Source organism: Vibrio sp. Vb1574 (assembly GCF_033338675.1).
Genome location: NZ_JAWOTC010000011.1, coordinates 57,672 through 115,342, shown reverse-complemented (window position 1 = coordinate 115,342; position 57,671 = coordinate 57,672). Strand labels below are relative to the sequence as shown.

General features: G+C 45.0%; 53 protein-coding genes (1 of these 53 only partly in view). 26 read left to right on the top strand and 27 right to left on the bottom strand.

The annotated features are described in order from the left end of the window. The 4 genes in view from menB to R7O12_RS10445 are tightly spaced (each overlapping or abutting the next) and all read right to left on the bottom strand, a layout consistent with a single transcriptional unit that may run on beyond the window. Nucleotides 1-722 carry the 5' portion of a 1,4-dihydroxy-2-naphthoyl-CoA synthase gene (gene menB / locus R7O12_RS10460; protein ID WP_005382318.1) on the bottom strand. It extends 145 nt beyond the left edge of the window, so the window shows 722 of its 867 coding nt (coding positions 1-722); its start codon is at nt 720-722; the stop codon falls past the left edge of the window. After that, nucleotides 715-1,542, bottom strand: coding sequence for a 2-succinyl-6-hydroxy-2,4-cyclohexadiene-1-carboxylate synthase (gene menH, locus R7O12_RS10455; protein WP_318125802.1), 828 nt, complete (start codon nt 1,540-1,542; stop codon nt 715-717). Before menH ends, menB begins: the two co-directional genes overlap by 8 nt. Next, nucleotides 1,529-3,247 (bottom strand): 2-succinyl-5-enolpyruvyl-6-hydroxy-3-cyclohexene-1-carboxylic-acid synthase, encoded by a 1,719-nt coding sequence (menD, locus tag R7O12_RS10450; protein ID WP_017819992.1) that lies wholly within the window; start codon nt 3,245-3,247, stop codon nt 1,529-1,531. Before menD ends, menH begins: the two co-directional genes overlap by 14 nt. Further along, nucleotides 3,244-4,551: an isochorismate synthase MenF gene (locus tag R7O12_RS10445; protein ID WP_149191945.1), complete on the bottom strand. Its 1,308-nt coding sequence runs from the start codon at nt 4,549-4,551 to the stop codon at nt 3,244-3,246. Before R7O12_RS10445 ends, menD begins: the two co-directional genes overlap by 4 nt. Before the next feature lie 217 nt (nt 4,552-4,768). On the opposite strand from R7O12_RS10445, the gene R7O12_RS10440 reads away from it, so the two are divergent. From R7O12_RS10440 to R7O12_RS10430, 3 genes are all read left to right on the top strand, one after another. After that, a complete protein-coding gene (locus R7O12_RS10440; RefSeq protein ID WP_005384283.1) occupies nt 4,769-5,983 on the top strand; it encodes a pyridoxal phosphate-dependent aminotransferase in 1,215 nt (404 codons plus the stop codon). 90 nt (nt 5,984-6,073) lie between these two features. Next, on the top strand, nt 6,074-6,658 hold the full coding sequence (gene yfbR / locus R7O12_RS10435) for a 5'-deoxynucleotidase (RefSeq protein WP_062730721.1): 585 nt from the start codon (nt 6,074-6,076) through the stop codon (nt 6,656-6,658). Between the two features lie 15 nt (nt 6,659-6,673). After that, the gene (locus R7O12_RS10430; protein ID WP_017819918.1) at nt 6,674-7,996 is read left to right on the top strand and encodes an anti-phage deoxyguanosine triphosphatase; all 1,323 of its coding nucleotides are present in this window, start codon (nt 6,674-6,676) and stop codon (nt 7,994-7,996) included. A gap of 6 nt (nt 7,997-8,002) precedes the next feature. Here the strand turns inward: R7O12_RS10430 and R7O12_RS10425 are convergent, their stop codons facing one another. After that, a complete protein-coding gene (locus R7O12_RS10425; protein ID WP_017819919.1) occupies nt 8,003-8,617 on the bottom strand; it encodes a tRNA-uridine aminocarboxypropyltransferase in 615 nt (204 codons plus the stop codon). 3 nt (nt 8,618-8,620) lie between these two features. Between R7O12_RS10425 and rrtA the strand changes: the two genes are divergently transcribed. After that, nucleotides 8,621-9,172 (top strand): rhombosortase, encoded by a 552-nt coding sequence (gene rrtA, locus R7O12_RS10420; RefSeq protein WP_005382331.1) that lies wholly within the window; start codon nt 8,621-8,623, stop codon nt 9,170-9,172. Between the two features lie 98 nt (nt 9,173-9,270). Here the strand turns inward: rrtA and R7O12_RS10415 are convergent, their stop codons facing one another. From R7O12_RS10415 to tig, 7 genes are all read right to left on the bottom strand, one after another. Next, nucleotides 9,271-9,555, bottom strand: a complete 285-nt coding sequence (locus R7O12_RS10415) for a ComEA family DNA-binding protein (RefSeq protein WP_031777211.1) — start codon at nt 9,553-9,555, stop codon at nt 9,271-9,273. A gap of 255 nt (nt 9,556-9,810) precedes the next feature. Further along, nucleotides 9,811-11,670 carry a peptidylprolyl isomerase gene (gene ppiD / locus R7O12_RS10410; protein WP_005382334.1) on the bottom strand — a complete coding sequence of 620 codons (1,860 nt, stop codon included), beginning with the start codon at nt 11,668-11,670 and terminating at the stop codon, nt 9,811-9,813. A 201-nt stretch (nt 11,671-11,871) separates the two neighbouring features. After that, a complete protein-coding gene (locus R7O12_RS10405) occupies nt 11,872-12,144 on the bottom strand; it encodes an HU family DNA-binding protein (RefSeq protein ID WP_005382341.1) in 273 nt (90 codons plus the stop codon). A gap of 191 nt (nt 12,145-12,335) precedes the next feature. Continuing rightward, nucleotides 12,336-14,687 carry an endopeptidase La gene (gene lon, locus R7O12_RS10400; protein WP_005382343.1) on the bottom strand — a complete coding sequence of 784 codons (2,352 nt, stop codon included), beginning with the start codon at nt 14,685-14,687 and terminating at the stop codon, nt 12,336-12,338. A gap of 130 nt (nt 14,688-14,817) precedes the next feature. Then, nucleotides 14,818-16,098, bottom strand: coding sequence for an ATP-dependent protease ATP-binding subunit ClpX (gene clpX / locus R7O12_RS10395; RefSeq protein ID WP_005382345.1), 1,281 nt, complete (start codon nt 16,096-16,098; stop codon nt 14,818-14,820). A 70-nt stretch (nt 16,099-16,168) separates the two neighbouring features. Then, nucleotides 16,169-16,795, bottom strand: coding sequence for an ATP-dependent Clp endopeptidase proteolytic subunit ClpP (clpP, locus tag R7O12_RS10390; protein ID WP_005382347.1), 627 nt, complete (start codon nt 16,793-16,795; stop codon nt 16,169-16,171). A gap of 105 nt (nt 16,796-16,900) precedes the next feature. Then, nucleotides 16,901-18,208 carry a trigger factor gene (tig, locus tag R7O12_RS10385; RefSeq protein WP_005382251.1) on the bottom strand — a complete coding sequence of 436 codons (1,308 nt, stop codon included), beginning with the start codon at nt 18,206-18,208 and terminating at the stop codon, nt 16,901-16,903. Between the two features lie 526 nt (nt 18,209-18,734). Between tig and R7O12_RS10380 the strand changes: the two genes are divergently transcribed. The 3 genes from R7O12_RS10380 to R7O12_RS10370 all read left to right on the top strand — a co-directional run bounded on the left by R7O12_RS10380 (nt 18,735) and on the right by R7O12_RS10370 (nt 22,143). Continuing rightward, complete coding sequence (locus R7O12_RS10380) at nt 18,735-20,540, top strand: ATP-binding protein (RefSeq protein WP_017819921.1); 1,806 nt, start codon at nt 18,735-18,737, stop codon at nt 20,538-20,540. 4 nt (nt 20,541-20,544) lie between these two features. Then, nucleotides 20,545-21,882, top strand: a complete 1,338-nt coding sequence (locus R7O12_RS10375) for a sigma-54-dependent transcriptional regulator (RefSeq protein WP_017819922.1) — start codon at nt 20,545-20,547, stop codon at nt 21,880-21,882. Nucleotides 21,883-21,960: 78 nt separating this feature from the next. Continuing rightward, nucleotides 21,961-22,143 carry a hypothetical protein gene (locus R7O12_RS10370; protein WP_021034161.1) on the top strand — a complete coding sequence of 61 codons (183 nt, stop codon included), beginning with the start codon at nt 21,961-21,963 and terminating at the stop codon, nt 22,141-22,143. Nucleotides 22,144-22,176: 33 nt separating this feature from the next. Here the strand turns inward: R7O12_RS10370 and R7O12_RS10365 are convergent, their stop codons facing one another. The 13 genes from R7O12_RS10365 to R7O12_RS10305 all read right to left on the bottom strand — a co-directional run bounded on the left by R7O12_RS10365 (nt 22,177) and on the right by R7O12_RS10305 (nt 38,755). Beyond that, nucleotides 22,177-23,538: a TRAP transporter large permease gene (locus R7O12_RS10365; RefSeq protein ID WP_104978915.1), complete on the bottom strand. Its 1,362-nt coding sequence runs from the start codon at nt 23,536-23,538 to the stop codon at nt 22,177-22,179. A gap of 3 nt (nt 23,539-23,541) precedes the next feature. Next, nucleotides 23,542-24,216, bottom strand: a complete 675-nt coding sequence (locus tag R7O12_RS10360; protein WP_005384308.1) for a TRAP transporter small permease — start codon at nt 24,214-24,216, stop codon at nt 23,542-23,544. A gap of 70 nt (nt 24,217-24,286) precedes the next feature. Then, on the bottom strand, nt 24,287-25,285 hold the full coding sequence (locus R7O12_RS10355; RefSeq protein ID WP_017634784.1) for a TRAP transporter substrate-binding protein: 999 nt from the start codon (nt 25,283-25,285) through the stop codon (nt 24,287-24,289). Between the two features lie 212 nt (nt 25,286-25,497). Beyond that, a complete protein-coding gene (locus R7O12_RS10350) occupies nt 25,498-26,967 on the bottom strand; it encodes a protein adenylyltransferase SelO (protein WP_318125801.1) in 1,470 nt (489 codons plus the stop codon). 176 nt (nt 26,968-27,143) lie between these two features. After that, nucleotides 27,144-27,956: a sugar transporter gene (locus tag R7O12_RS10345; RefSeq protein WP_318105000.1), complete on the bottom strand. Its 813-nt coding sequence runs from the start codon at nt 27,954-27,956 to the stop codon at nt 27,144-27,146. A 172-nt stretch (nt 27,957-28,128) separates the two neighbouring features. Next, nucleotides 28,129-31,113 carry a M6 family metalloprotease domain-containing protein gene (locus R7O12_RS10340; RefSeq protein WP_206970933.1) on the bottom strand — a complete coding sequence of 995 codons (2,985 nt, stop codon included), beginning with the start codon at nt 31,111-31,113 and terminating at the stop codon, nt 28,129-28,131. Between the two features lie 360 nt (nt 31,114-31,473). Further along, nucleotides 31,474-32,841 (bottom strand): TrkH family potassium uptake protein, encoded by a 1,368-nt coding sequence (locus tag R7O12_RS10335; RefSeq protein ID WP_005388288.1) that lies wholly within the window; start codon nt 32,839-32,841, stop codon nt 31,474-31,476. Further along, on the bottom strand, nt 32,838-33,500 hold the full coding sequence (locus R7O12_RS10330) for a TrkA family potassium uptake protein (RefSeq protein ID WP_318125800.1): 663 nt from the start codon (nt 33,498-33,500) through the stop codon (nt 32,838-32,840). Before R7O12_RS10330 ends, R7O12_RS10335 begins: the two co-directional genes overlap by 4 nt. A 250-nt stretch (nt 33,501-33,750) precedes the next feature. Then, on the bottom strand, nt 33,751-34,959 hold the full coding sequence (locus R7O12_RS10325) for a DEAD/DEAH box helicase (RefSeq protein ID WP_005382264.1): 1,209 nt from the start codon (nt 34,957-34,959) through the stop codon (nt 33,751-33,753). Between the two features lie 99 nt (nt 34,960-35,058). Continuing rightward, on the bottom strand, nt 35,059-35,799 hold the full coding sequence (locus R7O12_RS10320) for a transglycosylase SLT domain-containing protein (protein WP_085569947.1): 741 nt from the start codon (nt 35,797-35,799) through the stop codon (nt 35,059-35,061). Nucleotides 35,800-36,009: 210 nt separating this feature from the next. Further along, nucleotides 36,010-37,254 carry an NAD(P)/FAD-dependent oxidoreductase gene (locus tag R7O12_RS10315; protein WP_206970930.1) on the bottom strand — a complete coding sequence of 415 codons (1,245 nt, stop codon included), beginning with the start codon at nt 37,252-37,254 and terminating at the stop codon, nt 36,010-36,012. A 7-nt stretch (nt 37,255-37,261) separates the two neighbouring features. Next, nucleotides 37,262-38,329 (bottom strand): class I SAM-dependent methyltransferase, encoded by a 1,068-nt coding sequence (locus R7O12_RS10310; protein WP_053307501.1) that lies wholly within the window; start codon nt 38,327-38,329, stop codon nt 37,262-37,264. A gap of 27 nt (nt 38,330-38,356) precedes the next feature. Further along, complete coding sequence (locus R7O12_RS10305) at nt 38,357-38,755, bottom strand: hypothetical protein (RefSeq protein WP_205390764.1); 399 nt, start codon at nt 38,753-38,755, stop codon at nt 38,357-38,359. A gap of 76 nt (nt 38,756-38,831) precedes the next feature. Between R7O12_RS10305 and R7O12_RS10300 the strand changes: the two genes are divergently transcribed. The 19 genes from R7O12_RS10300 to R7O12_RS10210 all read left to right on the top strand — a co-directional run bounded on the left by R7O12_RS10300 (nt 38,832) and on the right by R7O12_RS10210 (nt 55,787). Beyond that, nucleotides 38,832-39,560: a beta-ketoacyl synthase chain length factor gene (locus tag R7O12_RS10300; protein ID WP_017819930.1), complete on the top strand. Its 729-nt coding sequence runs from the start codon at nt 38,832-38,834 to the stop codon at nt 39,558-39,560. Further along, nucleotides 39,557-40,324 (top strand): lysophospholipid acyltransferase family protein, encoded by a 768-nt coding sequence (locus R7O12_RS10295; protein WP_005388305.1) that lies wholly within the window; start codon nt 39,557-39,559, stop codon nt 40,322-40,324. Before R7O12_RS10300 ends, R7O12_RS10295 begins: the two co-directional genes overlap by 4 nt. 13 nt (nt 40,325-40,337) lie before the next feature. Further along, complete coding sequence (locus R7O12_RS10290) at nt 40,338-40,598, top strand: phosphopantetheine-binding protein (RefSeq protein WP_005382278.1); 261 nt, start codon at nt 40,338-40,340, stop codon at nt 40,596-40,598. Between the two features lie 15 nt (nt 40,599-40,613). Beyond that, nucleotides 40,614-40,871 carry an acyl carrier protein gene (locus R7O12_RS10285; RefSeq protein WP_025766966.1) on the top strand — a complete coding sequence of 86 codons (258 nt, stop codon included), beginning with the start codon at nt 40,614-40,616 and terminating at the stop codon, nt 40,869-40,871. Further along, nucleotides 40,871-41,431 (top strand): hypothetical protein, encoded by a 561-nt coding sequence (locus R7O12_RS10280; RefSeq protein ID WP_170897199.1) that lies wholly within the window; start codon nt 40,871-40,873, stop codon nt 41,429-41,431. Before R7O12_RS10285 ends, R7O12_RS10280 begins: the two co-directional genes overlap by 1 nt. Before the next feature lie 4 nt (nt 41,432-41,435). Beyond that, a complete protein-coding gene (locus R7O12_RS10275; protein WP_170897200.1) occupies nt 41,436-42,836 on the top strand; it encodes an AMP-binding protein in 1,401 nt (466 codons plus the stop codon). Between the two features lie 10 nt (nt 42,837-42,846). Further along, nucleotides 42,847-43,215, top strand: coding sequence for a 3-hydroxyacyl-ACP dehydratase (locus tag R7O12_RS10270; protein WP_042523997.1), 369 nt, complete (start codon nt 42,847-42,849; stop codon nt 43,213-43,215). After that, on the top strand, nt 43,208-44,914 hold the full coding sequence (locus R7O12_RS10265) for a glycosyltransferase family 2 protein (protein ID WP_161441403.1): 1,707 nt from the start codon (nt 43,208-43,210) through the stop codon (nt 44,912-44,914). The genes R7O12_RS10270 and R7O12_RS10265 overlap by 8 nt, the downstream gene beginning before the upstream one ends. Further along, a complete protein-coding gene (hutH, locus tag R7O12_RS10260) occupies nt 44,898-46,451 on the top strand; it encodes a histidine ammonia-lyase (RefSeq protein WP_047102876.1) in 1,554 nt (517 codons plus the stop codon). The genes R7O12_RS10265 and hutH overlap by 17 nt, the downstream gene beginning before the upstream one ends. Next, nucleotides 46,451-46,897 carry an acyl-CoA thioesterase gene (locus R7O12_RS10255; RefSeq protein ID WP_054702228.1) on the top strand — a complete coding sequence of 149 codons (447 nt, stop codon included), beginning with the start codon at nt 46,451-46,453 and terminating at the stop codon, nt 46,895-46,897. The genes hutH and R7O12_RS10255 overlap by 1 nt, the downstream gene beginning before the upstream one ends. Then, nucleotides 46,897-47,517 carry a LolA family protein gene (locus R7O12_RS10250; protein ID WP_017819935.1) on the top strand — a complete coding sequence of 207 codons (621 nt, stop codon included), beginning with the start codon at nt 46,897-46,899 and terminating at the stop codon, nt 47,515-47,517. Before R7O12_RS10255 ends, R7O12_RS10250 begins: the two co-directional genes overlap by 1 nt. Beyond that, nucleotides 47,489-49,831, top strand: coding sequence for an MMPL family transporter (locus R7O12_RS10245; protein WP_318105012.1), 2,343 nt, complete (start codon nt 47,489-47,491; stop codon nt 49,829-49,831). The genes R7O12_RS10250 and R7O12_RS10245 overlap by 29 nt, the downstream gene beginning before the upstream one ends. Next, nucleotides 49,828-50,439, top strand: coding sequence for a DUF3261 domain-containing protein (locus R7O12_RS10240; protein WP_318105014.1), 612 nt, complete (start codon nt 49,828-49,830; stop codon nt 50,437-50,439). Before R7O12_RS10245 ends, R7O12_RS10240 begins: the two co-directional genes overlap by 4 nt. Nucleotides 50,440-50,459: 20 nt before the next feature. Then, entirely contained in the window at nt 50,460-51,647 is a 1,188-nt protein-coding gene (locus R7O12_RS10235; RefSeq protein WP_318125799.1) for a beta-ketoacyl-[acyl-carrier-protein] synthase family protein, read from the top strand. Then, entirely contained in the window at nt 51,640-52,104 is a 465-nt protein-coding gene (locus tag R7O12_RS10230; protein WP_005388322.1) for a hotdog family protein, read from the top strand. The genes R7O12_RS10235 and R7O12_RS10230 overlap by 8 nt, the downstream gene beginning before the upstream one ends. After that, nucleotides 52,101-52,826, top strand: a complete 726-nt coding sequence (gene fabG, locus R7O12_RS10225) for a 3-oxoacyl-ACP reductase FabG (RefSeq protein WP_005388326.1) — start codon at nt 52,101-52,103, stop codon at nt 52,824-52,826. The genes R7O12_RS10230 and fabG overlap by 4 nt, the downstream gene beginning before the upstream one ends. After that, nucleotides 52,823-54,046, top strand: a complete 1,224-nt coding sequence (locus tag R7O12_RS10220) for a beta-ketoacyl-ACP synthase (protein ID WP_025508283.1) — start codon at nt 52,823-52,825, stop codon at nt 54,044-54,046. The genes fabG and R7O12_RS10220 overlap by 4 nt, the downstream gene beginning before the upstream one ends. 418 nt (nt 54,047-54,464) lie before the next feature. Next, the gene (locus R7O12_RS10215) at nt 54,465-54,821 is read left to right on the top strand and encodes an Arm DNA-binding domain-containing protein (RefSeq protein WP_318125798.1); all 357 of its coding nucleotides are present in this window, start codon (nt 54,465-54,467) and stop codon (nt 54,819-54,821) included. Between the two features lie 51 nt (nt 54,822-54,872). After that, entirely contained in the window at nt 54,873-55,787 is a 915-nt protein-coding gene (locus R7O12_RS10210; RefSeq protein WP_318125797.1) for a site-specific integrase, read from the top strand. A gap of 191 nt (nt 55,788-55,978) precedes the next feature. Here the strand turns inward: R7O12_RS10210 and R7O12_RS10205 are convergent, their stop codons facing one another. Together R7O12_RS10205 and R7O12_RS10200 are read right to left on the bottom strand one after the other, a co-directional pair. Continuing rightward, nucleotides 55,979-57,307: a type II toxin-antitoxin system HipA family toxin gene (locus tag R7O12_RS10205; RefSeq protein ID WP_262656637.1), complete on the bottom strand. Its 1,329-nt coding sequence runs from the start codon at nt 57,305-57,307 to the stop codon at nt 55,979-55,981. Further along, nucleotides 57,301-57,540, bottom strand: a complete 240-nt coding sequence (locus R7O12_RS10200; RefSeq protein WP_262656638.1) for a helix-turn-helix domain-containing protein — start codon at nt 57,538-57,540, stop codon at nt 57,301-57,303. Before R7O12_RS10200 ends, R7O12_RS10205 begins: the two co-directional genes overlap by 7 nt. Nucleotides 57,541-57,671: the final 131 nt, after the last annotated feature.

The following is a 57,671-nucleotide window of genomic DNA, read 5'->3' as shown; positions in this document are numbered from 1 at the left end:
GCGTTTAATGCAGCTTTCAGGCAGCGCAATGCCATTGGGCTGTGCTGTAGTACTTCACGACACCAACGAACGGTTTCTTTCTCTAGATCCGCTAGTGGTACAACTGTGTTTACTAGGCCCATGTCTACCGCTTCTTGAGCATTGTAGAAACGACATAGGAACCAAATTTCGCGAGCTTTCTTTTGGCCTACGATACGAGCCATATAAGATGCGCCCCAACCGCCGTCAAATGAACCCACTTTAGGGCCTGTTTGACCAAATTGAGCGTTGTCAGCTGCAATTGTTAGATCACACATCATATGCAGTACATGACCACCGCCAACAGCCCAACCAGCTACCGATGCGATCACTGGTTTTGGACAAGTACGAATATCGCGTTGGAAGTCCAATACGTTGAGGTGATGTGTGCCTTGGTCGTCTTTATAGCCGCCGTAGTCGCCACGGATCTTCTGGTCGCCGCCAGAACAGAATGCGTCTTCACCTAGACCTGTCAGAATGATCACGCCAACACCAGAGTCGTAACGCGCATCTGCCAACGCATCAATCATCTCTTTTACCGTTTGAGGACGAAACGCGTTACGCACTTGAGGACGCGCAATGGTGATTTTCGCGATACCATCTTCAGACTTATGGTAATGAATGTCCTCGTATTTCTCGCCGCAATCTTTCCATTGAACCGGAGCGTAAAGTTCTTCTTCAGAAATGCCTACTGTTTTAGCCATGGTGATTCCCATTGTTCTCGTTACTCTCACCAAAGTGAGACTGAATTATTTGCTTGGTATGTATCGCAAACTGTTTGGGCTGCTCTTGATGGACGTTATGACCAGCGCCTTCAACTTGTCGATACGCCAACCCGCTACGTTGTGCCAGTTGGCTAAATTTTTGGTCTTTCTCACCACACAAGTAATACACTGGTATGTTCTGCTTTTGCAGTGAGGGCAACAAATATGCCTGTTTGGCTAACGATGTCGCCATCAACATATTCGCCACCGCTGAGCCAAGATTATCACTTCGCTTCGCAATGAATGTTTGTCTTTGCTCATGGTTTAGTGAAGAAAACACCGCTTGTTGGTACCAATCGTTCAAAACACGTTCAAGTGGTTCAGTTTTGAAACGCATTGCCCAGCGAGCATCATTCTCTAATCTCACCTGTTTCTCTGACTCAGTTTGAAGCCCGAAGTTTCCCCCTTCAATAATCGCGCCTGCAATATTGAGATCTGGAAAGCATTGATGGGCAATACCATGCATCGCAATGCGGCCGCCCATAGAGTAACCAATCAAAATAAGTGGTTGTTGTGAGGGAAATAATAAAGATAGTGTGGAACCAAGAAGTTTGCAGCAATCATTCAGATCGCTGCAAGAAATAGATTGGCTATGCTCATGACCAGGAAGGTCAACCGTAACACGCTCATATTCGGGTAATGCATTTAAACACGCGAGCCAATCGGCACCGCTACCGAGTAAGCCATGCAAAAACACCAGAGTAGGCAAAATACTACTTTGGTGCTTTTCCGTTGCTGGGAAGCGTTTAGAATAGAGCATGCAAATTCTTGTTGAAGGATTTTAGTTGCTCTACCGCTTGGTTCGATGGCGTTTGAACTTCAACCACTAACGCCCCTTCGCCGCTAGCAAAATGCTCAGAGACTATAGATTGATACTCAGCCAGCGTGTTCGGTTTGCAATACTGTAAACCAAACTGTTTCGCTGCATGTTCAAATTCATAACCATGAGGCATTTGATAGAACGACTCGCGATGCTCTTGCGGTACAGGCAGTAAGTCAAAAATCGCCCCACCATCGTTGTTAGTAATCACCAACACCGAAGGCAACTTGTTGTGCGTAAACAGTGCCAATGAGTTCAGCCCATATAAGGCAGAAGTATCGCCAATAAACATTAACATCGGGTTCTGGCGCGCGCGTTGTACCCCGCTTGCTGTGGCAAACAGCCCATCAATGCCAGACGCACCACGGTTAGTGAAAACCTCTGTGTTATCAAGCTTGCCGAACATGTCGATCAATCGGACAAACAGACTGTTGCCAACAAACAGATCCACACCCTGAGCACGCTCAGCCACATCAATCGCTAACGCAATCTCACTCAGCTCACTCTTAGGGTCAGAAGCAAACAAGCCTTTCGCGTGTTGCGTGACCTGTTTGATGTCCGCGGCAAGTTCATTTGCCCAACCAGCATGTTCTGATGAAAACTCCGTCGTACGTTCAACCCATGAGCTTGGCTGCTCCGCCCAGTGCCATTGTGGTAAGTGACTTTGGTTATCTCGCTCTAATCGAGGCGATACGTACCAATATTGAATGTCACCACCTTGCTGATTACGTGCTACGTGTTTTTCTAACCAGTGATTAAAACGTTTAGAAATGATTCGACTACCGAACTGCACGATTAAGTCACAGCCATCCAGTAGGCTAGCCAATTTCGAATTCTGCAACCATAAATCAAAATGCGCCCAATCCGAACTGACACCACTTTGTGGATCAGCAAGGACTGGCCAGCCCATTTGCTCTGCAAACGCTCGTGCAGCTTGAGCCTGAACCAGTGGCAAACTACCAATGACCACCACACCTTTGTTATCCCCACAGCTTGGAATTGCACTGCTGGTTTTCGGGTTAAAGCGCTGGCAATACGTCACCTTGCTATCTCGCCAGCCAGCAACGGTATCAAGGTAATCCTGATAGGTACTCTTTTCTGTATTGGAGTACAAAGGCTCTGGGAACGCACAGTTAATGTGAACCGCGCTACCCTGCAATTGCTGAGTAAACATCACTTCGTCAACAGAGGTCAGCAACCAGTTAAGCGACGTTGCTAAATTTGGGCTTGGTAAATTCAAACTGGCCGAAACATGATGTGAAAAAATACCCAATTGATTTATCGCTTGGTTTGCACCACAGCCGACAAGTTCTACTGGACGATCTGCTGTCAGCAGCACCAGTTTTTCACCAGTAAGTTTGGCTTCGGCAACCGACGGTAATAGGTTCGCCACTGCCGTACCAGAGGTAACGATAATTGCCACTGGCTCCTGAGTAGCTTTCGCTAAACCAAGAGCCATAAAGCCCAGTCCACGCTCATCAAAATGAGTATGAATGGAAAAGTCGGACTGTTCTGCCGCTTCTAAAGTTAAAGGAGTAGAACGAGATCCGGGAGCGATACAAACATGCTTAACGCCAAATCGCTGAAGCTCAATCAATATGGTTTCTGACCAAACTCGATTGAGCACCGCTTGGTCATGACTCATGATGCGACTCCCAATGGCGGATGATCAGAAATCAGCGTAAGTAACGTCGACATTTTCTTATCAAGTTCTGCCCACTCATGTTCTGCCACAGAACCAGGCACAATCCCTGCGCCCGCAAACAGTTGTACTTGATCACCGAGCACAAGCGCGCTTCTGATTGCAACACAAAACTCTGCTCGTTCATGGCTTATATAACCCATTGACCCCGCGTACCAGCCGCGTGCAAAGGGCTCATTATCAAGAATAAACTGCATGGACTCTTGTCGGGGTAAGCCAGCAACCGCCGCTGTTGGCTGAAGCGCCGATAACAACTGAACACCATTTATCCCCGCTCTTAGACTAGCGTGAATATTTCGCTTAAGGTGCTGCACTTTTCGTAGTCTGACCAAACTCGGTTCAGCTTCCACTTCAACCATTTCAGAATGCGGTGATAGACGATCAATGATGTCGTCCACCACATACTGGTTTTCGTTGAGGTTCTTTTGGTCTTGGGATAACCAATTCGCCAACTCCATATCTTGAGTGGCATTGTCTCCCCGACCAATCGTACCTGCTAACGCTTCGGTATGTAGCTCATGCCCTACGCGAGAATACAAACGTTCTGGTGTAGACCCCATAAAACTGTGCTTACTGTCTAAGCTCAGCATGAAATGGAAGCTATGATGGTTATTTAAGTAACTTGCTTTAAGTAGCTGTGCAGCACTTAATGTGTTATCAAGCTGCACGGTAGAGCGACGCGCTAAAACCACTTTCTTAAAATCATCATTCTCTATACCAGTCAGAACCTTATGAACTAACTCATTCCATTGAGGCTGACTTGGCGTATGAACAATAGAGCGGATGTGAGACGAAATTGGAGCTAAGGCCGCGACCTCACAAACCAGTTTATTCAACCCAGCTAGAGTTCGCGATTTGTCTTCTGAAATATTAACTGCGAGAGACCACTGATGGTCAAAACGAATTAACTCAATTTGAGGCAAAAAGAAAAAAGAAGGCATACAGCGACGATTCTTCTCATGCTGTCCATCAAAAGAGCGCCCGCCCCAGACTCTTTGCCCTTCACCTAGAATGGTATAAGCAGGACCTGGCTCAACAAAAGCGTGCAATTGCCCTAGTGCAACGACCTCTTCACGTGTATCGCGGGACTGCCAATAAAACTTAGGGAAAAGTGGTTGTGCATCAAGCCAATCAATAAATGAGAAATTGGGTTTCTCGCTAAGGGGCTCGACCAGACGTGTTTGATTGCCTTCCGATTGCTGAACTCGCTCGATAATTCTCTTTACGGCTTGATGGAACTGTGACAAATCAACCTCGTTGTATGTGAGGATAAATGGTAACTGACGGCTACTCTAAGTTTAGACCCAAAGCAAATCAAGGTCGTATGCGATCTTTTGCAAAATCCTGTGATAGCAAGCGAGCAAAACTTAACCAGCAGACAGATTATTTACAGATATATATTCTAATAAAAAACAAATTATTGTATTTTAATAAAGAAATTAACGAATTTTTAGGAATTAAACAATGCAAAATATCGGGATGTCGTCAAAACTCGACAATGTCTGCTACGACATTAGGGGGCCTGTACTCAAACATGCTAAGCGCATGGAGGAAGAAGGGCATAAAATCCTAAAGCTAAACATTGGTAACCCTGCCCCATTTGGTTTTGACGCCCCTGATGAGATTTTAGTCGACGTAATTCGTAATCTGCCGACTTCTCAAGGCTATTGTGATTCCAAAGGTATTTACTCTGCTCGTAAAGCTGTGGTCCAACACTATCAGCGTAAAGGTATACGCTCGCTAGATGTCGAAGATGTGTATGTAGGTAACGGCGTGTCTGAGTTGATCGTAATGGCCATGCAAGCGCTATTAAACAATGGCGACGAAATGCTGATCCCAGCACCAGACTATCCGTTATGGACAGCTTCAGTTGCACTATCTGGTGGTAAGCCGGTTCATTATCTATGTGATGAAGAGGCTGACTGGTACCCAGACCTTGAAGACATCAAAAAGAAAATCACACCAAAGACACGTGGCATTGTTCTGATCAACCCGAACAACCCGACAGGTGCGGTATACAGCCGTGACTTCCTACTTGAAGTGATTGAGATAGCACGCCAGCACAAACTGATCATTTTCGCAGATGAGATCTACGACAAAGTGTTGTACGACGGTGCAACCCATACCTCAGTCGCCACACTCACTGAAGACGTGCTAGTCATGACATTCAATGGCCTTTCAAAAGCCTACCGTGTTTGTGGTTTCCGTGGTGGCTGGATGTTCCTAACGGGGCCTAAACATCTGGCTCAAGGGTACGTGAATGGCTTGGAGCTGCTTTCATCGATGCGTTTATGTGCAAACGTACCAATGCAACATGCCATTCAAACCGCGTTAGGTGGGTACCAGAGTATCAATGAACTGATTTTACCTGGCGGACGCTTATTAGAGCAGCGCAACCGAGCGTATGAACTGATCAATCAAATTCCTGGTGTTTCTTGTGTCAAACCTAAGGGTGCGATGTACCTCTTCCCGAAAATCGACACTAAAATGTACAACATCAAGAACGATCAGCAGATGGTTTTAGATTTCTTAAAACAAGAGAAGGTCTTACTGGTGCAAGGTTCTGGTTTTAACTGGCCAAAACCAGACCACTTCCGCATCGTGACACTACCGCACGTTGAAGATCTAGAAATCGCCATTGGACGTTTTGAAAGATTCCTATCAACCTACAGCCAGTAATGAATCACTGGTAGTAATTAGTGCTGATCTCTCATATGCTTAGAGGAACTCCTAGTGAGTTCCTTTTTTACACCAGAAACGGAGAAAGCCATGAAAGAAAGCCATTTTTTCGCCCACCTGGCTCGAATGAAGCTGATCCAACGCTGGCCTTTAATGCGGTCCGTCTCACCAGAAAACGTTTCAGAGCATAGCTTACAAGTTGCTTTTGTCGCTCATGCCCTTGCCCTAATTAAAAACAAAAAGTTCGGCGGTAACCTTAATCCAGAGCGCATCGCGATTCTTGCCATGTACCATGACTCCAGTGAAGTATTAACGGGTGATCTTCCGACTCCAGTGAAGTATTACAACCCTGAAATTGCCAAAGAATATAAGAAGATAGAATCAGCAGCGGAGCAAAAATTACTCTCAATGTTACCGGAAGAGTTCCAAGATGATTTTGCTCCCTATCTTCTTTCTCACTCTGCACACGAAGAGGACGCAAAAATCGTTAAGCAAGCCGATTCCATCTGTGCCTATTTAAAATGTCTTGAAGAACTAAGCGCCGGTAACCATGAGTTCGCTCTGGCAAAAAAACGCTTAGACGTCACTTTGCAAGAACGCAAAACGCCTGAAATGGATTACTTTCTCAATACCTTTGCCCCAAGTTTCGAATTATCGTTAGATGAAATCAGTTAGCTTACGGAGATAATCGTGTCGTTTGAATTACACCCGCAATGGCAAGAGCGCCATGATGATGAGCATAAAATCCGTCGAGACGACCATCGGAGCCCGTACCAACGAGACCGAGCACGCATTCTTCACTCGGCTGCATTTCGACGCCTACAAGCAAAAACCCAAGTACACGGCAATAGCTTGGAAGACTTTCACCGCAGTCGGTTAACACACTCCTTAGAAGCGTCGCAACTCGGGACCGGTATCGTCGCCCAGTTAAAGAAAAAACAACCAGAGTTCCGTGAACTATTACCATCAGACAGCTTAATTGATTCATTATGTTTGGCTCACGACATCGGGCATCCTCCATACGGTCATGGGGGAGAAGTCGCTCTAAACTACGTAATGCGCGAACATGGCGGCTTCGAGGGGAACGCCCAAACCTTTCGTATCGTCACTAAGTTAGAGCCTTATACCGAGCATTTCGGAATGAATTTATCACGCCGCACACTGCTTGGTTTGATTAAGTACCCTGCCCTCATTAGTCAAACACGCTCCGTCAAGTTGCCTCAACCAGCCGAGCATCAACGTAAACTAAAAGCAAAAGATTGGAGCCCAGCTAAAGGCATTTATGATTGTGATAAAGACTTATTTGATTGGGTAATTGCACCGCTTTCTGACAACGACAAGGCATTGCTTAGTCTGATGCGTTCAACGCCAGAATCGGAGTTTGAGCACAGTAAAACGCGTTTTAAATCACTCGATTGCTCAATCATGGAGTTAGCAGATGATATCGCCTACGGTGTTCATGATTTAGAAGATGCAATCGTACTTGGTATGGTGACACGTCAGCAATGGCAAGAAGGCGCAGCAAGTCAATTAGTGGACTGTGGCGACCCGTGGTTTGAAGCTCATATCGATTCCATCGGACAGATGCTATTTAGCGGTAAGCACCATGAGCGGAAAGATGCCATCGGTGGTATGGTTAACGCGCTACTGACCAGCATTTCAATCAAAGCGGTGGATGAGCCGTTTAATAACCCGTTACTGTCTTGGAATGCGTGTTTAGAACCACAGATGGCACGTGCACTTGACGTACTCAAGCACTTTGTCAGCACCTTCGTTATCCAAGTCCCGCAGGTCCAGATCGTTGAGTATAAGGGTCAGCAAATTATTATGGATATTTTTGAAGCGTTAACAGCAGACCCAGAGCGATTACTACCCGTTCATACAAAAGATCTGTGGTGTCAGGCGAAGAGCGAGAGCAATAAGATGAGGGTCATCGCCGATTATATTTCTGCAATGACCGATGGTCACGCGCAAAAGCTACACCGCCAACTTTTCTCTTCCATCGTTCTTTAGTAACACTCAACCTTTCAAGTAATTCTTTTCAAAAACGCCCGGAGGCATCTGGGCGATTTGGAATTCGATCATCTTTTCAAAGGCACGCATCAGCGGTGTAAAGTCTCGCTCGGGTTCAAGCAAGCGAAGCGAATGATAACCAGCCTCGACTGTCGATAAGCTATTCTCAGAGGGCGCCTTACGAATGGTGTAGTGCCCTTGTAGTTGCTTAGGCAACTGCACGGTTGGGAATGAATGTAAGTTGCTTGAGAGTTGCCACATTTTGTACGCTTTTTTCCACGTACCATCGAGCAAAATCAAACGTATTTTCTTAGATACACTATGACTCGCTTGAGTGATTTCAGAAATGCATCGTGACTCTTCTGATGGGTAAAGAACAAAATGTTGATATGACTTATCCGCTAATAAGTGATTTAAGACATCATCACAAGAAAAGTCCTCTCCTATCAAACAAATACAGTTATCTAAACTCAAATTGAGAATCCGTGCCGTACCAAGCGGACGATGTTCTTCACTCGTGTGCTGAAGAATGATAAGTTCTACCTCGCTTGCCAGCGGTACAATCCATTGGCAAATACACGCTTTTTGCGATTTTCCACAACGAGAACAATAACGAGACATAGAGTGAACCTTTATACCTTGCTGAGTATTATCAGCGTGATCTGTTTGATACTTCAATTTGAACCAATGGCAAGCCTAACCGAGTGGCACAGCTACAATATACGCCATGGTGAATGGTGGCGAATCGTAACAGGAAATCTCACACATACCAACTTTGCGCACTTAGGAATGAACCTCGCCGGATTGTGGATCATTACTTTTATTTTTCGCCCAAGCACTCGTAACTTCCTTATCGTTTTTTCAATCTTATGTGCATGTGTTGGTGCGCTGAATTTGTTTACCAACATGTCGGTATACGTGGGTTTATCCGGCGTATTACACGGATTGTTTGGATTTTGGGCGCTCAGAGAAGTCTTTGAAAGCAGAAGAAGCAGTGTGTTGTTAGTCGGAGGGCTAATCGCCAAAGTAGCATGGGAGCAGGTCTATGGCCCATCCAGCAGTACTGCTGAGCTTATCGGTGCAAACGTTGCTATTGATGCTCATATGTTTGGCGCACTCGGTGGGTTAGTAATGGCTTTACTGGAAAAAGGCCTTCGCCGTCGTTTATTCGGATAAAAAATCCCGAACCACGAAAGAGGAGCTGGTTCGGGAAAGCAGTAATAGGGAAACAGATATTGTTCTGAATTCAGACTCAATATCTGCAATACATCAAGCTACAGTAAAATGCGGTCTTCGTTTTTCTTAACTGTCGCTTCACCTATGCCTTTTACGCTCTTCAAATCTGCTGCCGTTTTAAAAGGGCCATGTTCCTCGCGGTAGTCCACTATACTCTGCGCTTTCTTCTCACCTATACCTTTCAACATGGTCGCAATTTCTTCAGCAGTGGCCGTGTTGATATTTACAGTAATTTCAATTCCTTCATATTTGTCAGTGGCTGAATCCGCAGCCATGCTAAAAGGTGCAAAAACAAATAAGCACAATGTCAAAATCCATTTCATATTGAACATACAATCTCCAAAATAGTAGGCTAAAAACAGTCATCGAGAGCGAGTCACTATCAAGTTTGCAATGGAAAGCAATATGGTTATGCATTTAACAAACTGAGATGACCCGGAATTCACAACGGCCGCTATCACTTAAACGCGCACTAATTTAAGTAATGCCTATTGATGATTGAAGTTCATAAAGACAAAAATAAAACGGACCGCTTATGCGGTCCGTTTTATTCAACATACAAATTACACTAATTGTGCTTAGTTGCTCACAACAAAGTACTCAATGTCAGTATTTGCACGCAGTACGGCTAGTACAGATGATAAGTCTTGCTGAGAAGATGCACGCTGCATTTGCATCGCAACTTGATCTTCTAACTCACTATCTAGCTCTGCGTTTACAGCATCAAGCTCGATGATAATGATGTTACCTTCAAGATCTTTAGACTGACCGTATACTGGTTTACCATCGACTGGTTTTGCCATCGCGAATACCGTTGTTGCCAACGGAGAACGACGATCTACTGTCTCTTGTTCACCAAAGGCAAGATTGTTTTCAGCAAGCACGTTCGTCTTACCTTCTTTCAATGCCGCAACGACTTGTGTTCCAAGCTCCATCGCTTCTTGCTCACCTTTAACACGAGATAGCTCTGCAACAACCTGATCTTTCACTTCTTCTAGTGGAAGAACTGTCTCGTCACGCGCATCTTCAACACGAACAACGATAATATGCTCAGGCGCAACTTCGATAGCTTCAGAGTTTAGGCCATCTTCTTTAACTTCAGGACTCAGGATAGCTTGCATTACAGCAGGGCTACGAAGCACTTCAGGTGCATCAACCTGAGAAATAAAGTCCGTTGTCTTCACTTCTTGGTTAACCGCTTGAGAAGCATCATACAATGAGTCTGGGTATTCAAACGCTACGCGCTCAAGCTCATTTTGCAACTCGTAGAATTGATCGATAGCTTGTTGGTCAACCATCTCTTGTTTGATTTCAGCAGCGACTTCTTCAAATGGCTTCGCCACAGAATCTTTTAGCTCTTCAAGCTTGATAATGTGATAGCCAAAGTCCGACTTTACTAGACCCGACGTATCGCCAGGATTCTTCAGTGCGAATGCCGCTTCTTCAAAAGCAGGGTCCATCACATCACGCTCGATCCAACCTAAGTCACCACCGTTTTCAGCGCTGCCAAAATCGTCAGATTTCTCTTGAGCAAGCGTCGCAAAATCTGCACCCGCGTTTAGCTCATCTAGGATAGCTTGCGCTTTTGCTTCATCGTCCCCTTCTACAAGAATGTGAGCGACACGTCGTTGCTCTTCTGAAGAGTATTTGTTTAAGTGCTCGTCGTAGTACTTTTTCACCTCAGCATCAGAAACATTAACTTGTTCCTTTAGCGCTTCAGCTGACAGTTCGATGTAAGAGACTTTAACCTGCTCTGGGCGTGTAAAGTTGTCTGGGTTTGCTTTGTAGTACTCTTGAATTTCTTCGTCGGTCAATTCAATATTTTTCGCGAACTCCGCTAAGTCGATCTGAATCGTGCGAATATCACGAGTTTGAGTGAACAGCTTGCCTTCTGCTTGTACTTCGCCCGGCAGAATAAATTCACTGTTTTGTAGCGCATTCAGCAGTTGCTCACGAACCAATTCACGACGCATGTACTCAGCAAAAGAGTCTGGCGAAAAGCCTGCACGACGCAAAGAAGCTTGATAGATCTCTTGATCAAACTGACCATTAGATTGGAACTGAGGCATGTCTAGAATCATGCTACGCACTTGAGTGTCGCTGATTCGCAGACCCAAAGCTTCAGCTTGTTGGTCAAGCAACACGTCATTGATCATTCGATCTAAAACGGATTTGCGGAAAGATTCAACATATGCAGGGTCAGCCAGCATTTGAGAGAAGTAGTCACCCAACTGAGCTTGCATACGGTTACGCTCATTTTGGTATGCCATCTCGAACTCACCACGAGGAATCTCAGTGTTACCGACTTTCGCTGCAGAGTTGTTGCTACCACCAACGATGTAACTACCTACACCTGCAAATACGAAAGACAGGATGATAAGTCCAAGGATAATTTTGACCGCGATGCTATTCACGCCTTCGCGTAGTCGATCCATCATAATTTAACTGCTCTCCACAATTGAAGCCTACTGCTTCTATCTAATAGAAATAATGGCGCAATAATATCAGAAAAAGAAATGCGCATCAGTATGATGCGCATAATTTAAGAAAGTTCGGCTCGAAGTTTGTAAATTTTTGTTCGAAACTTATTGTTTGAGCAAAAGTTAAGCAAATGGCCGGTTACAGAAATAACGCCGTGATTAGTTACAAGCGTCTTTCAGTGCTTTACCAGCTTTGAAAGCTGGTACTTTTGCTTCTGCGATTTGGATTTCTTCACCAGTTTTTGGGTTACGCCCAGTACGTGCAGCACGAGTGCGAACGCTGAATGTACCAAAGCCAACTAGAGCGACTTGATCACCAGATTGAAGAGTTCCGCTTACTGCTTCGATGAATGCATCTAGAGCACGACCCGCTGACGCTTTAGAAATATCTGCATTTTCTGCGATTTGTTCTACTAACTGAGTTTTATTCACTGTAATTTCCCCTTTGTGTCATCTGTGATTATTTTTGTGATGACTTTCGTTCCATTGTTAAGAAAATATGCTCCACCCCTTATTCATCAAGGGCTGGCAGCTATCGAAACTAACTTAGCGCCCAAAAAAAACGCTGACAAGCCTTTTTGGGCTTATCAGCGTAAACTTTTACTTATTTTTGCTACACATCACTATTTTTGAGACTCAAACTCAACGCCCGTCGGGTCTCGCTCTAGTGCGACTTTCAGTACTTCATCAATCCACTGTACAGGGATAACTTCCAGATCAGCGATAACATTATCAGGAATCTCTTCCAAATCACGCTCGTTATCTTTTGGAATTAGCACTGTCTTAATGCCACCACGGTGTGCCGCAAGTAACTTCTCTTTTAGGCCGCCGATAGGTAGAACCTCACCACGCAGTGTGATTTCACCCGTCATCGCTACTTCTGCTTTCACAGGGTTGCCTGTCAGAGAAGAAACCAATGCTGTACACATTGCTGTACCCGCACTTGGGCCATCTTTTGGTGTCGCGCCTTCCGGGACGTGTACGTGAATATCTTTCTTCTCGTAGAAGTCAGTATTGATACCTAGCTTTTCTGCACGAGAGCGAACCACTGTCATTGCTGCTTGGATAGACTCTTGCATCACATCACCAAGAGAACCCGTTTGTGTTAGCTTACCTTTACCTGGCATTGATTGAGTTTCAATCGTTAATAGATCGCCACCCACTTCGGTCCAAGCTAGACCAGTTACTTGACCAATTCGGTTACTTTCATCCGCTTTACCGTAATCGAAACGTTGAACACCTAAGTACTCTTTTAGGTTGTCCATCGTTACCGTTACTGACTTGATGTCCTTATCCAGCAAGATGTTCTTCACTGCTTTACGGCAGATCTTAGAAATCTCACGCTCTAAGTTACGGACACCCGCTTCACGCGTGTAGTAACGAATGATGCCAATAATCGCAGAATCTTCAATGACGATCTCATCCGCTTTCAAGCCATTACGCTTCACTTGTTTATCAACAAGGTGACGTTTTGCAATGTTCAGCTTCTCGTCTTCGGTGTAACCAGATAAACGAATAACTTCCATACGGTCTAACAATGGACCCGGGATGTTCATCGAGTTCGATGTCGCAACAAACATAACGTCAGAGAGATCGTAATCCACTTCTAAGTAGTGATCGTTGAACGAGTTATTCTGTTCAGGATCAAGGACTTCTAGTAGAGCCGATGCCGGATCACCACGCATATCTGAAGACATTTTGTCGATTTCGTCCAATAAGAACAGCGGGTTTTTCACACCAACTTTCGACATTTTCTGGATCAATTTGCCTGGTAATGAGCCGATATAAGTACGACGATGACCACGAATTTCCGCTTCATCACGCACACCACCCAACGCCATACGAACATACTTACGGCCAGTAGCTGAAGCAATTGAACGACCAAGAGACGTTTTACCTACACCAGGAGGACCAACAAGACAAAGGATAGGACCTTTTAGCTTGTTGATACGGTTTTGAACCGCCAGGTATTCAAGGATACGTTCTTTGACGCGTTCTAGACCGTAGTGATCTTCATTAAGAACCTCTTCTGCTTTCGCTAAGTTTTTCTTAACTTTTGAGCGCTTAGCCCAAGGAACGCTGACCATCCAATCGATGTAGCTACGAACCACTGTTGCTTCAGCAGACATTGGAGACATCATCTTAAGCTTTTGCAGCTCTTGCTCTGTCTTTTCACGTGCCTCTTGAGGCATTTTTGATTCGTCAATCTTCTTCTGTAGCGTTTCGAACTCGTCTGGTGCGTCTTCCATCTCACCAAGTTCTTTCTGAATCGCTTTCATTTGCTCATTCAGATAGTACTCACGCTGAGATTTTTCCATTTGCTTTTTAACGCGACCACGAATTCGTTTTTCAACTTGCAGCAAGTCGATCTCTGATTCCATCTGACCCATCAGGAATTCCAGACGCTCAGTAACGTCAACAATTTCAAGCACTTGCTGCTTATCCACCAACTTCAACGGCATATGAGCCGCGATGGTATCCGCTAAGCGTGCAGCTTCGTCGATACCATTAAGTGACGTTAGCACTTCTGGTGGAATCTTCTTGTTTAGCTTAATGAACCCTTCAAACTGATTAATCGCGCTGCGCACAATCACTTCTTGCTCACGCTCATCCAATTCTGGCGTAACAACAAATTCAGCTTCCGCTAAGAAGAAGTCACTCTCTTTAAAGTGATTGATTTTTGCTCGCTGCTGGCCTTCGACCAATACTTTTACTGTGCCATCCGGAAGCTTCAAGAGCTGGAGAATGGTGGCTACCGTACCTACGTCAAATAGGTCGTCAACCGTAGGCTCGTCAGTATCCGCTTGCTTTTGTGCCACAAGAAGAACTTGTTTGTTGGTTTCCATCGCCGTTTCTAGACAGCTAATCGATTTCTCACGACCAACAAACAATGGAATAACCATGTGTGGGTAGACCACTACGTCACGTAGAGGTAGTACCGGGATCTCGATACGCTCGGAACGTTCCAAGTTCATATAATTCTCTCTTCCGCTTTCACGTTTAACGTATTACTTAAGGCAGTATATGGGGGCTAATTGTTTGGATTCAATAAGAGAAATAAAAAAAGGAGGTAATTACTTACCTCCTTTTTCATTATGGCTGAATTTACTCTGCTCCAGCTGCCTGATTGTCTGCGTTACTGTAAATAAGCAGTGGCTCTGACTCGCCATTAATGACGGACTCATCAATCACGACTTTACTAACGTCTGTTGCAGATGGTAATTCGTACATGGTTTCAAGTAGCACGCCTTCAAGAATCGAGCGTAAGCCACGAGCACCTGTTTTACGCTCCATTGCTTTTTTCGCGATAGCGCGCAGCGCATCTTCACGGAATTCAAGTTCAGCGTTTTCCAGCTCAAACAATGCTGCATATTGCTTGGTCAGTGCGTTCTTCGGTTCACATAGGATCTGAATCAATGCTTCTTCATCAAGCTCAGTCAGTGTTGTTGTTACAGGTAGACGACCAATGAATTCTGGAATGAGGCCGTACTTCACTAAGTCTTCAGGTTCAACTTGAGTAAATAGCTCACCTACTGTCTTCGATTCATTCTTCGAACGAACTTCAGCACCAAAGCCAATACCTGTACCTGTTGCAACACGCTGCTCAATCACTTTGTCTAAGCCAGCAAAAGCACCACCACAGATGAACAGGATCTTAGATGTGTCCACTTGTAGGAATTCTTGCTGAGGATGCTTACGACCACCTTGAGGTGGAACCGATGCAACCGTACCTTCGATAAGTTTTAGTAGCGCCTGCTGAACACCTTCACCAGATACGTCACGCGTAATAGATGGGTTTTCAGCTTTGCGTGAAATCTTATCAATTTCATCAATGTAAACGATGCCGCGTTCCGCTTTAGCTACATCGTAATCACATTTTTGCAGAAGCTTTTGGATGATGTTTTCAACGTCTTCACCTACGTAACCGGCTTCGGTTAGTGTCGTCGCGTCTGCCATTGTAAATGGCACATCCAAGAATCGAGCTAATGTCTCCGCAAGTAGTGTTTTACCGCTACCTGTAGGACCAATTAGAAGGATGTTACTCTTACCAAGCTCCACACCTTCGCTCGTTGTATCACCATTGCGTAAACGCTTGTAGTGGTTATATACCGCAACTGCGAGCACTTTTTTCGCGTAATCTTGCCCGATCACATAGTCATCAAGGTGTTCACGGATCTGTTTTGGCGTTGGTAACGCTTCAGATTCTTTCTTAGGGAGAACATCCTTGATTTCTTCGCGAATAATATCGTTACATAAGTCGACACACTCGTCGCAAATGTACACTGACGGACCTGCGATTAGCTTGCGAACTTCGTGCTGACTTTTGCCGCAGAAAGAACAGTACAGCAATTTACCGCTGCCACTTTCTTTGCTTTTATCTGTCATTCGCTAACCTCTTAGCCTTTACTCTTCATGAATGAGTGTATATCAATTTTTGCCAAAATGCGCTGGCAAATTACTCGCCACGGTGGCTTAACACTGCATCCACGATACCGTATTCCACAGCCTGCTCTGATGACATGAAGTTATCACGATCAGTATCGCGCTCAATGACTTCAAGAGGTTGGCCTGTATGTTCTGCTAACAACTTGTTTAGCTTCTGTTTAATCGTCAGGATTTCCTGAGCATGGATTTGGATATCAGAAGCTTGACCCTGGAAACCACCCAATGGTTGGTGGATCATTACACGAGAGTTAGGCAGTACGTAACGCTTACCTGGCGCACCACCTGCAAGCAGGAAGGCACCCATTGAACATGCTTGACCCATACATACTGTGCTCACATTTGGCTTAATGAACTGCATGGTGTCGTAAATAGACATACCTGCTGTTACGCTGCCGCCTGGTGAGTTGATGTATAGGAAAATATCTTTATCTGGATTTTCAGATTCTAGGAAAAGTAGCTGAGCCACGACAAGGTTTGCCATGTGGTCTTCCACTTGACCCGTTAAAAAAATCACGCGCTCTTTCAGCAGACGTGAGTAGATGTCGTAAGAACGTTCGCCTCGGGAAGTTTGTTCAACCACCATTGGTACTAGCGCGTCCATAATTGGCGACATTGCATTTTTTTCTTGGTAGCTCATATTCTTATGTCCCTAAAATAAATGGCCCGGATGATGACTATCATACGGACCATTGTTAGCAGAATAGTTAACGTTAAGTCAACCTTCTACGCAAGATATTGCTTATTAAGCAGCAGGTTGTTGTTGGTTAAGTAGCTCGTTGAAGCCTACTTCTTTCTCAGAAACCTGTGCTTTAGCGATGATCGCGTCGATTGCTTGCTCTTCTAGAGCTACGTTGCGCATGTTGTTCATCATTTCTTCGTTTTGCTCGTAGTAAGCAATAACTTCTGATGGATCTTCGTATGCAGTAGCCATTTCTTCGATTAGCGCTTTAACTTTCTCGTCGTCCGCTTTTAGCTCTTCAGATTTGATTACTTCACCTAGTAGAAGACCAACAACTACGCGACGTTTAGCTTGTTCTTCGAACAGTTCACGTGGAAGCTGAGCAGCAGCTTCTGGGTTACCACCGAAGCGTTGTGCAGCTTGTTGACGTAGAACTTGGATTTCTTGCTCGATAAGCGCTGATGGTACGTTGATGTCGTTTTGCTCAACTAGACCGTCAATCGCTTGCTCTTTGATGCGGTTCTTAACAGCTTGCTTAAGTTCGCGTTCCATGTTCTTACGAACTTCAGCTTTAAGTGCTTCAACACCACCTTCAACAACACCGAACTTAGCAACGAACTCGTCGTTTAGTTCTGGTAGTTCACGAGCTTCAACTTTGTTCACTTTGATTGCGAACTTAGCTGCTTTACCTTTTAGGTTTTCAGCGTGGTAATCTTCTGGGAAAGTCACGTCGATGTCGAATTCCATACCAGCAGTTTTACCTGCGATACCGTCTTCGAAACCAGGGATCATGCGACCAGCACCCATTTCTAGAGGGAAGTTCTCAGCTTTACCACCTTCGAACTCTTCACCGTCGATAGAGCCAACGAAGTCAATGCTTACGCGTTTGCCATCTTCTGCTGCTTCTTCAACTTCAACCCAAGTTGCTTGTTGCTTACGTAGAGTATCGATCATCTCTTCTACGTCTGCATCTTTAACTTCTGTTAGTGGTTTTTCAACAGTGATGCTCTCTAGGCCTTTAAGCTCAACTTCTGGGTAAACTTCAAAAGTTGCAGTGAAAACTAGGTCTGAACCTTCTTTGTTCTCTACAGGAGCGAAAGTTGGAGCGCCAGCTGGGTTGATTTTCTCTTTAACGATAGCTTCGATGAAGTGGCGTTGCATTACTTCACCAAGAACGTCTTGACGTACTGCTTTGCCGTACATCTTAGCAACCATTTTTAGAGGCACTTTACCCTTACGGAAACCATCGAAACGACGGTTTTTAGCGATGTTGCGTAGTTCAGCTGTTACAGCGTCTTCGATGTTTGCAGCTGGAACAGTAATGTTTAGACGGCGCTCTAGGCCCTCTAGCGTTTCAACAGTAACTTGCATTATATATAAACCTCTAAAGTGGCTCGGTTTTCCGAGCGTATGAGCGAAACTCAGAGGAGCTTACGCTTCATCCTTGTGTAGTGTTCTGTCCGAACACCTAATTTAAAATCGAGTATCGATACTGGTTGTCAGTACCGGACTAATCAGTGATATCTTCGATAAAATAACCAAAGGTATCTCCTATTAGCCTCAGGACAGAATTTTTAGACGCGACATTCTAGCGATCTGTCGCAACCCTGTCGAGCCAATAGCCACTATGTGGACATTGTCTGCGCTAAATTCTCGAATGCTGACCCATTTTTTCTTCAAAAATGCGATTCAGACACCGTCTAAGCATCGCCAGCATATCTAGAATGGGGACAATAGCGACTTTTTCAAGAGAATCGACCGGTTTTTTTATCGAAAAGCCTAAAAAGAGATCTTGCTCTTGTTTTACTCCACAGAGTTGAAAACTAAATCCCTAATCCTTCCTACAAACTATTAACATTTTCTTACGTGACCAAAGGAAGTTGTAAGGAGTGTAAGGATGTCGCAAAAAAAACGGATTCTGCTGACATTTTTTGCTTTCTATTTCCTGTGCGCAATTATCGGTGGCCATTGGGTTTGGCAGACCAGTTATCAATCTCTACTTGATAAACACCAATCACAGCTTGAGCAATTTTCTGGCCATATAAAAAATAAACTCGATAAGTACGCCCATATCCCAAATCTTCTCGCTAAAGATGATCCACTTTATCAAGCGCTTCTGCACCCCAACAACAGTGCGCAACTGGAAATCACTAATCGGTATTTAGAATCCGTTAATGGCGTGATTGAAGCAGCGGATACGTACTTAATCGATCAATGGGGTACAACGATCGCGGCCAGCAACTGGCGTAAACAGCGCTCCTTTATCGGGCGAAATTTTGCATTTCGCCCTTATTTCAAACAAGCCATTGTAGGCAAAAGAAGCCAATACTACGCACTGGGCTCAACATCTGGTAAACGTGGCTACTACTATTCTTATCCCATCATATACGCTGGCGGTGTACTTGGTGTCGTCGTGGTGAAGATGGACCTAAGTAAGATAGAGGACAACTGGCAGCAACCAAACAGTGTTTTTGTCGCCAGCGACCCATACGGAATTGTTTTCATGAGTAGCCGAAGTGAATGGCTACTCAAAAGCTTACAACCACTGACAAAAAAAGAGAAAAAGCAAGTTTGGGCAAGCCAACAATATCTTGATGCGCCAATTGAAACGCTTGGATTAGTGGGTAGTTTGGACGAGGTGCATTCTGAGCTTAAACAGGGTTACCCATACAATAAAGGAACCTTGGTGGTCTCTTCGCTGCCCCTTCCCGAACTCAAACTGACAATTCGTGTGCTGTCTCCTAAACAGTCGATCGTTTGGTTCACCATGGGTTACATCTTTGTACTCACTCTAGCATTCATGGTTTTGTTTTTAATTGGTCAGCTTATCTATCACCGTCAACAGCGTCACTTGCAACTTGAACGAATTCAACAAGAAGCAAATCAAAAGTTGGAATATCAAGTCATGGCACGGACTGCCGAGTTGCAAGCGGAGATCGCACAGCGTATCGATACCGAGCAAACTTTACGCGTTACTCAAGATGAATTGGTGCAAGCAGCGAAACTCGCGGTGTTAGGACAAATGTCGGCCAGTATCAGCCATGAACTGAATAATCCACTTGCAGCAATTCGTAGCTTTGCGGAGAACGGCAAGCTGTTTCTAAAAAAAGAAAAATATGAGCGAGTGGAAGATAATCTCACTCGCATTTCTGCTCTCACTGACCGTATGGCAAATATCAGTCAGCAACTTCGCTCTTTCGCCAAAAAAACCAGTGGTGACGAGTTGGCTCAATCTCGATTGTTCCCTGTGATAGCCTCTGTAAAAGAACTGATGAAGCCCGCATTTAAATCAGGGCGCGTCACGTTAGAAACAAATTTGCCAGAGCATGATGTTGAAGTGCAGATCAATATTATTCAACTGGAGCAAGTGTTGGTCAATTTACTGACTAATGCGATAGAAGCACTCAAAGAACAACAAGACAAACAGGTAGAATTATCTGTAGAACACGATGAGCACACTGATTTAGTTTGGATTCATGTTGATGATAATGGCCCAGGACTTGGCTCTTTCTCACTTTCTGATTTATGTGAGCCGTTTCTAACCACTAAACTGAACGGTTTAGGTTTGGGTCTCTCTATCTCGCAACAAATCTTAGCCAGTATGAATGGAAAATTATGTGCCCATAATCGAGAACAAGGCGGCGCTCGATTCTCATTGTGTTTACCTATCACTTCTTACAACACTGAACCATCAAAAGGATAAGATCATGTGTCAGGTGTTTTTTATTGATGATGAGGCCGATCTCAGACTCGCTATAGAACAGACCTTTGAACTTGCGGATATCGACGCCAAGTTTTTTGTGGATGCAGAGTCGGCTTTAATAGCGATGCAGCAAGGAGAAGAAGCTGGCGTCGTGGTCACTGATATCTGTTTACCGGGCATTTCTGGTATGGATATGCTAACAACTTTGACTCAACGCGATGCAAACTTACCCGTCATCATGATCACTGGACACGGTGATATTTCCATGGCAGTGCAAGCCCTTCATCAAGGCGCTTACGACTTTATTGAGAAACCTTTTGCGCCAGAGCATTTGGTTGAAACGGTTAAGCGGGCGATTGAGAAGCGCAAACTAACCAATGAAAATGAAAAACTGCGCCTGTCACTTAAAGCCAGTAAAACCCTTGGTCCACGAGTTATTGGTGAAACCTCTAGCATCCAAATATTACGAGAGACCATCACCCAAATCGCCGATACCGACGCCGATATTTTATTGTTTGGTGAAACCGGTACAGGGAAAGAGTTAATCGCTCGTTCTTTACATGAGCAAAGCTCTCGCCGGAACCAAAACTTTGTCGCCGTAAATTGTGGAGCGGTTCCAGAGAACTTAATTGAGAGTGAACTCTACGGCCATGAAAAAGGCGCATTCACTGGCGCCGAAAGCCGTCGTATCGGTAAATTTGAGTTTGCACAAGGCGGCACACTTTTCTTGGATGAGATCGAGTCGATGCCTATCCAAGCCCAAATTCGTTTATTGAGGGTATTACAAGAGCGCGTGATTGAGCGTGTCGGTTCAAATGAATTATTGCCTTTAGATATTCGAGTGATTGCCGCAACAAAGGTCGATTTAAAACACGCAGCTGAAGAAGGTACTTTCCGTCAGGATCTCTATTATCGGCTCAATGTCGTGACCTTGGATCTCCCGCCACTACGCGAACGAAAAGAAGACATTCCAGCCCTCTTTCACCACTTTCTGTTGGTAGCAGCTTCACGTTATGGCAAAAGCTCACCTAGCTTGTCACCCCAAGATCTAGCGCAACTGATGAGCCATGACTGGCCTGGCAATGTTCGAGAACTCAGAAATGCCGCAGAGCGTTTTGTGCTATTGGGTAAGTTAATTCAGTTGGGAGAATCAAACCCAGTCGCTAAGTCTTCCTCAAGCCTTGCAGAGCAAGTGGCGGAGTTTGAGAGAGCAGCCATTGAAGGCGCTTTATTAGAAAACAACGGTAGTATTAAACAGACAATGTGCCAATTGAATGTGCCAAGAAAAACCCTTTACGACAAGATGCAGCGCTACCAAATAAATAAAGACCTTTACAAATAAAACACGTTCAAATAGCTGGCATTATATTCAACTTGAATCATAATTTTTAACAACGGGTTTATCATGGTTGTTATAGATATGAACGAAAAAGTGAGAATACCGATTGTTACAGATACCGTGCTCGTAGACGGTTGCTATCAAGAAGAGAGAAGATTCGGTGAAGAGCGTCGTAAAAATAAAAAGAGGTGGCGACACTATGAACGTCGAATTAATTCAGACCCGCGCAAAACTTGTTACAAGTCAATAGACGAAGAGGTGTGAATTCTCACACCTCTTTCTACTTTCTGGCTTCCATTACTTGGTAATGATCTCCGGCCCCATCAAGGTAGTAGGCAACCAAGTCGAAACCCATGGTACATATGTGACGATAATTAGGAACAAGAACATCACTCCAACCCAGGGTAATGCTGCCTTCACTACGTTCATCATCGACATTTTGGCAACACCAGCGGTCACAAATAAGTTAAGACCCACGGGCGGCGTTATCATTCCTATCTCCATATTCACCACCATCATTATGCCCAAATGAATTGGATCTATACCTAATGCAATCGCAATTGGGAACACGAGCGGCGCAACAATGATCAACAAGCCTGATGGCTCCATGAACTGACCACCAATCAGCAACAAGACGTTCACCACAATCAAAAAAGTGATTGGTCCGAGACCAGCCGAGAGCATCGACTCGGTGATCATTTGCGGGATGCGTTCTTCCGTTAAAACATGCTTCAAAATTAAGGCATTAGCAATGATGAACAGCAGCATGATGGTGAGTTTGCCCGCTTCATACAGGGTGTGTTTGGTGTCTTTATGAACAAAGGTTTGGAAGATTTTAACGAGCGCAGGTTTAGTGTTTTTCTTGTCTGCAAATGCCCCCATGTCTTTGTATACAAAGTTAGCAATAAAGAACGAGTACACAGCAGCGACCGCAGCGGCTTCTGTCGGCGTAAAGATACCGCCATAGATACCACCAAGAATGATGACGACCAACAACAAGCCCCAGCTTGCATCCTTGGCGGCATCAAAGGTTTCTTTCCAACCGACAAAAGGTTGTTTTGGAAGGTTCTTGATTCTCGCGGCAATGTAAATCGCGATCATCAACATGACACCCGCCAGCAAACCGGGAATCACACCACCAAGGAACATACGTCCAACTGACACATCCGTTGCGGCTGCATACACCACCATCACAATCGAAGGTGGGATCAAAATCCCTAGCGTACCTGCGTTACAAATTACCCCAGAAGCAAACTCTTTTGAGTAACCGTTTTTGATCATACCTGCGATAACAATACTACCTATGGCAACAACCGTTGCAGGTGAGGAACCTGACAACGCGGCAAACATCATACACGCTACAACCGAAGCCATCGCCAAACCGCCGCGGAACCAGCCTACAATGGCAATGGCGAAACGAATGATCCGCTTTGCTACGCCACCCGTAGACATAAAGCTTGAAGCCAATATAAAGAATGGAATAGCCAACAGCGTGTAGTGGCCCGCGAATGCATTAAACAGCGTTTGAGCAACTGACGCTAAAGAGGCATCCGAATGCATTAAAAGGAAAAGAACACTGGAAAGGCCCAGCGAAATAGCAATTGGCACGCCAACCAGCATAAAGCCAATTACCATCAAAAATAGAAATAAGATATCCATGGCTTATTGCTCCTTGTTTTTAGCGTCTTGCGAGGCTTTTGGAGCCATTACGTCTTCAGCGTCACTCATCTCAGCTTTAAGAGATTCGAGCTCTTCCTCCGCTTCATGTCCTGCAATCAAGCGATCGAGCTTACCAGTAGCGATTTGCCACGTGACTTGAACAAATCTAAACGTTAGTAGCGCCATTCCAAGTGGCAAAGCGAAGTAAGGAATAAAACGTGGCAGCTTTTCATAACGCTCTCCCTCATTTAACCAGTCAGCCATGAACTGGAGTATTTCAGGCATCGGAATATCGTCCGTTTCATACCACGCTCGGTCAGTAGCGAACGGATACCAGTAGTTCCAAGCGCCAATTAACAGCAAAATAGAGAAGGCTAAGCAACACATTGCTGCAAAAAGCGCCAGGGCTTTTCGTTTACCTTCCGGAACGATGTTAATAATGACATCGACACCAATATGAAAGTGTTTTTTCACACCATAAGATGCGCCAACCAACACCATCCATGCGAACATGAAAACGGTGAGCTCAAGCGCCCAAAGAATATTGTCGTTAAAGACATAACGAAAGATGACATTGGCAAAGGTCAGCAAGGTCATGGCACCCAAGAAGAAAGCAATCAAAGTCTCTTCAATGGCATCGGTGATTCGTCCAGCCTTGGCAAAAAAAGTCTGTTCCATAATTACATCACGTCGTCTGTAGAGGGAAAGAGCCCCCTTAGTTTGAGAGGGCTAAATGTGCTAGGTGTTATTATTTTTGGTTAGACGCCAAAGCGGCTTCGATTAGGTCAGAACCAATGTCTTTTTCGAACTTCTTCCATACTGGTTGAAGTGCAGTGACCCATTCTTGGCGCTGTTCTGGCGTTAGAGTACGAACCACACCACCGGCTTCGATGATATTGTTCTTATTCGCAAGGTTTACTTTGGTTGACTCAGCATTACGCTGCGCAGTTACCTCTTGAATAATGGTATTTAACTGCTCGCGCTGATCATCTGGTAGGTTTTTCCAGAAGTCGTTTGACGTCACAACTAAGTAATCCAGAATTCCGTGGTTCGTTTCCGTAATGCCATCTTGAACTTCGAAGAATTTTTTGCCGTAAATGTTTGACCAAGTATTTTCTTGACCATCAATAACCTTAGTTTGCAAGCCGCCGTAAACTTCTTTGAACGACATTTTTTGTGGGTTAGCACCTAGCTGCTCAAACTGAGCAACGAGTACATCAGAGGCTTGAACACGGAACTTAAGTCCTTCAGCATCAGTTGGAGAAATGAGCGGCTTGTTGGCTGACATTTGCTTCATGCCGTTATGCCAAAACGCAATGCCTTGTAGGCCACGACGTTTCATTGAGTTTTTCAGCTTTTCACCCGCTTCCGAGTTTTGGAAACGGTCAACCGCGTCGACATCATCGAACAAGAAAGGGAGATCGAAAAGGCGGTACTTCTTGGTGAATTTCTCAAACTTAGAAAGAGAAGGAGCAGCGAGTTGAACATCACCATTCAGTAGCGCTTCCAACACTTTGTCATCATCATAAAGTGTTGAGTTAGGAAACACCTGCATACAGACTTTACCGTTCATCTCTTCGTTGACGCGCTTTTCAAGTAACGAAGCCGCGATGCCTTTAGGGTGTTTGTCCGCATTCGTTACATGGCTAAACTTGATGACCGTTTCACCCGGGTCACAATTTGCGGCAGCATTAAAACTGGTAACAGCAAGTGCAGAGACAGATAGTAGAGTTAGAGGCTTAAACATTATTATTCTCCTTGTTGAATCACATCCAATCCAGTCCATGAGTAACTAGGTGTTAGGCGATGGGTACGGATGTTCAACAAAGAGCAATTAATGGACCATGTTAAAATTTATATGCATTTCAATAAATTAACACAGTCCATTAACATGAATCCGAAGTGTAACGAGTGAATTCCACCCAAGAAAAAGATACAAATGGGTGGAAAATGACCCACTTATGAAGAACAGCTTATCTCCATTTTTTTCCCCCATTCCGGCGGCAATTTCGCATAACCATCAAACTCGGGTTGCTCATCAAATGGGCGTTTTAACAGTTCGGCCAATCGGTGTAATTCGCTAAAGTCCCCTTCTTCCGCTTTATCAATCGCCAACTGAGCCAAGTAGTTACGCAAGATGTATTTGGGATTGGCTTGACGCATCTGTTTGCAACGCTGTTCGGTTGAAATCAGGCCCCCTAGTTCATCAACCTCTAGTTCACACCGAGCTAAATACAGATCAAGCCAAGCTCGCGCTGCTTCTCGGTCGAGAAATAAATCGATTACGGCTTGGGAAGGCGCATTATCAAGGTTTGAAAGTGTTCTGAAGAAGCGAGTGTAGTCCGTTTTATTCTGGTGAAGAAGCTCAAACATAGCTTCAAACAAACGCCCGTCTTCCGCTATCTTAGTTTTTAAGCCCAACTTCTCACGCATGACGCGGCTGAACTGCTGGCTTAAATGAACTTCAAATTGACTCAACGACGATTCTAAATCTTCTCGTTCAACGAGTGGCGATAACGCATGCGCCAGTGCTGACAGGTTCCAAAGCGCAATTCTAGGCTGTTGATCAAATGCGTAACGACCCTGGTAGTCTGAATGATTACAAATGTATCCCGGCTCATAATCATCAAGAAAGCCAAACGGACCATAATCAAAAGTTTGCCCAAGAATTGACATGTTATCGGTATTCATCACGCCATACGCAAAACCAAAAGCTTGCCAATATGCGATCATCTCGGCTGTTTTAGTCACGATGGCGTCAAACATCGCGGCATATGGTTTCTCCGCCGATGCACAATCAGCAAAGTGCCACTCAATCACCTTATCCGCCAACAGCTTCTGCTCTGCTAACTGGTTGGTGTAAAAGAAATGCTCAAAGTGACCGAATCGAACATGGGTTTCAGCCATTCGAAGTAACAAAGCGCCCGATTCCGTTTTTTCTCGATAAACAGGTGTATCACTGACCATCATACCGAGAGCACGTGTCGTGGGAACCCCAAGGCCCGCCATGGCTTCACTGCACAGGTACTCACGGATAGTCGAGCGTAATACCGCTCGCCCATCCCCCATTCGCGAGTAAGGCGTTAGCCCTGCACCTTTGAGGTGAAGATCAAACCAAGTACCATCCTGATGCTCAATTTCTGCCAACAGTAATCCACGTCCATCGCCCAAATCTGGGTTGTAAACGCCAAACTGATGGCCTGCATATTTCATCGCAAGAGGACGAAATTGTTCGAATTCACTTAGCCCAGAAAAAACCGCCAATAACTCATCGTTTTGCTCTGCTGGTAAACCAAACTGCTGTGCAAACTCACCATTCCAAGCGACCCAGCGAGTGTTGTCCAAGGGTTGTGGCTCGACCAACGTATAGAACGCTGACGGTAATTGACTAAAGCGATGGGTGAAATTGACCCGTTGCCAAATGGACATGTAGGGTTCCTTAATAAAAAGAAGTACTGTTGTGAGTATACGTGTGAATGTCCCTGTCATTCAGCCATGAAATGGACATGGGTATTTTGCGTGAATAACGCGAAGGCGGCAGGAAGGTATCAACCTGCCGCAGACCATCTCCTAAACGGAGGTATCATGTAAAAACGATCAAAGGGTTAAGCGGAAAATTCTTCACCCGTTTTTGGTGGCTGTGATGGCGTATCAAAACGAGCGCGTTCGATATCCACTACCGTTTTATAGCTCAACGATAACAATGCCAGCTGGTACGCGCCAAAAATACCATAGGCCACACCGACGAGGCTCAACATAAAGAGATTCGTAAAGTGGCTAAAGATCAGCTGACTGAGCAAGCCCGCACCCAATGGAATTAGTCCCATCAAAATGAATACTTGTTTGTTGTATGGTCTGCTCTGGTTCCACGAACGACGCAAACTGCGCGGCTGATGATCCATTGCAGTCGCTGGCAACACAAATGACCATCGCGCCATTACCCAATAGCCAGGAATGCTTGCAATCGTTGTGATAATAGCCATAGCAACAAAGTCGGCTTCACCACTTTCTGCAATGTAGATAAACGACAACACAAAGATCGGGATACCAATAACGAGCATCATCATCAGTCCAAACAGTATCCACCAGCCTATGAAACGGAATTCTCGAGCTGACAAACGAAATACATCCAACGCCGAGTGCATGTAATCGCCGACTAAATAAATTCGATGCACACGCACAGCCGCCATAGCGGCAACAAGTGGGTACAAAATAATTGTGACGAAATAAAATCCTGAGACATTGCCTTCTTGAACGTTCGCTTGATCTTGCCCCGTCATTTCAGGATACATAAAAGCAAAAATTGAGTGCACGATAATCAACGGAATACAAGCAATAACAATTGCGAGTAGATTCCTTCTGACCATCACTGCCGCTTCTCGGCATATTTCCGAAACAGAAAAGCCCTCGATAGACATATAACATCCTTAGTTCATAAAAATCGGCCCCTAGGGTAACCGCAGAGTAGAAAAATCGCTTTAAAAATAATGAGAAACACATCTCACAAGATAATGAGAACGAAACCAAAATAAATCAGATAAAAAATAAGCCACTCAATGTGAGTGGCTTATACCGCAATTCAATACCGTTTTAGACGCGACGTCGCCAGCCTAATGTTGCAAGTAACATCAAAGCCCAATAAGAAACACTGCCGCTACCTTCAGAGTTCTTGAATGTCGTTGTCTTCAAAGAAGCAACAACCGTCACGATAACTTCACCCGTAGCAGTGGCACCATGACCGTCTGAAACCGTATATTGCAGCTTGATGCCGTCAGTAGGGCTATCCGGTGCTTGAAAACGGATTTTGCCATTCTCTACACTCGCACTTCCCACACCCGTTACGTTCTGTACACTTTCTACAACCAGTTTATCGCCGTTCACATCCGAATCATTGCTCGCTGCATCAATCAGAATACTTTCACCAACGGCAACGGTCGCCGTATCTGCAAGCGTAAGTGGCGCTGCGTTTTTCATGGTTAAATCGACGGTAGCACTGGACGTTTCATTACTAGGATCAGTCACGGTTAAACGGAATGTCAGAACCTCACCAGCTTTTGCACCTTGAGGCACCGTAAAGCTTGTGCTAACACTGGTTGCATTGCCAAGAGAAACTGAAGTGCCAGCCAACTGCTCCCATTTATAACTCAACACATCACCATCAGCATCCGTACTATTTAACGCAGACAACGTGACTCGCTGCCCAACCGTCATGTCTTTATTATCAACATCAATCACAGCCACTGGCGCTTCGTTGCTGCCAAGCACTTCCACCTGCACATTCACGATTGAAGATGAGTACGCACCATCAACCGACAACAAACGATATTGGAAAGTGTCCAGACCAACGAAGTTAGCTTCAGGTTGGTACTGGTTGCCAGAGATGGTGCCGTGCTCAGGCTTCTGCACAATGTCCACATTGAACTGATACCCTACCGCCATGAAATCATTGTCCATCAGGTTCAGTTTGATTGGCGTATTTTTATTGGTTTGTAACGAATCAGATTTCGCTTCAACCAAGTTGCTCGCATCCACATTCAATAATGCTGCAAACGGAATATAAGAGAACCCGGCTTTTTCTAGACCAAACGTGCCAATCTCACTGTAATCACCAGTCCACATTACAGGTAGAGAGGCTTTTTCAGTTTTTAGCAAGCGACCGAAATCAAAGTTTGCATCAAATTGACCGCCTTCCAATTCAACGACCAATAAATGCTGACCCGCACTCAATTGGCTTGGTTGGGGGAATAAAATTCGAGATGACTTTTGGAAGTTACCTTGCTGTAAAAGCTCAGCGTTGTTTTGATTCAATATTAATCGATAGCCAATGTTTCCAGAAAATGGGAATCGCCAAACTCGATAAGTCATGTCACTTTGAGCGCTATCTCTTTGCGCGTAAAGTTGAAGACCATCAAGCTCTGTATCACTATTCAAGTCCAGTGACACCGCCAGAGTGTTACTCCCACTCGCGTACACATAACCTTGGTGAAGAGAGTTCAGCCATGCTGATTTATTTGGTTCGTTTGTATGCTCAAGAGAAAAGCTACCGCCGTTGGTGTTGCTGGCAATGTTGGAAATACGAACCCCAGTATCAAACCCTGTGATCGCTCTCAGACCCGGGGTCGATGTATCTGAAATGACATCGCCACCATTAGGGTATAAATCGTCAGCGTCACTCCTACCATCATTTTCTAACTCATTCAGACCATCAGCCTGCATGATTTGAACCTGCATCGCGCCAACATCATTAAAGCGGTTCTGGACATTGACCGACGTCGCTAGGATACCTTCAGCCGCCAATGCTCGGTCGTAACCGCTAAAGGTGCGATTTTCCAAGTAAATACGTGGACCAAACTCTTTCAAGTACGGGTCGAGATACACCAGCTTGACATCGTCGTTGTTCACAGAAATAGGCGCTGGACTTTCATGAGTTACCGTTGGTACAACAAAACCAGCAGCGTGTTTGCTCCATGCACTCATGTTCACCGGAGTGTCACCAGCGTATGAATCTCCCGGTTTCTGCGCCCATGAACCGCCACCCATCACGCCCCAAGAGCCAATCGAGGCATCACTGTTCCTTGCGTACAAATCCGGTAAGCCAAGCATTAAGTGACCAAGCTCGTGTACGATCACGCCCAACGTCGCTTGATGATCAACTTGATAGTCAGCGAACACACAATAGTCTGTGATCTTTTTACCATCTAATGTGACATCATTGTGAGAGAATTTGTGCGGCCAAATCGCAGGACGGTTGAGAACCCCTGTTGAACGATCACCCCCCGCAAAAATAAACATGACAGAGAGTTCTGACGGTTCTACGGTACCATTTTGATTGCTGTCGTAGGCCGAAAGATTAAAGTATGGATCCAGTTTTTGATAAGCCTCGGTGAAAACCGCATTCAACTTGGCGGTGCATGTCTTATCAGTCGAACTAGAGTGACAGTTAGGGTGGCTTTGTGCCACAGTCACATCTATCACACCGTCATTGGCGGTGCCGTAACTCTCAAGTGCAGGAACAACTTTGAATTTACCTTGAGAGTTTTTATCAAAGTAATCCACAACGCTTTGACCATTGGTATTAAATACGCGTTGCTCAAAATCATGCACCATTGCTTGGTCATCAAACGAAACTTGCACAACCAATAGGGGCTGCTGCTTCACCGTTGAACTGCTCATCGCCTGGTAACCTTGCGCCGAACGCAGTAGGTTTTTTCGTGCCATCGGCTCAATGGTTTTTAGAGAAGATAATTGCGGTTTAACTTGTAAATCCGGGCGAAACTTCGCCGACTCAGGTGGCTCACTCGACTGCGTTTTCACCACACCTGTCGAGATCAATATTGGCGTGTCTGACTCGCGCTGAATCTGCGCGAAAAACCAAACGCCGTCTTCCTGAAGTAAGGCATTGCCCTGCTTATCTTCAAACCAGTGGAAATCTGCCGTTCCACGTAGAATTGCCTCACTGGAGCTACCATCGCTCAACGCAATAGTATGCCAAACCGGCGATGGCGGAGTAGTTGCCATGCTCTTCCCTGCAAGAAGCGCAGTTAGCATAGCCATGGCGAGTGTGTTGAATTTCAAAGTACGACTCCATCTTTTCGATTCGTTCATTCATACCAAGCACAACAAACACAAAGTAACCCTATGGGCATAGAGTAAGACTGAGTGACTATTGACGAAGGCTGGTATCAATTCGCTCAGATAACACGACGTAGTTTGGTGTCACACTACAAAAGCGTCGGATTCCAAAACGCTGTTATGAGCGTAGCTTCTGAGAATATAAATTGAGTGAATGAATAGTATCGAAACGAAAGGAAGAAGAAATGAACTTCTACGAATTTGTAGGTAAAACTGGGCAACATTCCACATATTCTATAAATGTACGAGCACTGCTATTAATCAATGCTCGTAATGGTCGCGCGGCCATTGTTTAACGCTATATTAACCTGTAAGAACGGCGTCTTCTGGGTATTTGACCAAGGTAGGTTCAGGACGTGCCAACATGTAGGCAAGCGTGAGCGGCCCAATACGACCAATGATCATCACCACGATCATAATGTATTTACCAGGTTCAGAAAGTTCCGCAGTCAAACCGGCGGTGAGCCCCACTGTGGCAAATGCGGAAATGGTTTCAAACATAACCTTATCAAAGCTGGCCTTCTCGGTAAGCATCAATAAAAACATTGCGCTTGTCAGGATGGCTCCGCTCACAACGATAATTGCCAATGACTTAGTCACAGTTTGCCAATTTATGGTTCGCTTAAACATAACCACATGTTTCTTTTGGCGTAAAAAGGTCCACGTAGCCATAAACGCAACAGCAAATGTGGAAACTTTAATACCGCCCCCCGTTGAGGTGGAACCCGCTCCAATTAACATCAGAACAATCATGACCAGTAAGGCTGGCTGGGTAAACAACGCCAAGTCAACACTATTAAACCCTGCCGTTCGAGCACTCGCAGATTGAAAGAATGCCGCCAACCATTGCCCTGTTGCAGGTAAAGACGCCATTGTGTTTGGGTTGCTTCGCTCAAGTAACCAAAACATCATCGTTCCGACTAAGAGCAATATCGGTGTCGCAATCAGCATGATTTTGGTGTGAAGATGCAAAAAGTGGAAACCTTTGCGCCAGTTTAGCCAGATGTCACCCACAACAGTAAAACCAAGCCCGCCAAAAATGAATAGCCCCGCCAGTGTAAAGATAACCAACGGATCATTCACAAAGCTCATCATACTGTCAGAAAACAGCGCGAACCCAGCGTTGTTAAATGCAGAAATTGCATGAAACAAGGCGTAAAACATACCAGTCTGCCAGCCCATTTCAGGGACCCAGCGGATAGAGAGAAAAATAAACCCGATCGTTTCTGCAACAAGCGCGAAAACAACAATCCGCTTTACTAGTCGGTTTAGATTGACTTGCCGATCTTGCCCTAATGCTTCTTTCGCCAGCGCTTGTTGACGCAAACTCAAACGCACGCCGAACATATAGAGTAAGACCGCCGACAACGTCATCTGCCCCAACCCACCGATTTGCATTAAAAACATCAGCAAGATTTTACCCGCAAGCGTAAAGTGTTGCCCAGTATCGACAACACCAAGCCCTGTCACACTAATAGCGGACGTTGCGGTAAACAAAGCATCCGTTATCGACAGGCCCGTAACAGAAAAAACTGGCAAGGTTAGCAATACCGCAGAAGGCAGTAAAACACCGAGAAAACTGAGCAATATAATTCGCGGTTCGTTGCCTTTCGCTTTCTCTTGTTTACCATCTGGTGCGTAAAAAACACCTTTCTGATGAAAATACGTCATAGCGATTTTAATTTATTTGCGAGCGCATCTTGAGGGCCGACCACAATAATTAGGTCACCAATTTCTAGTGTGGTATTAAGGTCAGGTGCCTTGGTAATTTCTGGGCCCCGTTTAAACCCTAGCACTTGCACGCCATCGACTTTGCACAGAGCCAAATCACTTAGTGTCTTACCCATCCAACGAGAGCCAATCACAAACTCCGTCATAGCTAAGCCACTGCCTAATGGGTGGAACTCAAGAACCCGTTTATCGAGCATTTTACGCGCGACACGTATCCCCATGTCACGCTCAGGCATGATAATGTGGTCTGCGCCAATTTTTTGCAGAACACGAGCTTGGAAGCGGTCGTTGGCTTTAACCCATACTGACTTTACTCCCGCCTCTTTAGCAATCAATGTCGCAAGAATACTGGCATTGACATCCGCTCCGATGGCAATCATCACCATGTCGTAATCATCAAGTTTGAGCTCAGCAACCGTCTCTTCGTGAGTACAGTTAGCCACAACCGCCTGACTAACATAACTGGCGGCTTCTTTAACTCTGTCTTCGTTGATGTCAACGGCTAAAACTTGAGCGCCTGAATCTTGTAACTCTTTACACACTGCCAAACCAAATCGGCCAAGACCAATAACGGCGAATTGCTTATCACCTGTTTTCATTTGTGCCCCATCTTATGCATTCATTAGCAAGCAAAAAAGTTTGCGCCCATTCCTTACCTTGTGCAAACCTGCGGACAGATAATTGACAAAAGCTTAACGCACCTTGATTCACTTTACGTGTTAAGCGTATGACACTGATTAACTTTTTTCCTCATTACCGAATAGAAACCGTCGCGATGGCTACATAATTGGATGCTTAAAAACGCAAAAAGCCGCAAGAATGCGGCTTTTAGATCATGGGATAAACTGGCTATTTTGATTCGCGCTTATCGTGCGGTTTACGTTTATTCTTAGGCACGTAATTTAAAATTGAAATTGGTACTGGCTTTCTTGGCGCAAAACCTTCAATTTCCACTCGCTCTAGCAAGTGCCCTAAACGACTTTCAATCATGCAGAGGTTCTTAAAGTCGTCTTTTGAAACCAGTGATATCGCCTCACCTTTCGCGCCAGCACGACCTGTACGACCAATACGATGTACATACTCATCCGCTGGGTAAGGTAAATCGTAGTTGATGACAACTGGCAGATTATCAATATCAATACCGCGCGCAGCAACGCCGGTTGCGACTAAGTACTGGATTTCACCCGCTTTAAACTTTTCTATTAATTCCTGGCGAACACGCTGATTACGGCCACTGTGGAATGCTTCTGCCACAATGCCACGTTTCTCAAGTTGGCTTACCAGTTTGGCTGCGCCGTGTTTAGTTTCAATAAATACCAGTACTTGCGACCAGTCATTTTCTTTAAGCAAGTGACTTAACAGCGACGACTTCATGTCTTTATCGACGGTCGTGATCCACTGTTTAATATTTGATTTTGAGGCACTGTGCTTTGCAATCGTGATCTCTTCAGGATCAATAATCGCATTTTTCGCCAAGTCACGAACAGGGTTAGATAACGTCGCTGAGAAAAGCAAACTTTGCACATGTTCTGGCATACAGTCGACGATTTTGTCGATCGCATCGATGAATCCCATATCCAACATTTTGTCGGCTTCATCAAGCACTAGCATTTCCACTTCATCAAAGTGAATCGCGCGTTGACCGTACAGATCAATCAAGCGCCCAGGCGTGCTTACCACAATATCGACACCCTCGATCAAGGCTTGTTTTTGTGGTGCATAATCCACACCACCAAACATCGCCATTGAGCGTAATGGTAAGTTTTTACCATAAGCTTCAATACTTTGATGAACCTGAAGCGCAAGTTCGCGTGTTGGCGTTAGGATAATCGCACGAGCGCGTTTTTTACGTTGCGTTTCGCCTCGACTAAGCTTTTCTAAGATTGGCAGAACAAAACTGGCCGTTTTACCTGTGCCCGTTTGCGCTGCTGCAATTAAATTGCGGCCACGCAATACGATTGGAATGGCTTTTTGTTGGATAGAAGTGGGTTTTTCATAACCTAGCGCTTTTACTGCATCAGCAATCGATGCGCTTAAACCAAGCTTAGAAAATGGCATAGAAAGGTCTCAACAGAGGAAATGGGCGCGTAGTGTATCAGAATCCCCGTGAAGTAACAGAAGGATTCATGCGCGAAAAACTAGGAACATGATACAATCTTAGCCCAGGAAATTGGGCTGCAAACCTTTTTCTAATTTTTTCCTCACTTTGTAGGAAACATCATTAAGCGTGATTTTCCCCGTTTTGTGGCGGTCGATACCTGCATTCTGTCGATAGGCAATTGAGCCTTGTCTGAACAAAACGAAAGACGGCGGTTTACCAATCGCAGCAGGGTAGAGAATGGCCATGTAAGCATCTTCTAAGCTATTAATTTTATTTCGATAGGGCCAATAGTACGCTTTCACATAGTCAAGTTGTTCAAGCGCGCCCATTCTCGCAAGAGTCTTTGTGTTCACTCCTAATGACTCTGCGGTAGAGGGCATAAATTGAATTAACCCTGTAGCCCCGCTTCCGGAACCATTTTTGATGCTTGGACTGAAAGTTTCAGCAGTTTCAAATGCCATGCACGCCATAAGATGATTAGGATTGATCTTTAGCTCTTTACTAATACGGATGACTTTAGATTTGAACTCTGGAGAAACTTTACCTCCCCACGCTACCGCGTTCTCGGGATCTGCAATCGAAGAGACCGTTGATGCGTCATGTTCTTCGACAATTTTAGAAAGTAGAGGAAGCGTTTGGCGTAGTCGATGGCTCGAACTCACCAAGCGAATTGATTTGGTAAGAAACTTGTCTTTTTTTTGGTGTAGTTTTTGGAACTTTACTAACTTATACAGTTGCTTATAAACCGTTTTCACAACGAAGCCAGATGTAGGGAACACTCCCAGAATGTAATCCATTTCCTACAAATTTAATATAAATATCAGCAATAGGAATTCTAGATGTGATCAATGTCACCATAAGAATTCTCAAATTCGATACACACCGATGTAAGTGGTCAATGTGTCTCCAACACGCTAGAAGTAAAAGTAAAGAGGCATTAAAAAGGTCTTACCAATTTTTTGGTAAGACCTAGGTTTACTGATTCTCGGATAAGCGAATGTATATTCTTACAGTTCAGCTTCCCGAACCAGTTCTGCAAGCGTCGACAAACGCTGCTCACTTTGTTTTACGTAAGGATTATTCGTATCCCAAGCATATCCAGCCAAAATCGCACTAATCATCTGTTTAATACGTGGGTTCGGGTTTTGATAGAAAATCACATCTTGCAACATGCCGTTGTACCAGCCTTCCACATAAGTGCGGAATGTGTTCACTCCCACCATTAAGCGTTGCGAGTACTCTTCTTGCCAATCAACCTTTTCACCATTCAGCTGACGAACCACGCAGTCCGCTGCAAACTCTGCCGATTTCATGGCGATAGTGACACCCGATGAAAATACAGGATCAAGAAACTCACCTGCATTACCAAGCAACGCGTAGTGCTCTGTCGCTAAACGTTTGACGTTAGCAGAATAGCCACCCAACTCGCCTGCTGGATTCGGGTAATTCGCGTTTCGCAATAAAGCAGCCAAACCCGGCTCTTCATTGGCTAACTGCTGCAACGCTGCAATCTTATCTTCTGGGTATTGTTCGAAAAATTCTGGCTCACCCACCACACCAAACGAACAGGTACCATTAGAGAATGGGATTAGCCAATACCATACGTCGTGATTTTCAGGATGAACTGAAATTAAAATTTTGTTGCGATCGTATTCCGGCTCTTGGGGAGAGATATGATCTTCGATATGGGTAAAGATCGCTTTTCTAGGCGGAAGACAAGAAGGTTCTTCTAGCTCCAACAAGCGTGGCAAAACACGCCCAAAGCCACTTGCATCCAGCACAAAATCTGCTTCGATTTGATAAGCCTTCTTATTTGAGTCGAGCACTTCTAATCGAGACTTTTTCCCTTCAAACACTAGGTTGAGCAGCTCATGCTGATAACGAATCTCTACGCCTTGCTCTTCAGCGCTATCTGCCAATACTTTATCAAAGTTGGCACGTTGAACCTGAAACGTCGTGCCCGGTCCTGGTGTGTATTTGTTTGTAAAGTCGAACTGGGTGTATACGCCATTACGACGAAATGCAGCACCATCTTTATACTGGAAACCAAACTGCTTTACTGCATGAGTCATTCCTGCTTGTTCAACAACTTCCATACATGCAGGGAGTAGGCTTTCTCCTATGGAAAAACGTGGAAAAGTCGCTTTTTCTAAGACAACAACATCTATGCCACGCGATTTTAATAACGCAGAAACGGTTGAACCTGATGGCCCCGCTCCTACGACAACAACTTGCTTGAGCTCTGTTTTCATTCTGAATTTAGTTTGCTTGTAGTTTTAATAAGGTATGACCAAGGCCAATATTGTCGGTTCTTTCAACGACAGATAAACCTGCCGCTTCGACAATTTCTAAGAAATCATCACTGCGATAAAAGCGACTATTACCGTTAGCTAAACAGGTAAAATAAAGAGAAGTGGCATTAAGGCTATAGGAAGCTCCCGCGTATTTTTGAGCATCCCAAAACAGCTCCAATACGTAAATAGTATCTCCCTTCGTTAACTGGGCTTTAACTTTTTTAAGGATATTGAGGATCTCAATTGGGGAAAAGCAATCCAAGAACTGGCTCATCCACCAAACGTCAGCATGCTCCGGCAATGTTTGTGCTTTATCAAGCATGTTTGCAGGGTATGGACGTACACGCTCGACGAACTGGTTTTCTGAAACATTCTTCATCGCTACTTCTAATTGCTGTGGTAAATCAACAATCGTCACTTGAACGTCAGGGTCATGTTTACAACACTGAATCGCCCATTTTCCCGTATTTCCGCCAATATCCACAAGATGCTTTGGCTTGCTTGCAAATACTTCTTTAAGCAGAAGTGGGAACGAGCGATCCGAATAGAAATGATCGAACTTAAACCAGCTCTGTTTGGCTTGTTCTGGTAACGTCGATAGACCTTGATAAATGGTCTCCCAATTGCCCAACTCTTTCAAACCTGACGGTTTACCTTCTTGAATTGCTTCCGTCAAATGCATCATCGCGGCGTAACAAACATCTGCCGTAAAATCCATGTTTGCATTCGTCATACCATCATGAAGAAGGTAAAAACCAAGGTTTGCAAGCGAATAGTTAGGTCGTTCCCATAAAACAATATGCGCACTAATCGCCATATCCAACAGTACTTTAACACCATATTCTGATACTCCCGTTTTCTCGGCAATATCTGTGGCACTCATGCCTTGAGCGCCAGCGCTGTCTAAAGCGGCTAAAATACCTAAATCTCGAAGCGTTTTGGCGGTCTGGAACACGATTGGTGCAAAAGATAACTTCTGAGCTTCTGTCTTCGCTTCAAAAGCATTAAAAGGGTCATTATTTTGATTTAACACGGAAAAACCTAACTGCAATTAATAGTTTTATTGTTGAGATTGATTGCCCAACAATGCAATAGCTCGCTGAATATCAACATTCAAGTTGTTTACCCAACGATTGTAATTGCGGTGGATTTTGCCATCACTTGCTTTGAGATTTACTGAGTTGAGATAAATAATTGAGTAATATTTATTATTGTATGGGATTTTTACTTCTGCAGAGTGGTTACGAACGTGGATTTTTGCAATAAGAACACCAGGGCTTACTTCTTCGATCGTCCAGCCTCGGTTAGTTGCTGATTGCACTATGGCCATTTTTACTTGTTTATTTTGAAGATCATAAGCAACTGGAGTATCCTCCACATTCATTACAGGTTGTACTCGTCCACAACCAACAAGAAGCAAAGTTAATAATAACGAGACATACAGCTTAAAACGCGACATGATAATTTCCTTTTTATTGTGAATTTGGGTCAACCCCAATTTGTATCGAGCTGTAAAATAAACAATTTAACCCAATATGCCAAACTCGAAGATCAACATTTCGTTCAATATTGATGCGTGGACAGCGAATTCATTCGGTTTATCCGAATCCAATGAATGGAAACAATGGGCAACAGAGATAAAATGGCCAGAAGATGGCAAAATCAATGTTGCAAATATTCCTGCGATGATGCGCAGAAGAATGAGCCCACTCAGTAAACTGGCGGTACAAACTGCAATCGAAATGCTTAATCAACATCAAGTTGATTACCTTGTATTTTCAAGCCGTCATGGTGAACTGCATCGCAGCGTCGCACTAGTTGAAGATATAATTAATGGAGAAGAGGCGTCTCCGATGGCTTTTTCTCAATCGGTGCACAATACCGCCGCAGGGCTTGCCACTATCGCAACTAAACAACCCATTCCCCTAACTTCTATCGCTGCGGCAGAAAACACATTCCAAAGCGCAATATTAGAAGCATGGCTGTTTTTGTCCGACAATCCTGACAAAAAAGTACTGCTTGTTGATTTTGATGAGCCTATGCCTGACTCTTATTTAGAATATGAAAACCAACAATACCAAGGGTTTGGACTTGGCTTAATACTTTCTCATGGAGACAAGTTCGCGATACAAAGCTCCATAAACGCAGAACGTTCCGGTCATCCTCTTCCTCAAGGTTTAGTATTTTTGCAACAATACTTGTTAGATAAAAGCCAGTGGACTATTTTCGCTCCGCAACAAGCTTGGGAATGGCACAAAAAATGACTCGCTTAAATCAGTATTGGCGTGTGCTAGCAACAGGCTTTTGTTTTTCAGTATTTGGGTTAGGTGGTTTAGTACTGAGTTTCATTGTTATTCCGACCATTCGTATTTTTGTTTCAGACCAAACGGAACGCGAATATAAAGTTCAGGGTGCGATTCGATATTCATTCAACACATTTTGTAAATTGATGAAGCTAAGTGGCGCAATCGATTATCAAATTATTGGTGCCGATATTCTTCAACAAGATCGTAATTGTTTAATTGTTGCCAACCACCCTAGTTTAATCGATTACGTTCTCATTGCTTCACAATTAAATCGCTGCGACTGTTTAGTAAAATCGGCAATATGGTCGAATCCTTTTATGAAGCACATCGTAAAAGCAGCCGGATATATTCCCAATGAAGCACCGGATGATTTATTAGCACTTTGTGATGAGCGATTTAACAAAGGCAACGTGTTGCTTATATTTCCTGAAGGAACAAGAACAACACCAGGTGTAGAGCCGAAATTACAACGCGGTGCAGCACAAATTGCGGTAAGAACAGAACGAGATTTAAGAGTTGTCCATATTACGGTAACGCCAAGTTTCCTCACAAAAGAGAAAAAATGGTATCAAGTACCGGCAACAAAGCCCTTTTTCAGGGTTGAAGTTAAGGATAAAGTTGAGATTACCCCCTTTATAAAGCAAACTACGTCGCCGACAATAGCGGCGCGACGCTTACAACAGCACCTAGCTGAAAACATTTTTCCAGAAAACTTTTATTAATAAGCAGGTCCCAGTGGAACAGTTACACAACGACATTAAGCAACTTATTATTGATGCTTTAAACCTTGAAGATTTAACCGTAGATGATATTGAAACGGATGCACCACTTTTTGGTGATGGACTTGGCTTAGATTCTATCGACGCGCTTGAGCTTGGACTCGCAATAAAAAAACAATACAACATCGTTATTGATGCCGACGACTCAAATACGCGCGAACACTTTGCGTCTGTAGCAAATCTAGCGAAATACGTTTCTTCTCAAACTAATGAATAAGTTGTAGGTATATTCATGACTGATGTAAATAAAGATCAAGTATTTGAACAAGTTAAAGATGCGCTTGTTGAGCTGTTCGAAATTGATGCAGCCGACATTCAATCAGATGCGCACTTATACCAAGATCTCGATCTTGATAGCATTGACGCCGTTGATTTGGTCGTACACCTACAGAATGTCACTGGCAAAAAAATCAAGCCGGCAGAGTTTAGTACAGTAAGAACCGTCGACGATGTGGTTAACGCTGTTACTGAGTTATTGAAGGAAAGTTAATGCGCCAATTGCTGACTGGTCTGTCTGCAATTGTACTGTTTGCCTACCCCTTCGCCGTCTATTTCGGTATAGATAAATTTGGCTTGAACTTGGTTGGGGGCTTGTTAATTGCTGCGTTACTTTTGCGTGTTTTCGTCGCAAATAAGACCCCACTAAAAGAGTTTAAGTTCTTGGCGCTCGTTACGGGCGCTGTTGGCATTGTCCTAATTACGCTTGGCATGGTGTTTAAACAACATGGGTGGCTTCAGTTTTACCCTGTCGTTGTCAATGTATGTATGCTGTGTGTATTTGGACTGAGCTTAAAACAGCCGCAATCGATCATAGAGAGGCTTGCTCGCTTGCAAGAACCCAACCTTCCGGCTAGTGGTGTGGCTTACACTCGCAAAGTGACGATGGTTTGGTGCGCCTTTTTTACGCTCAACGCTGCCGTTGCACTCTATACCTGTTTCCTACCAGTAAAAATATGGACGCTTTATAACGGCCTCATCAGCTACTTACTTGCTGGTGGCTTGTTCGCTGGAGAATGGATCGTGCGTCAATTTGTTCGAAAGGAACACTAATCGTATGAATACAACGTATTCGAGCTTTACCTCCCTTGCGACCTTGTTCATCGCAGAGAGGTCTGAGCAATCCCCAGTCTCTTACGATCGCGACACGGTTATCACGTGGGGTGATTTCCAGCAGCACGTCGCAACACTTGCTCAGCAGTTAGAAACCCAACCAACGCAAAACATTGCGTTGTGTTTTGGCAACAGCTACCTGTTTGCCGTTGGCTTTTTTGCTTGTTGTTATACAGGAAAATCCATTGTATTACCTGGTAATTACCAACTAGAAGCACTCAAAGAGCTCAGTGAGCACTACGATTTGTTGCTGCATGATGCCGATGTCTCGGTTCCAGAATTGGTGAGCTCGCTTTTGATCGAAGCTCAATCATTGCTAGAAACCACCGTGATTAACGAGCCAGAGGCCAAACAACCTTATTTTTGGCGTGAATTAAACCTGGCAGAAATACCAGTAACGCTATTTACTTCGGGTTCAAGCGGCACACCAAAAGCCATTGCAAAAACGCTGAAACAGCTCGATATCGAAGTTTCTATTCTAGATAACCTATGGGGCGACACGGTTGCCAGCACACGCGTTGAAAGCACCGTTTCTCATCAACACATTTACGGCTTGCTGTTCCGCGTATTGTGGCCTTTGTGCTCTGCACGTCCATTTTCAGCACACAACCTTGAGTTCCCAGAGCAAATTGTCCATCACGCTGATGCTGACACCACGCTAGTAAGCAGCCCTGCGTTACTAAAACGACTCAGTGAAGAGCACAATCCGGTTGCGATTCGGTGCGTATTTTCTTCTGGTGGTCCCTTGCCAAACCAAGCCGCGAAGCACAGCCAGCTGTTGTTTGGGTCACTTCCTATTGAGGTTTTTGGCAGCACAGAAACCGGAGGCATCGCTTACCGTCAGCAGCACGAAGCCAGTACTCCCTGGACGTTATTCCCTGGTGTTGAAGCCGAGCTTAACCATGAAAATTGTTTAAAGCTCCGCTCGCCACACATTGATGAAAACACTTGGTACCAAACTGCGGATGAATGCTATTTCCATGATAGTATTTCTTTTGAATTGCGTGGACGCACTGACCGAATCGTCAAAGTCGAAGAAAAGCGTATTTCCCTTGTCGAGGTGGAAAAACGTTTAGAGCAATTGCCGTGGGTTCAAGAAAGCGTGGTGATCCCAATGGAAGAATCTGGTCGCCTCACGTTAGTCTCGATCATCGTACTTAACGATCAAGGCAGCGATGTGCTTAATGAACTTGGTAAAGGCAAATTTTGGCTTGAGCTTCGCAAGGCACTGCGCAATTGGCTAGAACCGATCGCTATCCCGAGAAAATTCCGAGTGGTCGACGAAATTCCATTGAACAGCCAAGGCAAACGCCAAGTTGCTGAAATTGAAAAACTATTCCAATAAAGCTAGTAACATGGAAAAAAGAAAACCAACTATTCAGAATATTGAAGTGAGTGACCATACCGCGGAGCTGTCGCTGCGAGTGGATGCTGACATCTTAGATTTCCAAGGTCATTTCAATCACTTCCCTCTTTTACCCGGCGTCACTCAAATTGATTGGGCGCTGTTCTACGCCGTTCAACATTTGAATACTCCCAAGGTATTTAAAGGAATGGAAGTCATCAAATTTCAAGAGCCGATTCTGCCAAACGCCGACGTTTGCCTCTCACTCTCTTGGGACAATGAGCGCGAGAAATTGACCTTTAAGTACACATCGACAAACGGTGAAACCTTGGTGACTCACTCTTCAGGCAAAATGAAACTGGGTGAGTCACGTGAGTGATTACCGTCCCTGCTTTTTAATTCCTTGCTACAACCACGGCAGCACAATTGCAGACGTGGTGGCATCGTTATCCTCTTTCGCTTTGCCAGTGCTGGTCGTGGACGACGGCAGCAATGAAGACACCAAACAAGCGCTTTCTGCTTTGAGTGAACAAGGGCTGATAAAACTGATTAGTTTGAGTGAAAACCAAGGCAAAGGTGGCGCGGTGATGGCAGGCCTACATCAAGCTCACCAACTTGGTTTTACGCACACCATTCAAATCGACGCAGACGGTCAACACGACCTAGAAGCATTGCCGAAATTGCTCAGCGCCAGCGAAACAAAACCAGATAACCTGATTTCGGGCCAACCGATATACGACGAGAGCGTACCTAAATCCCGTTTGTATGGTCGCTACGCTACGCACGTGTGGGTGTGGATAGAAACCTTGTCACTGTCTATCAAAGACAGCATGTGCGGTTTTCGCGCCTACCCAGTGGCGAAAACGGTCGCCGTGTTGAACAAGTACAGTATCGGCAAACGCATGGATTTTGATATCGAAATTCTAGTGCGAATGTACTGGGAAGGCGTCGACATTGATTTTGTTCCAACGCGCGTGATCTACCCTGAAGGTGGCATTTCCCACTTCGACGCATTGTGGGATAACGTCAAGATAAGCTGGATGCACACTCGCCTATTTTTTGGCATGTTGCCGCGCATTCCTTCGCTACTCGCCAGAAAGCGCCAAAACACAGATGACAGTAATGCCCACTGGTCGAAACGAAAAGAACAAGGCACGATTTTAGGCATCAAAACCTTACTCGCGGTTTACCGCTTGTTCGGCAGAAAAGCGTTTGACCTGATTTTAAAATTAGTCATGCGCTACTACCACTTCACGGGTAAATCTGCCCGTGAAGCGTCTGAGATTTACCTGCAAAACTTGCAGTACTACGCAACGCAGCAGAGCATCGCACTACCAAAACAGTTGGACAGCTATCATCATCTGCTTTCTTTTGGGCGAACCATGCTCGACAAACTGGCAGCATGGCAAGGTGACTTTAACGTCGATAACCTAACCATTCACGGCCAGCATCATTTCGAAGAGATGGCGCAGAAAAAACAAGGCGTGCTCATTTTAGGCTCGCACCTTGGCAATATCGAACTCTGCCGTGCGCTTGGTCGTCGACACTCTCATGTCAAAATCAATGCCTTGGTATTTACCCAACACGCTGAACAATTTAATGCGGTAATGAAGGCGGTAAACCCAAATTCGGAACTGAATCTGATTCAAGTCAGCTCAATGGGACCAGACACCGCGATTCTGCTTCAACAAAAAATCGAGCAAGGCGAATGGGTGGTGATCGTTGGCGATCGCACTTCCACCAGCAAAGAAAATCGTGTCGTTTGGGCAGATTTTCTTGGTAAACCTGCACCATTCCCGCAAGGCCCATTCATGCTAGCCTCGGTATTAAAAGCGCCGGTTTACTTACTCTTCGGCCTACGCGACGATGAAGCGAACACTCCGCATTTTAATGTGTACTTTGAACACTTTAGTGACCAAGTCACGCTACCACGCAAGGAGCGTCAGCAGGCACTAGAACGCGTTGTTCAACAGTACGCACAAAGATTAGAACACCACACACTGCAAGCGCCGTTACAGTGGTACAACTTTTTTAACTTCTGGACTTTAAGTAATCAGCCACATGACAAACAACAATAATCACAACATCACTTTTGGTGCCCAATCTTTAACCATCGAAGATGTCGTTGCCATTGCTCAAGGTGCAAAGGCACACATGAACACCTCGCCAGAATTTACCGCGAAAATTGATCGTGGCGTGGCGTTTCTGGAACGATTACTGAAGGAAGAAGGCGTTATTTACGGCGTGACCACGGGTTACGGCGATTCATGTACTGTGGCAATTCCACCCGCTCTTGTGGATGAACTTCCGTTGCACCTTACACGCTTCCATGGTTGTGGCTTAGGTCAAATCCTTTCTCATGAGCAAGCTCGTGCGGTGCTGGCAACACGTTTATGTTCATTGTCACAAGGCGTATCTGGCGTGTCTCACGATCTGTTGAACCAAATCGTTACGCTTATCAACCACGACATTGCGCCGCGTATTCCACAAGAGGGCTCGGTGGGCGCAAGTGGCGATTTAACGCCTCTGTCTTACCTAGCGGCGACCTTAATTGGCGAACGTGAAGTGCTTTACAAAGGTGATGTGCGACCAACACAAGAAGTGTTTGCAGAGCTGGGCATTGAGCCAATTCGCCTAAAACCAAAAGAAGGTTTGGCGTTAATGAACGGTACATCCGTGATGACGGCCCTCGCCTGTCTTGCCTACAAACGTGCAGAATACCTAGCGCAGCTTTGCACCAAGATTACCGCGATGGTCTCTGTGGGTATGCAAGGTAATGACTTCCACTTTGATGAAGCGTTGTTTGCGGTAAAACCTCATCCTGGTCAACAGCAAGTTGCGGCTTGGCTGCGTGATGATCTCAATGCTGAGCGTCCGCCACGCAATAGCGACCGACTGCAAGATCGTTACTCGCTGCGTTGTGCGCCACACGTCATTGGCATGGTGCAAGACTCACTGCCTTGGCTACGTCAATTGATTGAGAATGAACTAAATAGTGCCAACGACAATCCAATCATCGATGGCGACAATGAGCGCGTTCTGCACGGCGGTCACTTCTACGGTGGTCATATCGCAATGGCGATGGATACGTTGAAAGTGAACATTGCCAACTTAGCTGATTTGCTGGATCGTCAGATGGCGCAATTGATGGATTACAAGTTCAATAACGGCCTGCCGTTTAACTTAACCGGTGCAGAAGGCGAGCGTAAACCGATCAACCACGGCTTTAAAGCGGTTCAGATTGGTATCTCAGCTTGGACGGCAGAAGCGTTGAAAAACACCATGCCAGCAAGCGTTTTTTCTCGCTCAACCGAATGTCACAACCAAGACAAAGTGAGCATGGGCACCATCGCGGCTCGTGATTGCTTACGCGTACTTGAGTTAACAGAGCAAGTTGCTGCGGCTTCACTCCTAGCAAGCGTTCAAGCGGTTGAGATTCGTCGCCGTCATAACGAATTGGACGAACACCACATGAGTCAGAGTTTGCGAGTAATTCGTGACGCCGTACTGAGCGAGTTTGAATTTGTGATTGAAGATCGCCCATTGGAACAAGATTTGCGTCATTTCATTGAACGCATTCAGCAACGTCATTGGCCACTCTACGCGGAGGTATAATGCAAGAGCAGGTTCTCTACCCATTAGAAGCGGAGGTGACTATGGTCACCTCATTCCAAGATGCTGACCCGATGGGCGTGATTTATCACGGCAACTTCTTTCGATATTTTGAAGAAGCGCGTCGTGTGCTGATGGAGAAGCTCCAATACAGCTATCGCGATATGCAAGACTCTGGGTACATGTGGCCGATCATCGATACGCGCGTTAAATACGTGAAGGCGATTCCGTTTAATCACACCATTCGTATTACCGCGCAACTCACTGAGTGGGAAAACCGCTTACGTGTGGATTACGTGATTTACGACGCCGAAACGAATCAACGTATGTGCAAAGCGCATACAACTCAAGTCGCTGTATCCATTGAAAAGCAAGAGATGTGCTTTGTTTCTCCGGCAATCTTTTTAGATAAAGTAGAGCAATGGCACAACCATGGGAGCCTGAACTAATGCAAAAGTGGTTACTCTCTTTTTTGTTGATATTTTCTGTTCCAGCACTGGCCACACCGACAGCAAACGTAACAGATTTGGCGTCGCTTCAACAGCAGTTGTCTCAGCATGAAATCGTGCGCGGAGATTTTACGCAGCAGCGTCATCTGGAAATGTTCAGTCAACCTCTAACCTCTAAAGGTCAGTTCACACTGAGCAAAACACATGGCTTGTTGTGGCAACAAACAGAACCTTTCGCAGTCAATTTGGTATTGACGGAAAACAAACTTCGTCAAACTTTTGCCGACCAAGCACCGAAAACGATCTCTGCACAAGAAAACCCAATGGCGTTCTACTTTAGTCATGTGTTTTTATCCGTGTTCCACGGGGATACTTCTGCACTGCAAGAACAATTCACACTCGATTTTTCAGTTGAGAACAATCAGTGGCAGCTCGTTTTAGTGCCCAAACAGTCACCATTAAATGCGGTGTTTAAAGCCATCACCCTTTCCGGTAAAACGCATATTGATCGCCTAACCCTGCAAGAGCTGCGCGGCGATAAGACCGAAATCACGTTTACAAACCAGACCTCTCTACCTCAGGAACTCACGGATGCCGAAGACGCTCAATTCCGTTTCTAAACTCAGTCTTGGCACTCACACCTTTGCTCTGGTTTGGCTCAATCTCGTTGTTTTAGCGGGCGCGTTGCTACTCAAACAATGGGTTTGGAGTGCAGAATCTCCGATTGAGACCAACATTTTAAAACTGCTGCCGAAGAACCAACAAAACCCGGTGGCTGAGCAAGCCTTTGAGTCGGTCTCGGCAAGTATGAGCGACAAAGTCATTTTCGTGATCACAGCGCCGGACAAAAATGCCCTTTTTGCAGCGGCCGCTGAATTTGATAAGGGGTTACGCCAAAGTAATCATTTTCGCGATGTCGTGGGGAAAATCTCACCTCAAGAACAGCAAGCTTGGGCGAGTTACTACTTTAAGCACCGCTTCCAATTGCTGACGCCTGAACAACGAGAGCGTTTAAGCCAAAATCCAGAACAGCAAGTGCAGCATGTGATTCAGTCGCTGTACAACCCGTTTTCTGGAGTGACCGGGCAAGAGTTACAAAATGACCCTTTCTTGCTATTTCGTGATTATTTAAGCCAAGTTACCCAGCAATCGTCCTCTTTCCGATTGGATAACGGCTATCTGTCCGTCGAGAAAGACGGTGCTCAATACTTGCTTATTACTGCCGAGCTAAAAGACTCACCTTATAGCCTAACTGGGCAGCTTGCCGTCCCTGACATTCAAGCGCTAGAACAAAGCGTCGCGCAGAAATATGGCGCTGAAGTCGCACATACTGGCGTTCTATTTTACGCCGACTTTGGTACGCAAAGTGCAAAATCGGAGATCAGTACCATCGGTGTGTTCTCTCTGCTCGGTATCATTGCATTGTTCGTATTGATCTTTCGTAGTGTGGTGCCACTGTCTCTCGCACTGCTTTCCATCACCATTGGTTTGCTCGTTGCGTTGTCAGTGACAACGTGGATTTTTGGAAAAGTCCATCTGTTCAGCTTAGTGTTTGGCGCAAGTTTAATCGGCGTGTCTATCGACTACGCATTCCACTACCTAACGGAACGTCTTGCGGCGGGAAATGAATGGGATAGCGAGCAAGGGTTAAAGCATATTTTCATAGCGATCACACTGGGCTTAATCACCAGTTTGATCGGCTATTTGGGCATGTTGGTGGCACCGTTTCCTGGTTTGCAACAGCTTGCGCTGTTTTCATCCATTGGTCTGATTGCCGCTTACATCACCGTGGTGGCTTGGTATCCGATACTGGCTCGTAACCCATCGCAATCCATTTCGAACTTACCAGGACAATCATTGTTGGCGAAATGGTTAACGCTTTGGAATCAACCTCGAATTAAAGTCGGATTACCGATGTTATGTGTGGTTGCGAGTGGCTTTTTCTTGCTGCAATTGAACTACGATGACGACATTCGTCTACTGCAAACGATGCCGAACGATCTCAAGCAGCAAGAAACCTTGATTACGACGCTTAGTGGCATGCAATCTTCGCAGCAAATGTTGGTCATTACCGCAGACGATGACGAAAACCTAATGAAAAAGCTGGAGTCTTTGACGCCAACTTTAGAAGCGTGGAAAGCGGACAGCACCATCGAAAGCTACCAGAGTCTGAGTCGCTACTTGAGCTCAGTGGAACGTCAGCAACAAGACTATCAATTGATTCGCGATCTTTACGCGACACAATCCAGCCCACTTGCATCCGGGCTGGGCTTAAGTAAAAAGCCCAAAATGGACACCGACTTTATCCCTGTTACGGTTGAGCAGTACTTGCAAAACCCGGTATCAGCGCCTGTACGTTTTCTTCATTTGGGTAAGATCAAAGGAAAATCGGCAACGGTTGTGGTGTTAAACCAATTGCAAGACTCCGCTGTTGTTAAGGCATTTGCTAAATCACAGTCTGATGTTGTCTACCTAAACAAAGCAGAAGAAATCTCCGCCCTATTTGGTGAATACCGAATCAAAATCATGGAGCTATTGGTAGCCGCCAGTGCTGTGATCTTTCTGGTATTAATCAAGCGGTACGGTCTGCAACACAGTTGCCGAGTTTTACTGCCATCATTGATTGCTTGCGCCTGCGGTCTGGCAACTGCTGTCGCGATGGGAACAACATTAAACCTGTTCAACTTGCTTGGCTTGGTGCTCATTCTTGGTATAGGGATCGATTACACTCTGTTCTTTGCCGAGAAAGCCCGCAGTGTGAGCACACTATTGGCGATCACCCTTTCGGCAATGACCACTGTGTTGTCATTTGGATTGCTGTCACTCAGCCAAACTCACGCGATTCACAGTTTTGGCATTACGGTGTTAAGTGGTATTTTTGTCGCTTGGCTGCTCTCTCCGATTGCAATTAAAACAGAGGAAACGACGTCATGATTTTCAATCACGCCTTTCGCTGCGCGACGTTATTCGCACTGAGCCTGTTTTTAAGTGCATGCAGCTTGGTCCCTCACCAATCGACGCCTCAGGTCGACATTGCCGAGCACACCCAAGTTAGCTTGCCCACTCCCGCAAGCTTGGGCTATCAGTTGTCTGCCAGTCAGTTAATTACGGCTTCTTGGGCAATAGATGGTAAAACCAAATCTGAGCAACTTCCGGTACAACTGCAAGTGATCAACAACGAAGTGGTGCTGGCAGGCTTCTCATCCTGGGGGACGAGAGTACTCTCACTGTCTTACGATGGAGAACAAATTCAAACCGAAGTGCTCAACGGTTTACAAGGTTCGCTACCGCAGCCAGAACAGGTATTATTTAACCTGATGATCACGCTCTGGCCGAGTTCCGCTTGGGAAGGATCGTTAAATGAGGTAAGGTGGCGAATTATTGATAAAAATAATTCTCGCGCCATCTTTGATAGCGACGGTGAAAAGATCATTGAGATTCACTACAGCTCTTCTAACAAGTTAGAGGGTAAGGTTGATTTTCACCACCTCAAGCATCAGTTTTCAATTTCTATTCAAACACTGCAACATCAGATTAATTAAGAACAATTTAGAATAACAATATGCCTATTCGCTCTTCTCAACCTTTGTATATTCAGGCCTGTGGCTTTCACTCTGCCATGGGACAAGATGATGCGCTCATCCACCAGTGTTTATCAGGAGCGAAGCCATCCAACATGGTGGTTGACCGAGATATTTTAAATTCAGGCCGCCAAACAGTAATCGGTCGAATTGCACAGACGTTACCGCAATTACCGACCGCACTCAGCCAGTTTGATACGAGAAACAACCGCCTCGCACTTTCGGCTTTGCAGCAAATCGAAGGCGACGTGCGTGACGCCATGGCTAAATATGGTCGTGACCGTATCGCAGTCGTGATCGGCACCAGCACATCTGGCATTTCAGATGGCGAAATCGCATTTGGTGAAAAGCTGGCAAAGGGTCATTTTCCTGCCGACTACCATTACACCAAACAAGAGCTTGGCAACTGCAGCGATTTTATTGCCGCCTACTTTGATTTGAGCGGCCCACATTACTCAGTTTCAACCGCCTGTTCTTCTAGTGGCCGTGTCTTTTTAACCGCGCAACGCCTGATTCGCTCTGGCATTGTTGATGCGGTTATTGTGGGTGGTGTGGATACCATTTGTCGCCTCACACTAAACGGCTTTAACGGTTTAGAAGCTCTATCCGATAGCCTTTGTAAGCCGTTTGATCAACATCGCAACGGCATCAATATCGGCGAAGCCGCAGCATTAATGTTGCTAAGCAAAACACCTGCGCCCGTTGCTCTTCTCGGAGCTGGCGACAGCTCAGACGCACACCATATTTCCGCACCACATCCAGAAGGGGTAGGCGCAGAAGAAGCGATGAAAAAAGCGTTGGCCAATGCAGGACTTACAGCGCAAGACATTGGTTACATCAACGCGCATGGCACAGCAACGCCGTTAAACGATGCGATGGAAAGCAAAGCTATTCATCGCTGCTTTGGAGACTCCGTTCCCGTAAGCTCGACAAAGCCACTTACCGGACACACATTAGGTGCAGCAAGTGCAACGGAAGCCGCGATCGCTTGGCATATTCTCAAGTACAACCTTGATTTGCCAATACAACACTGCGAAACCAAAGCAGACGATATCCATATATCGTTAGTTGAGACGCCAACCAAACTGGGTAACAAAGCGATTCTCAGCAACTCTTTTGCTTTTGGTGGCAATAATATTAGTCTTATTTTTGGTTACGCTCATGACTAAACTTCCTCCCATCGAACAACTTTTGCCACACGACAAACCAATGATCTTGGTTGATCGTGCTTTGGATGTTCAACAAGATACGATTCACTGCCAGGTTGATATCGCAGAACACAACCCGTTCTTCGACTCGACCTCTCAAACCGTGCCAGCTTACGTTGGCATTGAGTTTATGGCGCAATCTGTCGCGGCGTGGTCTGGTTACCACGCATTAATGAAGGAACAAGCGCCACCGATTGGCTTTTTGCTTGGTAGCCGTCGATACACGTCTGAATGCGATACGTTTTCTCGCGGACAGGTGCTCGATGTGTATGCTGAAAAAGTTATGGAAGATAACGGTATGGCGGTTTTTTCAGCCCGTATTGAGCTACAAGGAACTGTTGTAGCGACTTGCCAATTGAACGTTTACGTTCCATCAGAAGAAAAATTACAAGAAATGAAAATCAGGAGTCAACAATGACCCGACAAGTCCTCGTTACAGGTGCCAGCAAAGGCATCGGTAAAGCCATTGCCGTTCAATTAGCCAAAGATGGTTTCCAAGTCATTGTCCATTACATGGGCGATCAACAAGGCGCGCAAGACACCCTAAACACCATCGAACAGCATGGTGGTAGCGGTCGTCTTATCCAATTCGACATCAGTGACCGTGCAGATTGTCGTGAGAAGCTCGAAGCCGATATCGCCGAACACGGCGCTTACTATGGCGTAGTAAACAACGCTGGCATCACAAAAGATACCGCTTTCCCTGCGATGACCGAAGAAGAATGGGATGGTGTGATTCATACCAACTTAGATAGCTTCTACAACGTTCTTCACCCTTGTGTTATGCCAATGGTGCAAAAGCGCAAAGGAGGCCGAATTGTTACCCTTGCATCAGTCTCTGGCCTGATGGGTAACCGTGGCCAAACCAACTACAGCGCAGCAAAAGCGGGCGTAATTGGTGCGACAAAATCACTCGCACTTGAACTGGCAAAACGCAAAATCACCGTCAACTGCGTTGCACCAGGGCTTATCGACACAGGCATGGTAGACGAACACGTGAAAGAACATGCGATGCCGCAAATTCCTTTGCGCCGCATGGGAGAGCCAGAAGAAGTTGCTGGTTTAGTCAGTTACCTTATGTCTGACATCGCAGGCTATGTAACTCGCCAAGTCATTTCGGTAAACGGAGGCCTAGTATGAGCCGTCGAGTTGTTGTAACCGGAATGTCAGGCGTGACTGCGTTTGGTAACGATTGGCAATCTGTCGAACCAAAACTGCGTGACTGCCAGAACGCGACGCAATACATGCCTTCTTACGAACAGTATGATGGTTTGAACACCAAGCTCGCGGCACCAATTTTAGATTTTGAACTGCCAAAGCACTACAAGCGCAAGCAAGTACGCGGCATGGGGCGTGTTTCCAAATTGGCGACCGTCGCAACAGAAAACGCACTGAGCCAAGCAGGTTTGATTGGTAACGACGTACTCACCAATGGTCAAACGGGTATCGCATACGGCTCATCAACAGGCAGTACTGACGCAATCGGTGCATTTGGTGTCATGCTGAATGAGAAAACCACGAAAGCGATCACCGCAACGACTTACGTGCAGATGATGCCGCATACGACGGCAGTGAACGTTGGTCTATTTTTCGGTTTGAAAGGCCGAGTGATCCCAACCAGCAGTGCATGTACCTCGGGCAGCCAAGCAATCGGCTACGCCTACGAAGCGATCAAACATGGCTACCAAACGGTAATGGTTGCTGGTGGCGCTGAAGAACTGTGCCCAACGGAATCCGCTGTCTTCGATACCCTTTTTGCCACCAGTCTGAAGAATGAAGACCCGAAAAGTACACCAAGACCTTATGACTCCGATCGCGATGGTTTGGTGATTGGTGAAGGTGCGGGAACGCTGGTTCTGGAAGAGTACGAACACGCCGTCGCTCGTGGCGCGAAAATCTATGCAGAAATCATCGGTTTTGCCAGCAACTGTGATGCCGCACACGTCACTCAACCACAGATGGAAACCATGCAAATCTGTATGGAAATGGCTTTGCAAAACGCGGGCATTCCTGCTGAGAAGATCGATTATGTATCTGCTCACGGCACAGCCACCGACCGCGGCGATATTGCGGAAAGCAACGCAACAGCGAATGCTCTGGGCAAAGTGCCAATCAGTTCACTCAAGAGCTACTTTGGCCACACACTAGGCGCCTGTGGCGCGATTGAAGCGTGGCTAGGTTTAGAAATGATGCACACAGGCTGGTTCAACCCAACGCTCAACCTAGAAAACCTCGACGAGCAATGTGGCGATTTAGACTACATCGCCGGACAAGGCCGAGAGCTGGACGTGAAATATTTGATGAGTAACAACTTCGCCTTTGGCGGCATCAACACCTCCATCATCTTTAAAAAGATGTAATTCCCTTAGTAAATGCAAAGCGCTGGTTAACCAGCGCTTTTTTGTTGGTGGATATCCAGATTGCTAGAAATTGCAATGGCTAGAATGCCATTCAAAAGTTGTAGATAGAGTGGCAATTACAGCCAAAAACCTAAAAACGACAAAGCCCCGATAACTCAAAGAGTTATCGGGGCTTTTGAATAAATGGCACGCCCTATTGGATTCGAACCAATGACCACATCCTTAGAAGTGATGTACTCACAGGATTACACACAATTACTCAAAGTTATATTACCATTTAAAATCAACGACTTAATGACAATCAACAAGATAACAGTATCACTTATAGTTACATTTGGCTACACTAGACTAAACAGTAACCCGACTACATAGCCGACTACGAAGTTTAGCTAATAGCAGTTCATTCAAGGTAACTAATATGTTAACTGTAAAAGAGATAGAAGCATTTCCTGCAAAAAAAACTGCTTACTATAAACCAGATAGTACAGGCGAAAGAGGAACTGGGCGCTTAACTGTTCAAGTAACTCCTGCAGGATCTAAAATCTTCAAGTTCAAATACCATAAAGAGAAGAAAGAAGTTTTCATCACTTTAGGTAAGTTCCCTGCTCTAACTTTATCTAAAGCACGTGATCTAGCTAACGAGTACAGTACAATGCTCTCTAAAGGATTAGATCCAAAAAATGAGCTAGAAAGGCAGTATGAAGAGAAGAAAATAGCAGAACGTGAAAAAGATCAATTAGGCACCTTTGAGCAACTTATTGAGTTCCATAAGTAGAACAAACAAGATGATGGAAATCGTAGTCACGAAGACGAATATCAGCTCATAGTGAAAAATGTGTTCCCTCATCTCGACATACATCGAAAGGCGAAAGATTTTGAAACTGAAGATTTTTTGGACATATTAGCAATCCCAATTGAAGAAGGATTTGTGGACAAGAGTAATAAAATTCGCTCCATTCTGCATGCGGCATTCAACTTCGCTTTAGGGTACGAAAATAACCCTAAATTCAGAAAAAGAGAAACCAAATTCGCTCTTGACCACAATCCGATATCGAAAATACCAAAACAACCTGAAAAAATTGGTTCACACTTCCTATCTTGGAATGAAGTAACCCAATTACTTTATGACATGGAACATAGATTTGATGATTTAAACCTTGCATACCAAACCAGACAAGTGCTAAGGCTTTGTTTTTACCTGGGAGGGCAACGACCTCACGAAGTGGTAACGATCAAATGGTCGCACATAAATTTTGATCAAAAAACTGTTCTTGTCAGCGAAGCTTTCCAAAAAACAAAGAAAAATCACATGCTTCCTCTGACTAACTCTGCAATCCAAATACTAGAAGAAATCAGAGAACAAACGGCTACTATTGGTAGCCCATTTGTTTTCTTTAAGAAAACAAATTCAAATGAACATATGCCTACCAACACTATTGCTCAAGCACTGCTAACTTACAAAAAAGTTACAAAAATTAGGCCTTTTGTCGCTAGGGACTTTCGGAGAACAGTAAAAACATTGGGAGGGGAAATCAAGATTCCCAAAGAGTACCGTGATCGTATACAGGGGCATGCTATCAATGATGTATCTGGTAGGCACTATGATATGTATGAGTACATTGATGAAAAACGATTGGGACTTGAACTATGGGAAAAGGCGCTCAATTCACGCCTTGAAGATTATAAGCTAGTATTTTTTGAGAGAGAGCTTCCTTGGAAGAAAAAGAGCCTTACCTCCTAATACAACTAATTTTATCTACGATAACTGCCAAGAAAGACTCGATAGCTCAATCACAACCAAGCCATTGCCCTTTCGAGTTACAGGCGTGGCTGACAACTAACAAAGCGAGCGGTAGCTTGACCATCCCCAAAAATATCAAAACAGTCGTGCAATAACTTGCACGACTGTGAGGCTTTTCTTTAAATACTGATTTATTTTTTTGTCAATTGAATTTTCTTGACGGTCTTTAAGACACCGTTAAATATCTTATCTCTTACGCTTTCATTGATATCAGTTGGTAGCGAGTTTCCGACAGAATCAATCACCTCCATTGCCATCGATTCAAACTCATCGAGCAATAAGCGAACCTTTTCTCGCCTTATGTTCGGGACGTTCATAGTGTGAAAGGTATCTTCGAAATGGCGCGGTTGAAGTTGGTGCCACTTCCATTTTCGACCACTAGTACCACGTAAGCTCATTGCCATCTTGATCTTACGCTCACTCAAACCACGCCCACCTGCCAGTGGATGTGCCGAAATAATGTCATACAGTGGTGCAAGCTGATATCGACCAGATGCGGCTATACTTACAGAGAAATTCTTTCCATGCCCGTCAATGGCAGCTAGTAGCCAAAACAATATCTGAGAACGTGCAAAAGTAACGGTATCGTTGATTTCGTATGAGTATCGCAAAATATCAATAGATTCTTCTATGCCGATACCACCGTCAATTTCATATTTTCTAGCTGAGGGAATCCCTTTTGCCTGGCAAAAATCCTCATGGGGCAAGCGCAAGTAATAGCTGTTATCAGAAGATAATTTTCGGTCAAATCGCTCAACAGACAAGGCACGAACATCACCAGCACGAATAATGTCACAGTTTGCCGTTTGAATGCCGAACGCCTTTGCTAGCCTCATACAAATCAACTCATTATCTACACTAGCAGACAAATCAATAACATTGTTCTGAGAAACAATTTCACCTATTGGCAGCTTGATAATATGCGTAGTTGGAGTCATTCCCTGTGGTAGCATCCATCTTCCATCGTAGAACAGTAAGGCTGTCTTTTCCTGCGCTCCCGCTATCGAGATCCTAAAATCATCTTCCTCTTTCAGCATCCCCAAAGGAGCGTCCTCCATATATCCCTTTAGGATTCTAACCAATTCCTTTTCGGATAACGCCTTTGCGGTTATGGTTCGATGATCATCTACATCAAAGCCCTCTGGAACTAGCGTGATAGCACCTACAGCATCTCGACCAACCTTAGCTAATAGGTCGAATGGCTGTTTAGTATCTGCTTTATAGCGAGCCACTATTCTATCTCGTATCTGCTGATTATCTGGCAGTAAGTTATCAAAGAAGTTAATAACCTCACTGCCAGTATACGCATCCTTCCTGAGAGGCATAGAAAGCGAGATAGGGCGACTATTTGATGCTGAAATCCAGTCCGAATCGTAAGTGAAAACATGTGCGCCGTTTGTTCGCTTTTCAAGTACCCCAACCTTTACGCCATTCATGTAAGCATGAAGTCGATTCACCATTCGTCAACAGCCCTTTTAGTTTCAGTAATGTACTCGCCTTTAGGCACAATATGCATTTCTAGCCCATTGATGGACAGGAGCTTGAATAATGTTTCGATCGTGGATTTTTCAGGGTTGCTTTCAAAATTTGATACCGTTGCTTGCCGCAGACCAAGATCTGTTTGCTTTAGGCCGTTGTCCTTTCGGGCTTCGCGTAACGCATTGCCGAGGGCTGTCGGTGTGTTGACTAGCATTATGATACCCTTAGTTAGATATGGAGATAGTGTGCATTATATACCCCATAGAGTATATAATGCAAATATACTCTATGGGGTATATTGAAATAATATACTTCACAGAGTATATTTAATGCCTATACTCTAAA

What these genes read in the sequence shown, in the direction of transcription:
- R7O12_RS10285 (WP_025766966.1), top strand. Translation starts at nt 40,614, where the DNA reads ATGACTGATGTAAATAAAGATCAAGTATTTGAACAAGTTAAAGATGCG.
- R7O12_RS10330 (WP_318125800.1), bottom strand. Translation starts at nt 33,500, where the DNA reads ATGAAAACAGGTGATAAGCAATTCGCCGTTATTGGTCTTGGCCGATTT.
- R7O12_RS10255 (WP_054702228.1), top strand. Translation starts at nt 46,451, where the DNA reads ATGCAAGAGCAGGTTCTCTACCCATTAGAAGCGGAGGTGACTATGGTC.
- ppiD (WP_005382334.1), bottom strand. Translation starts at nt 11,670, where the DNA reads ATGATGGATCGACTACGCGAAGGCGTGAATAGCATCGCGGTCAAAATT.
- lon (WP_005382343.1), bottom strand. Translation starts at nt 14,687, where the DNA reads ATGAACTTGGAACGTTCCGAGCGTATCGAGATCCCGGTACTACCTCTA.
- R7O12_RS10370 (WP_021034161.1), top strand. Translation starts at nt 21,961, where the DNA reads ATGAACGAAAAAGTGAGAATACCGATTGTTACAGATACCGTGCTCGTA.
- R7O12_RS10250 (WP_017819935.1), top strand. Translation starts at nt 46,897, where the DNA reads ATGCAAAAGTGGTTACTCTCTTTTTTGTTGATATTTTCTGTTCCAGCA.
- R7O12_RS10325 (WP_005382264.1), bottom strand. Translation starts at nt 34,959, where the DNA reads ATGCCATTTTCTAAGCTTGGTTTAAGCGCATCGATTGCTGATGCAGTA.
- R7O12_RS10275 (WP_170897200.1), top strand. Translation starts at nt 41,436, where the DNA reads ATGAATACAACGTATTCGAGCTTTACCTCCCTTGCGACCTTGTTCATC.
- R7O12_RS10200 (WP_262656638.1), bottom strand. Translation starts at nt 57,540, where the DNA reads ATGCTAGTCAACACACCGACAGCCCTCGGCAATGCGTTACGCGAAGCC.
- R7O12_RS10440 (WP_005384283.1), top strand. Translation starts at nt 4,769, where the DNA reads ATGCAAAATATCGGGATGTCGTCAAAACTCGACAATGTCTGCTACGAC.
- R7O12_RS10220 (WP_025508283.1), top strand. Translation starts at nt 52,823, where the DNA reads ATGAGCCGTCGAGTTGTTGTAACCGGAATGTCAGGCGTGACTGCGTTT.
- R7O12_RS10295 (WP_005388305.1), top strand. Translation starts at nt 39,557, where the DNA reads ATGACTCGCTTAAATCAGTATTGGCGTGTGCTAGCAACAGGCTTTTGT.
- R7O12_RS10375 (WP_017819922.1), top strand. Translation starts at nt 20,545, where the DNA reads ATGTGTCAGGTGTTTTTTATTGATGATGAGGCCGATCTCAGACTCGCT.
- yfbR (WP_062730721.1), top strand. Translation starts at nt 6,074, where the DNA reads ATGAAAGAAAGCCATTTTTTCGCCCACCTGGCTCGAATGAAGCTGATC.
- hutH (WP_047102876.1), top strand. Translation starts at nt 44,898, where the DNA reads ATGACAAACAACAATAATCACAACATCACTTTTGGTGCCCAATCTTTA.
- R7O12_RS10425 (WP_017819919.1), bottom strand. Translation starts at nt 8,617, where the DNA reads ATGTCTCGTTATTGTTCTCGTTGTGGAAAATCGCAAAAAGCGTGTATT.
- R7O12_RS10335 (WP_005388288.1), bottom strand. Translation starts at nt 32,841, where the DNA reads ATGACGTATTTTCATCAGAAAGGTGTTTTTTACGCACCAGATGGTAAA.
- R7O12_RS10235 (WP_318125799.1), top strand. Translation starts at nt 50,460, where the DNA reads ATGCCTATTCGCTCTTCTCAACCTTTGTATATTCAGGCCTGTGGCTTT.
- R7O12_RS10360 (WP_005384308.1), bottom strand. Translation starts at nt 24,216, where the DNA reads ATGGAACAGACTTTTTTTGCCAAGGCTGGACGAATCACCGATGCCATT.
- R7O12_RS10270 (WP_042523997.1), top strand. Translation starts at nt 42,847, where the DNA reads ATGGAAAAAAGAAAACCAACTATTCAGAATATTGAAGTGAGTGACCAT.
- R7O12_RS10415 (WP_031777211.1), bottom strand. Translation starts at nt 9,555, where the DNA reads ATGAAATGGATTTTGACATTGTGCTTATTTGTTTTTGCACCTTTTAGC.
- R7O12_RS10230 (WP_005388322.1), top strand. Translation starts at nt 51,640, where the DNA reads ATGACTAAACTTCCTCCCATCGAACAACTTTTGCCACACGACAAACCA.
- R7O12_RS10315 (WP_206970930.1), bottom strand. Translation starts at nt 37,254, where the DNA reads ATGAAAACAGAGCTCAAGCAAGTTGTTGTCGTAGGAGCGGGGCCATCA.
- R7O12_RS10350 (WP_318125801.1), bottom strand. Translation starts at nt 26,967, where the DNA reads ATGTCCATTTGGCAACGGGTCAATTTCACCCATCGCTTTAGTCAATTA.
- R7O12_RS10300 (WP_017819930.1), top strand. Translation starts at nt 38,832, where the DNA reads ATGCCAAACTCGAAGATCAACATTTCGTTCAATATTGATGCGTGGACA.
- R7O12_RS10280 (WP_170897199.1), top strand. Translation starts at nt 40,871, where the DNA reads ATGCGCCAATTGCTGACTGGTCTGTCTGCAATTGTACTGTTTGCCTAC.
- clpX (WP_005382345.1), bottom strand. Translation starts at nt 16,098, where the DNA reads ATGACAGATAAAAGCAAAGAAAGTGGCAGCGGTAAATTGCTGTACTGT.
- menD (WP_017819992.1), bottom strand. Translation starts at nt 3,247, where the DNA reads ATGAGTCATGACCAAGCGGTGCTCAATCGAGTTTGGTCAGAAACCATA.
- R7O12_RS10345 (WP_318105000.1), bottom strand. Translation starts at nt 27,956, where the DNA reads ATGTCTATCGAGGGCTTTTCTGTTTCGGAAATATGCCGAGAAGCGGCA.
- clpP (WP_005382347.1), bottom strand. Translation starts at nt 16,795, where the DNA reads ATGAGCTACCAAGAAAAAAATGCAATGTCGCCAATTATGGACGCGCTA.
- fabG (WP_005388326.1), top strand. Translation starts at nt 52,101, where the DNA reads ATGACCCGACAAGTCCTCGTTACAGGTGCCAGCAAAGGCATCGGTAAA.
- R7O12_RS10355 (WP_017634784.1), bottom strand. Translation starts at nt 25,285, where the DNA reads ATGTTTAAGCCTCTAACTCTACTATCTGTCTCTGCACTTGCTGTTACC.
- R7O12_RS10245 (WP_318105012.1), top strand. Translation starts at nt 47,489, where the DNA reads ATGCCGAAGACGCTCAATTCCGTTTCTAAACTCAGTCTTGGCACTCAC.
- R7O12_RS10205 (WP_262656637.1), bottom strand. Translation starts at nt 57,307, where the DNA reads ATGGTGAATCGACTTCATGCTTACATGAATGGCGTAAAGGTTGGGGTA.
- tig (WP_005382251.1), bottom strand. Translation starts at nt 18,208, where the DNA reads ATGCAAGTTACTGTTGAAACGCTAGAGGGCCTAGAGCGCCGTCTAAAC.
- R7O12_RS10240 (WP_318105014.1), top strand. Translation starts at nt 49,828, where the DNA reads ATGATTTTCAATCACGCCTTTCGCTGCGCGACGTTATTCGCACTGAGC.
- R7O12_RS10215 (WP_318125798.1), top strand. Translation starts at nt 54,465, where the DNA reads ATGTTAACTGTAAAAGAGATAGAAGCATTTCCTGCAAAAAAAACTGCT.
- R7O12_RS10380 (WP_017819921.1), top strand. Translation starts at nt 18,735, where the DNA reads ATGTCGCAAAAAAAACGGATTCTGCTGACATTTTTTGCTTTCTATTTC.
- R7O12_RS10365 (WP_104978915.1), bottom strand. Translation starts at nt 23,538, where the DNA reads ATGGATATCTTATTTCTATTTTTGATGGTAATTGGCTTTATGCTGGTT.
- R7O12_RS10320 (WP_085569947.1), bottom strand. Translation starts at nt 35,799, where the DNA reads ATGGATTACATTCTGGGAGTGTTCCCTACATCTGGCTTCGTTGTGAAA.
- menH (WP_318125802.1), bottom strand. Translation starts at nt 1,542, where the DNA reads ATGCTCTATTCTAAACGCTTCCCAGCAACGGAAAAGCACCAAAGTAGT.
- R7O12_RS10305 (WP_205390764.1), bottom strand. Translation starts at nt 38,755, where the DNA reads ATGTCGCGTTTTAAGCTGTATGTCTCGTTATTATTAACTTTGCTTCTT.